The 57,671-nt window shown below is 64.9% G+C and carries 50 protein-coding genes and 1 pseudogene (1 of these 51 only partly in view); 14 read left to right on the top strand and 37 right to left on the bottom strand.

Going from position 1 to position 57,671, the window contains the following annotated elements; genetic code table 11:
* Positions 1-27: 27 nt before the first annotated feature.
* From JQ635_RS23615 to JQ635_RS23590, 6 genes are all read right to left on the bottom strand, one after another.
* Positions 28-693 (bottom strand): flagellar hook assembly protein FlgD, encoded by a 666-nt coding sequence (locus JQ635_RS23615; protein WP_211412180.1) that lies wholly within the window; start codon positions 691-693, stop codon positions 28-30.
* Between the two features lie 260 nt (positions 694-953).
* The gene (locus JQ635_RS23610) at positions 954-1,226 is read right to left on the bottom strand and encodes a hypothetical protein (RefSeq protein ID WP_211412179.1); all 273 of its coding nucleotides are present in this window, start codon (positions 1,224-1,226) and stop codon (positions 954-956) included.
* Positions 1,227-1,388: 162 nt separating this feature from the next.
* On the bottom strand, positions 1,389-1,817 hold the full coding sequence (gene fliS, locus JQ635_RS23605; protein WP_211412178.1) for a flagellar export chaperone FliS: 429 nt from the start codon (positions 1,815-1,817) through the stop codon (positions 1,389-1,391).
* Positions 1,817-3,499 carry a flagellar filament capping protein FliD gene (gene fliD / locus JQ635_RS23600; RefSeq protein WP_211412177.1) on the bottom strand — a complete coding sequence of 561 codons (1,683 nt, stop codon included), beginning with the start codon at positions 3,497-3,499 and terminating at the stop codon, positions 1,817-1,819. Before fliD ends, fliS begins: the two co-directional genes overlap by 1 nt.
* Before the next feature lie 62 nt (positions 3,500-3,561).
* Positions 3,562-4,386 carry a flagellin gene (locus JQ635_RS23595; protein WP_211412176.1) on the bottom strand — a complete coding sequence of 275 codons (825 nt, stop codon included), beginning with the start codon at positions 4,384-4,386 and terminating at the stop codon, positions 3,562-3,564.
* A gap of 143 nt (positions 4,387-4,529) precedes the next feature.
* Positions 4,530-5,228, bottom strand: coding sequence for an RNA polymerase sigma factor (locus JQ635_RS23590; protein WP_211412175.1), 699 nt, complete (start codon positions 5,226-5,228; stop codon positions 4,530-4,532).
* A 513-nt stretch (positions 5,229-5,741) separates the two neighbouring features.
* Between JQ635_RS23590 and JQ635_RS23585 the strand changes: the two genes are divergently transcribed.
* Genes JQ635_RS23585 through JQ635_RS23575 form a run of 3 tightly spaced genes read left to right on the top strand, consistent with a single transcriptional unit; the run spans position 5,742 to position 10,080 of the window.
* Positions 5,742-8,153 (top strand): hypothetical protein, encoded by a 2,412-nt coding sequence (locus tag JQ635_RS23585; RefSeq protein ID WP_211412174.1) that lies wholly within the window; start codon positions 5,742-5,744, stop codon positions 8,151-8,153.
* 60 nt (positions 8,154-8,213) lie between these two features.
* The gene (locus JQ635_RS23580) at positions 8,214-9,530 is read left to right on the top strand and encodes a hypothetical protein (RefSeq protein WP_211412173.1); all 1,317 of its coding nucleotides are present in this window, start codon (positions 8,214-8,216) and stop codon (positions 9,528-9,530) included.
* Between the two features lie 13 nt (positions 9,531-9,543).
* Complete coding sequence (locus JQ635_RS23575) at positions 9,544-10,080, top strand: hypothetical protein (RefSeq protein ID WP_211412172.1); 537 nt, start codon at positions 9,544-9,546, stop codon at positions 10,078-10,080.
* Between the two features lies 1 nt (position 10,081).
* Here JQ635_RS23575 and JQ635_RS23570 read toward each other — a convergent pair whose 3' ends face one another.
* The 6 genes from JQ635_RS23570 to dctP are packed head-to-tail and all read right to left on the bottom strand — an operon-like array spanning position 10,082 to position 17,051.
* Complete coding sequence (locus JQ635_RS23570) at positions 10,082-11,332, bottom strand: acetyl-CoA hydrolase/transferase family protein (RefSeq protein WP_211412171.1); 1,251 nt, start codon at positions 11,330-11,332, stop codon at positions 10,082-10,084.
* Positions 11,333-11,339: 7 nt separating this feature from the next.
* Positions 11,340-12,893, bottom strand: coding sequence for a class I adenylate-forming enzyme family protein (locus tag JQ635_RS23565; protein ID WP_211412170.1), 1,554 nt, complete (start codon positions 12,891-12,893; stop codon positions 11,340-11,342).
* Between the two features lie 21 nt (positions 12,894-12,914).
* Positions 12,915-14,081, bottom strand: a complete 1,167-nt coding sequence (locus tag JQ635_RS23560; protein WP_211412169.1) for an acyl-CoA dehydrogenase family protein — start codon at positions 14,079-14,081, stop codon at positions 12,915-12,917.
* 36 nt (positions 14,082-14,117) lie between these two features.
* The gene (locus tag JQ635_RS23555) at positions 14,118-15,407 is read right to left on the bottom strand and encodes a TRAP transporter large permease (RefSeq protein WP_211412168.1); all 1,290 of its coding nucleotides are present in this window, start codon (positions 15,405-15,407) and stop codon (positions 14,118-14,120) included.
* A 12-nt stretch (positions 15,408-15,419) separates the two neighbouring features.
* The gene (locus tag JQ635_RS23550) at positions 15,420-15,974 is read right to left on the bottom strand and encodes a TRAP transporter small permease (protein WP_211412167.1); all 555 of its coding nucleotides are present in this window, start codon (positions 15,972-15,974) and stop codon (positions 15,420-15,422) included.
* Positions 15,975-16,013: 39 nt separating this feature from the next.
* On the bottom strand, positions 16,014-17,051 hold the full coding sequence (gene dctP / locus JQ635_RS23545; protein WP_211412166.1) for a TRAP transporter substrate-binding protein DctP: 1,038 nt from the start codon (positions 17,049-17,051) through the stop codon (positions 16,014-16,016).
* A 226-nt stretch (positions 17,052-17,277) separates the two neighbouring features.
* On the opposite strand from dctP, the gene JQ635_RS23540 reads away from it, so the two are divergent.
* The 4 genes and pseudogenes from JQ635_RS23540 (at position 17,278) to JQ635_RS23525 (ending at position 20,592) form a co-directional block, all read left to right on the top strand.
* Positions 17,278-18,480: a CaiB/BaiF CoA transferase family protein gene (locus JQ635_RS23540; protein ID WP_211412165.1), complete on the top strand. Its 1,203-nt coding sequence runs from the start codon at positions 17,278-17,280 to the stop codon at positions 18,478-18,480.
* A 29-nt stretch (positions 18,481-18,509) separates the two neighbouring features.
* Positions 18,510-18,977: pseudogene (locus JQ635_RS23535) on the top strand (MaoC family dehydratase); the annotation flags it as partial.
* The gene (locus JQ635_RS23530; protein ID WP_211412164.1) at positions 18,977-19,828 is read left to right on the top strand and encodes an HpcH/HpaI aldolase/citrate lyase family protein; all 852 of its coding nucleotides are present in this window, start codon (positions 18,977-18,979) and stop codon (positions 19,826-19,828) included. The pseudogene JQ635_RS23535 and the gene JQ635_RS23530, both read left to right, overlap by 1 nt.
* Positions 19,829-19,848: 20 nt before the next feature.
* Entirely contained in the window at positions 19,849-20,592 is a 744-nt protein-coding gene (locus JQ635_RS23525; RefSeq protein WP_211412163.1) for an IclR family transcriptional regulator, read from the top strand.
* Positions 20,593-20,789: 197 nt separating this feature from the next.
* Here the strand turns inward: JQ635_RS23525 and JQ635_RS23520 are convergent, their stop codons facing one another.
* The 11 genes from JQ635_RS23520 to JQ635_RS23470 all read right to left on the bottom strand — a co-directional run bounded on the left by JQ635_RS23520 (position 20,790) and on the right by JQ635_RS23470 (position 33,328).
* Positions 20,790-21,209, bottom strand: coding sequence for a hypothetical protein (locus JQ635_RS23520; RefSeq protein WP_211412162.1), 420 nt, complete (start codon positions 21,207-21,209; stop codon positions 20,790-20,792).
* A gap of 138 nt (positions 21,210-21,347) precedes the next feature.
* A complete protein-coding gene (locus JQ635_RS23515; protein ID WP_246583709.1) occupies positions 21,348-22,094 on the bottom strand; it encodes a transporter substrate-binding domain-containing protein in 747 nt (248 codons plus the stop codon).
* Between the two features lie 265 nt (positions 22,095-22,359).
* On the bottom strand, positions 22,360-23,151 hold the full coding sequence (locus JQ635_RS23510) for a fumarylacetoacetate hydrolase family protein (protein WP_211412160.1): 792 nt from the start codon (positions 23,149-23,151) through the stop codon (positions 22,360-22,362).
* Positions 23,152-23,211: 60 nt separating this feature from the next.
* The gene (locus JQ635_RS23505) at positions 23,212-25,371 is read right to left on the bottom strand and encodes a carboxypeptidase-like regulatory domain-containing protein (RefSeq protein ID WP_211412159.1); all 2,160 of its coding nucleotides are present in this window, start codon (positions 25,369-25,371) and stop codon (positions 23,212-23,214) included.
* Positions 25,372-25,431: 60 nt separating this feature from the next.
* Entirely contained in the window at positions 25,432-26,250 is an 819-nt protein-coding gene (locus JQ635_RS23500; RefSeq protein ID WP_211412158.1) for an alpha/beta fold hydrolase, read from the bottom strand.
* The gene (locus JQ635_RS23495; protein WP_211412157.1) at positions 26,250-27,038 is read right to left on the bottom strand and encodes an SDR family oxidoreductase; all 789 of its coding nucleotides are present in this window, start codon (positions 27,036-27,038) and stop codon (positions 26,250-26,252) included. Before JQ635_RS23495 ends, JQ635_RS23500 begins: the two co-directional genes overlap by 1 nt.
* Before the next feature lie 16 nt (positions 27,039-27,054).
* Positions 27,055-28,026 carry a Bug family tripartite tricarboxylate transporter substrate binding protein gene (locus tag JQ635_RS23490; protein ID WP_211412156.1) on the bottom strand — a complete coding sequence of 324 codons (972 nt, stop codon included), beginning with the start codon at positions 28,024-28,026 and terminating at the stop codon, positions 27,055-27,057.
* A gap of 43 nt (positions 28,027-28,069) precedes the next feature.
* Positions 28,070-29,506 (bottom strand): MmgE/PrpD family protein, encoded by a 1,437-nt coding sequence (locus JQ635_RS23485; protein WP_211412155.1) that lies wholly within the window; start codon positions 29,504-29,506, stop codon positions 28,070-28,072.
* A 17-nt stretch (positions 29,507-29,523) separates the two neighbouring features.
* Positions 29,524-30,972: an MmgE/PrpD family protein gene (locus tag JQ635_RS23480; protein ID WP_211412154.1), complete on the bottom strand. Its 1,449-nt coding sequence runs from the start codon at positions 30,970-30,972 to the stop codon at positions 29,524-29,526.
* Positions 30,962-31,996, bottom strand: a complete 1,035-nt coding sequence (locus tag JQ635_RS23475; RefSeq protein WP_211412153.1) for a PdxA family dehydrogenase — start codon at positions 31,994-31,996, stop codon at positions 30,962-30,964. Before JQ635_RS23475 ends, JQ635_RS23480 begins: the two co-directional genes overlap by 11 nt.
* Positions 31,997-32,014: 18 nt before the next feature.
* A complete protein-coding gene (locus tag JQ635_RS23470; RefSeq protein ID WP_211412152.1) occupies positions 32,015-33,328 on the bottom strand; it encodes a cation:dicarboxylate symporter family transporter in 1,314 nt (437 codons plus the stop codon).
* Positions 33,329-33,465: 137 nt separating this feature from the next.
* Here JQ635_RS23470 and JQ635_RS23465 point away from each other — a divergent pair, with 137 nt between their 5' ends.
* The 3 genes from JQ635_RS23465 (at position 33,466) to JQ635_RS23455 (ending at position 35,829) form a co-directional block, all read left to right on the top strand.
* On the top strand, positions 33,466-34,434 hold the full coding sequence (locus JQ635_RS23465; protein WP_211412151.1) for a LysR family transcriptional regulator: 969 nt from the start codon (positions 33,466-33,468) through the stop codon (positions 34,432-34,434).
* A 54-nt stretch (positions 34,435-34,488) separates the two neighbouring features.
* Positions 34,489-35,388 carry a LysR substrate-binding domain-containing protein gene (locus JQ635_RS23460; RefSeq protein WP_018641158.1) on the top strand — a complete coding sequence of 300 codons (900 nt, stop codon included), beginning with the start codon at positions 34,489-34,491 and terminating at the stop codon, positions 35,386-35,388.
* A gap of 144 nt (positions 35,389-35,532) precedes the next feature.
* A complete protein-coding gene (locus JQ635_RS23455) occupies positions 35,533-35,829 on the top strand; it encodes a hypothetical protein (RefSeq protein ID WP_211412150.1) in 297 nt (98 codons plus the stop codon).
* Positions 35,830-35,870: 41 nt separating this feature from the next.
* Here JQ635_RS23455 and JQ635_RS23450 read toward each other — a convergent pair whose 3' ends face one another.
* The 8 genes from JQ635_RS23450 to JQ635_RS23415 all read right to left on the bottom strand — a co-directional run bounded on the left by JQ635_RS23450 (position 35,871) and on the right by JQ635_RS23415 (position 45,395).
* The gene (locus JQ635_RS23450; RefSeq protein WP_211412149.1) at positions 35,871-37,367 is read right to left on the bottom strand and encodes an amidase; all 1,497 of its coding nucleotides are present in this window, start codon (positions 37,365-37,367) and stop codon (positions 35,871-35,873) included.
* Between the two features lie 16 nt (positions 37,368-37,383).
* A complete protein-coding gene (locus JQ635_RS23445; protein ID WP_211412148.1) occupies positions 37,384-38,181 on the bottom strand; it encodes an FAD binding domain-containing protein in 798 nt (265 codons plus the stop codon).
* Between the two features lie 11 nt (positions 38,182-38,192).
* On the bottom strand, positions 38,193-40,580 hold the full coding sequence (locus tag JQ635_RS23440) for a xanthine dehydrogenase family protein molybdopterin-binding subunit (protein ID WP_211412147.1): 2,388 nt from the start codon (positions 40,578-40,580) through the stop codon (positions 38,193-38,195).
* A 2-nt stretch (positions 40,581-40,582) separates the two neighbouring features.
* On the bottom strand, positions 40,583-41,074 hold the full coding sequence (locus JQ635_RS23435) for a (2Fe-2S)-binding protein (protein ID WP_211412146.1): 492 nt from the start codon (positions 41,072-41,074) through the stop codon (positions 40,583-40,585).
* A gap of 19 nt (positions 41,075-41,093) precedes the next feature.
* Entirely contained in the window at positions 41,094-42,200 is a 1,107-nt protein-coding gene (locus JQ635_RS23430) for an ABC transporter ATP-binding protein (protein WP_211412145.1), read from the bottom strand.
* 2 nt (positions 42,201-42,202) lie between these two features.
* Positions 42,203-43,093, bottom strand: coding sequence for an ABC transporter permease (locus tag JQ635_RS23425; protein ID WP_211412144.1), 891 nt, complete (start codon positions 43,091-43,093; stop codon positions 42,203-42,205).
* A complete protein-coding gene (locus JQ635_RS23420) occupies positions 43,090-43,968 on the bottom strand; it encodes an ABC transporter permease (RefSeq protein ID WP_211412143.1) in 879 nt (292 codons plus the stop codon). The genes JQ635_RS23425 and JQ635_RS23420 overlap by 4 nt, the downstream gene beginning before the upstream one ends.
* 77 nt (positions 43,969-44,045) lie before the next feature.
* Positions 44,046-45,395: an ABC transporter substrate-binding protein gene (locus tag JQ635_RS23415; RefSeq protein WP_211412142.1), complete on the bottom strand. Its 1,350-nt coding sequence runs from the start codon at positions 45,393-45,395 to the stop codon at positions 44,046-44,048.
* A gap of 195 nt (positions 45,396-45,590) precedes the next feature.
* Here JQ635_RS23415 and JQ635_RS23410 point away from each other — a divergent pair, with 195 nt between their 5' ends.
* Positions 45,591-47,111: a hypothetical protein gene (locus JQ635_RS23410; RefSeq protein WP_349631880.1), complete on the top strand. Its 1,521-nt coding sequence runs from the start codon at positions 45,591-45,593 to the stop codon at positions 47,109-47,111.
* A gap of 9 nt (positions 47,112-47,120) precedes the next feature.
* Here the strand turns inward: JQ635_RS23410 and JQ635_RS23405 are convergent, their stop codons facing one another.
* Complete coding sequence (locus JQ635_RS23405) at positions 47,121-48,419, bottom strand: MFS transporter (RefSeq protein ID WP_211412141.1); 1,299 nt, start codon at positions 48,417-48,419, stop codon at positions 47,121-47,123.
* Positions 48,420-48,796: 377 nt separating this feature from the next.
* On the opposite strand from JQ635_RS23405, the gene JQ635_RS23400 reads away from it, so the two are divergent.
* The 3 genes from JQ635_RS23400 to JQ635_RS23390 are packed head-to-tail and all read left to right on the top strand — an operon-like array spanning position 48,797 to position 52,566.
* Complete coding sequence (locus tag JQ635_RS23400) at positions 48,797-50,011, top strand: ABC transporter substrate-binding protein (protein ID WP_211412140.1); 1,215 nt, start codon at positions 48,797-48,799, stop codon at positions 50,009-50,011.
* Positions 50,012-50,019: 8 nt separating this feature from the next.
* Positions 50,020-51,753, top strand: a complete 1,734-nt coding sequence (locus tag JQ635_RS23395) for an FAD-dependent oxidoreductase (RefSeq protein ID WP_211412139.1) — start codon at positions 50,020-50,022, stop codon at positions 51,751-51,753.
* 18 nt (positions 51,754-51,771) lie between these two features.
* Positions 51,772-52,566, top strand: coding sequence for an IclR family transcriptional regulator (locus JQ635_RS23390; RefSeq protein WP_211412138.1), 795 nt, complete (start codon positions 51,772-51,774; stop codon positions 52,564-52,566).
* Between the two features lie 164 nt (positions 52,567-52,730).
* Here JQ635_RS23390 and JQ635_RS23385 read toward each other — a convergent pair whose 3' ends face one another.
* From JQ635_RS23385 to JQ635_RS23365, 5 genes are all read right to left on the bottom strand, one after another.
* Positions 52,731-53,510 carry an SDR family NAD(P)-dependent oxidoreductase gene (locus JQ635_RS23385; protein WP_211412137.1) on the bottom strand — a complete coding sequence of 260 codons (780 nt, stop codon included), beginning with the start codon at positions 53,508-53,510 and terminating at the stop codon, positions 52,731-52,733.
* A 329-nt stretch (positions 53,511-53,839) separates the two neighbouring features.
* Entirely contained in the window at positions 53,840-54,544 is a 705-nt protein-coding gene (locus tag JQ635_RS23380; RefSeq protein WP_246583708.1) for a GntR family transcriptional regulator, read from the bottom strand.
* Positions 54,545-54,653: 109 nt separating this feature from the next.
* Positions 54,654-55,397, bottom strand: a complete 744-nt coding sequence (locus JQ635_RS23375) for an aspartate/glutamate racemase family protein (RefSeq protein ID WP_018641179.1) — start codon at positions 55,395-55,397, stop codon at positions 54,654-54,656.
* A 9-nt stretch (positions 55,398-55,406) separates the two neighbouring features.
* Positions 55,407-56,672 carry an NAD(P)/FAD-dependent oxidoreductase gene (locus JQ635_RS23370; protein WP_211412135.1) on the bottom strand — a complete coding sequence of 422 codons (1,266 nt, stop codon included), beginning with the start codon at positions 56,670-56,672 and terminating at the stop codon, positions 55,407-55,409.
* Positions 56,673-56,675: 3 nt separating this feature from the next.
* A protein-coding gene (locus JQ635_RS23365) for a thiamine pyrophosphate-binding protein (protein ID WP_211412134.1) crosses the window boundary here: on the bottom strand, positions 56,676-57,671 show its 3' portion. It continues 666 nt past the right edge of the window; only the last 996 of its 1,662 coding nucleotides appear in the window; its start codon lies beyond the right edge, outside the window; it ends in the stop codon at positions 56,676-56,678.

Raw genomic sequence — 57,671 nt, 5'->3', positions numbered from 1 at the left:
AAACTCCGAGGAAATCGGGACGCAGGATCAGGACGTGACGCCGAGAATGTTCGCAGCGCTGACGGCGACGCCGTTCACCGTGAGCGAAGGCGTGGATGTCGAGGTGTCGATACCGGTCACCGTGCCGGTGACGGTCGTGTAGTTGAGGACCGAGTTGCCGGCGCTATCAGTCGCGGTCACCGAGATGGTGTACTTGCTGCCGTCGGTGAGCTGATTGCCGCTGGAGTCCTTGCCGTCCCAGGTGAAGCTGTTGGAGCCGGAATTGCCCGTGCCGGTGCCGGTGTAGACGACGTTGCCGGAGGAATCGGAGATGCTGATCGAGACGCTCGAAGCGGTCGAGGACAGCGAGTAGCCGTAGGTCGCCGAGCCGTTGCTCAGGGTCGCCGTGTCGGACTTCGCTTCGACATTGTGGCCGATGTAGTTGACCGAGTTCAGCGTGACGAGACTGGAGAACGAACTGGACAGCGAGCTGAGACTGCTATTGATCGACTGCTGCTGATTGTAGTTCGAATAGGACATCAGCTGATTGGTGAGATCGGTGGTCGAGGTCGCGTCCAGCGGATTCTGGTTCTGGAGTTCGCTGACCAGAATGCTGAGGAACTCGCTCGACGTCAGCGACGAACTCGATGACGTGCTCGACGACGATGTCGTCGTGCTTGCGGTCGTTGTGGAACTCACGGCGGAAACGGTCATCAGAAACTCCGCTCTCTTGCGGCCCGCGACCCGATGTCGGTCGCGACGCTTGAAATCTGTCTGCTGATGAAACGCGTGGGCGCGCCGATTCAGGCGAGGATTCACGCGCGTGAAAATGGCTTTCGACACGGCAAAATCTGCCGTGTGAGCGGATTAGAAAAGCAATGAGTTCAAGGTGATTTGCAGCGTCGGTGACGCCGCGCTCCCTCGCCCCGCTTGCAGGGAGAGGCGGAGAAGGAATTCTAATCGAGGGAAGCCGCTCAGCTCTCCGCCGTCTCGCCTTCCGTGCGCGGCTCGGCGGTGTCGCTCTTCATTTTCGCAGCAGCAGCGACGATGCGGTCAGCGAGGCCCGCTGGCGCCCGGACGCTAGGTGCTGCGAGCGCCTGGCGCAACGCGCGCGCTTCGTCCAGCAGGGCCTGCGCGGCGGAGGATTGCGCCAGCAGCGCTTCGGCGGACACGCGCCGGTCGTCGGGCCAGAGGGAGAGATCCTCGCCCAGCCGGTCGATCAGTTCCTCAAACTCGGTGACGTCCATCGCCCGCCGATCCCGCCTCGGTCAGGCCCGTCATAAAGCATTGCAGGCGCGCCGGAAACCGGATTTCAGCGGCCCCGGGCGCCAAAAGCGCTCGCGGCACTACGGAAAGCGGTGGAAACGGTGGATCACCCTGCCCTCCCCGCGTCGCGGAAGATCAGGTTTTCAGCCCTTGCGGGCCGAATCGGCCGGCGCCGGCTTGCCGCTCCGCACGGTCGCATCGACGAATTCCCAGGCCTCCCGCAGCTCGGTGAGCCCGGCGATGATGCGGCCGAAATTTTGGCGGGCATGCGGACGGCCATAGGCCTTGAGGCTCGCCAGGATCATCGCGTTGTAGGTCTGGAACAGCCGCTCCGCCACGTCACCGCCCCTGGTGAAATCGAGGTTGTGGCTGAGGCCACGCAGGATCGCGGTCGCCTTCATCAGGTAGTCGTGCCCTTCCTCGAAGCGCCGTGCCTCCTGGGCGGCCAGCGATTTCTGCAGGAACGTGATCGTGCCGCCAAGCAGCATCGAGACCGCCTTGAGCGGCGGCACGGTCGTTGCCGTTCCCCGATAGGCCTGGTTGGCCATGTACGCCATCGGATTATGCATCATCAATCACTCGAGCTGGAATTGAGCAGGGCCTTGAGATAGTCGAGCGTGCTGTTCGCACTCTCGATCGCGGCCTGGTACTTCGCGTATTGCGTCTGAAGCTGCGACTGCAGCGTCGAGGCCGCGCTGTTGATGTCGTCGACCTTCTGCTGAAGCTCGTCGTCGCGGTTCGTCAGGCTGGTGATCTGCGTTTGCAGCGCGCCCGTCGAGGACGAATAGTTCTTCGCGATCCGATAGATCTGCGATGCGATCCCGGTGGTCGAGGTCACCGTGATCGACTGCGAGGTCGAGCCGCTATAGGTGAAGGCCATGCCGGCATAGATCGAGCCGGACGCGCCGATGATCGTGGTGCCGCTGACCGTGAACAGCGAGGAATCGCCGCCGACCGAGGCCGAGGTGAGGTTGCCGTCGGAATCGACGGTGAGATCCAGGGTGAAGGATTGCGGCGACGTCCCGGTGTTGACGACGCTGAGCTGGCTCGATGAGGTCGTGGTCTGCGCCGACAGCAGCTTGGTGACGCCGCTCAGATTGGTGCTCAGGATATCCGACAGCGTCGAGGTATCGAGCTCGAGCTCGTTGTTCTCGTTGAAGGACAGGCCGAGATCGGCCATGGTCATGCCGCCCACGGTGCTGTTCAGCGCGTTCTGCAGCGCATCCATGATGTTGCGCATGGTTCCGTCGCCGAACAGGACCGCACTCGAATCCGCCGTGCCGTCGGTCGCGGTCGCCTGCTGGGCAATGACCTCGTCGCGAAAGGCGTTGTAGTTGGTGACGAACGTCTCCAGCGCCGATTCGATCTGGCTGGTATCGGTCTCGATGCTGATGTTCAGCGAGGTTCCGTCCGGCGTCGCCTGGAGCAGGCTGAAGGTCACCCCGCTCAGGACGTCGGAGATGTCGTTGGTATCGCGGGTCATCGAGATGCCGTCGAGCGTGAACTCGGCCGACTGCGCCTCCTGGATGACGTTGGTGAAGCCGCCCGAGCTGTCGGTCACGCCGAGCTCGCTCATGATGTCGTCGCCGGACGTACTGGAATAGGTGATATCAGCCGCATCCTCGGTGCCGGTCAGCACCATCTGGTACGACGTGCTGGACACCTGCACGATGGAAGCCTGGACATTGGTCGTCGAGGTCTGGGCATTGATGGCGTCGACGACGTCCTGCAGCGACATCGTGCTGGTGACGGTGATGTCGGACGTAGCACCGCCCGAAAGGCCGATGGAAAACGTGCCGGAATAGCCGAGCTCGTCGGTCTGGCTCGATTGCGCGGTGCCGGAAACCTTGTGTGCGGTCGCGAGCTGACTGATCGTCAGCGTATGGTCGCCGGTCGCAGCCCCGTTCTTGATCGTCATGGAGAGCGCGGAGGAGGCGCTCACATCCCCGGTCGAGCTGATGCTCGCCGCGCGCGTCGCGAACGCGCTGCTGGAGAGCGAGTTGACCACCGCGGTCGACAGCGACGACAGGCCCGAATACAGCGTCTGCAGATCGGTCTGCAGCGTCTGGTAGGCCGAGATCTTGGCCTCGTTGCTCGTGATCGTGGTCGAGATCGTATCCGCCTGCGCGGTTTTCGCGTCGACGGCGGACTGGATCAGCGCGGACCAGTCGATGCTGCTCGAATTGGTCGTCCCGCTCGTGGTGACGGTGACGCCGGAGCTTGTGCTGCTGCCGGTTGAACTGACGCTGGTCACTTTGCCTGACTATCCCCTGGCAGGGAGCGGGCCGGCGTCACGCCGGCCCGCCCGGATCATCATCAGCCCAGCAGCTTGAGCAGGTACTGCGGCATCTGGTTCGCCGCGGCCAGAGCCGAGACGGCGGCCTGGGTCTTCACTTCCGCGGAAGACAGCTTGGACTGCTCGGCCGCGATATCGACGTCCTTGATCGCCGAATTCGCGGACTGCAGGTTCTGGGTCTGGGTCGAGATCGAGTCGGCACTGAAGTTGAAGCGCGATTCCTGGGCGCCGATGCTGGCGCGGGCGGCCGAGACCGTGTCGATCGCGGTATCGAGCGCCGTCAGCGCCGAGGTCGCATCCGACAGCGTGCTGACGTCGAGCGAGGATACCCCGAGCGACGAGGCCTTGAGGCTGGTCAGCGTGATCGTGATGGTGTCCGAGCCGGACGAGCCGACCAACACCGAGACGCCGGAGGCGAACACGCTGGAGCCGTCGAGCAGGCTCTGGCTGGAATAGCGGGTGCCGGAGGCGATCGAGTCGATTTCGCTCGTGAGCTGCGTGAATTCCGAGTTGATGTAGGCGCGGCTGGAGTCGGTCGTGGTGCCCGAAGCGGACTCGGAGGCCAGCGACTTCATGCGGGCGAGAATGTCGGAGATGTTGGAGGCGCCGCCGTCGGCGGTCTGGAGGATCGCGGTCGCCTGCGAGGCGTTGGTCGCAGCCTGCTGCAGCGTGGTGACGTCCGAGGAGATGCGGGTCGAGATCGCAAGGCCGGCAGCGTCGTCGGACGCGGAGGTGATGCGCGAACCGCTCGACAGTTTCGAGAGCGAGCTGGTTTCCTGCGACGAATTGATGTTGAGGTAGCGGACCGCAGCGTTGGCGGCGGTATTGGTATTGATTGCGGGCATTGGAAGCTCCTGTGCTGATGGGCAAGCGTGCCGCATCGTTGAAATCGACTTACGACGACGCGGACCGCAGCCCCGTCCGTTCGCTCAAACGGCGGAGCGCAGAGAGATCAGGCGCGAAAATTTTTGCGGGGCGAATTTTATGGTTAGCAGTCGGTAAACGCTGTGCGGATGTCGCGCTCGTGCTTGCGCAGGAGCTGGCGCAGCTGCCGGCGACCGCGCTTGAGCAGCGACTCCACCGCGGCGACCGTCGTGTCCATCACCTGGGCGATCTCGCCGTTGCTCATGTTCTCGTGGTATGAGAAAATCACCGCGATGCGCTGCTGCTCGGGCAATCGCTGCATCGCGAGCTCCAGCATGTCGTTCAGCTCGTTGCGCTCGATGATCTCGACGGCGCCGGGCTGACCGTCGGCGACTTCCGGCACCGTCTCGACATTCTCGTTGCGCGGCTTGCGCCTGATGTCGATGCAGCGGTTGGAGATGACGCGGTAGAGCCAGGTCGAGAATTTGGCGCGGCCGTGCTGCCATCGGCCGCGATGGCTCCAGACCTTGAGCATCGTGTCCTGCACCACGTCCTCGGCGTCCGCCGCATTGCCGACGATGCGGAGGGCAATCGCATAGGCGCGGTCGATGTGACGCTCGACCAGCATGCGGAACGCCGCCTCGTCGTCGGCAGCGAGCCTGTCCAGGAGTTCGCTGTCCTCGTCGAAGACGACATCGTCGGCAACGGGCGCGCTGTCCGGCGCGAGCGGCACCGACGGCGCGACCTGCACGATCGCATCGACCGGCGCCGTCGTCGTGATCTCGGCCTCGGCGGGAGCCCAGACATCAGCAGCGTAACTCATCCCGCAACCTCCAACCCGCAATGCCGGAGGCGCACATGCCACACGGCTTCCAGGCGTTGAACGGGCCACCAAAACAATCCAGGCGGAGAATTTTTGTTATTTTTCAAGATGTTAGCCGGTCGTTTTTGCCGAGTGTCGGGCAATAATTGCCGACTGCGCGATCATCTCGCGCGTCACATCTGCAATCATCACATCGTCTCGCGCCATGGCGGATCGTCCATCCTGAACAGATGTCGTGGAGAGAAAACGCTGACATTACGCGGCACTAGGCGATCGAACGCGACACGCGCACAGCGCATGAAGACGCGATTGTTTCCGAGTGTGAACGAACGCGAGACGACTTCCGCACTCGGCAATTTTTTCCGAATCACCTTTTTCGAACCTAGCGATTTTTTTGAATCTGTCAGTCGCGGCGAATGCGATTTTGAATCGCGCGTGAACTTTTTTCGCGCGCGTGGCGCCTGACTCGTCAAATGCGCGCGTTAATCGTCCTGGTGGACGGGGAATTGCAGCATGACGATCGCAACGACCGGCGCAGCGCGCCGCGCCCAAATTGTTTCTGCTTGGTCGTTCGATGTTTTCGATACATTTCTGCTTCGCGCCTGCACGACGCCGGATGGCGTATTTGAAAGGACTTACGAGCTCTCCGGCATTTCAAGAACTTGTCCGAATGTTTCCGTCAGTTTCGTTCAGCATCGAATCCAGGCCGAATCGCGTGCACGCAAGGCCGCAAGGGAGAAGCGCGGCGCGGTCGAAGTTCACATCGAGGACATCTATTCGCTCTTTCCGTTCAATCTGTTCGGTCTCACGCGCCGCGACCTGAGCCACCTCGTCGAATCGGAATTCGCGGCCGAGCTCGAGCTCTGCCGCGTCAATCCGGACATGCTTCGGCAATATTCGGAAATGAAGCGTGCAGGCCACCGCGTCGGATTCATCTCCGACACCTATTGGGATTCCGACCGGCTGGCGCGGCTGCTGCGCACCTGCAGTCCCGGCCTGACGTGGGACTTTCTCTACGCCTCCTGCGACCATGGCAGCGGCAAGAACGAAGCGCTGTTCGCGAAGTACCTGACCGAGCAGGGTGTCGACGCCTACGCCTCCTTCCATATCGGCGACAATGAGAACGCCGACATCAAGGGCGCGCGACGTCACGGCATCCGGCCGCGCTACTATCCCCAGGCCTCGCGGGAATTGGCTTCGAAGCTGCAACGTGAAACCGCGCTGTTCGAGCTGCTGTGCCCGGGCGCCCCTTCGCGGCTCGATCACGGTTCGCGCACGTTGCGACGCATGATGGTCGCACGAAGCGCCGAGAAGTCCCCGGCCTTTCACCTTGGCGCGACGGTGCTCGGTCCGGTGATGACCGCCTTCGACGCCTTCATCGCCGGGCGCTGCGAGCAGATCGCAGGGCCCGGCCGGCGGGTGGCTCTCGGCTTTCTCGGCCGTGACGGCTTTCTGTCGCACCGGATCTGGCAGGATCTGCACGGTGCTGCTCCCTATCTCGAGATCAACCGCCGCGTCAGCCTGATGGCCTCGGCCGACACGATGCAGCCACTCGTCGACTTCCTGCCCAAGATAGCAAAGTTCGACGCGCCGACCTTCCGCGACATGGTCAAGGTCCTGCCGCCCAAAGTCGCGGCGTTCTTCGCGAGATCGCCCGACGGTATCGTGACCGGCCAGCAACTCGCCGAGGCGCTGTCCGCCCTGATGGAGACCAGCGAGCTTCTCGAGCTCGCCAAAATCCTGCGTGCGCGGCTGCTCGCCTATCTGCGCCACACGATACCCGACTTCGACGATTGTACCGACCTCGTGCTTGCCGACCTCGGCTATTCCGGCAGCGTGCAGAAAGCTCTCCGGCGGGTCTTCGACCTCGAAGGAATCAAGATCCGCCTCCATGGCGCCTATCTCATCTCCCTCGATGATTCCTTCGACGATCTCGCCGAGGAGGACAGCGCGACAGGTTTCATCTCCGATCTCGTGATCACGCCTCACGTCAAGCGCATGCTTGTGCGCAACGTCGCGCTGCTGGAGCAGGCCTGCTGTTCCGCCGATGGTTCGGTGCGCGACTATGACGGCGGCCAGGTCCTGCGCGAGGTCAACCCGCATTCCGCCGACCAGATCGCGCTGGCCGCCGAAATCCAGGCCGGTGCACTCGCCTTCGCGGCAGGCGCCGGGGACATCGCACGGGACTTTTCTCTGAGCCCTTATGCGGCGCCCGACGTCGCTGCACGCTGGAGCGCCGCGACGCTGGCGCGGCTGTTGCTGCTGCCCGATGACGACGAGCTGGCGCTGCTCGGCGGCTTGCAACACGACGTCAATCTCGGCACCCAGGCGCTGGCGCCGATGCTCGACCGCGATTTCGTCCGCAATCAGATCACCGCGCGCGGCCTCTCGGCGGCCTGCACGTCGGCCGGGCCGCCGATGTGGCTCGCAGGCAGCTTCGCGCTGATGTCACCGTCCTACGCCTATCTCTATACGCTGTTCGGCGCCAACCGCCTGCCCGCCGACGTCTTTGAAGAGAGCCCCTGCGGCATGGTTCAGGTCGGATTGTTTCGCACTAATGGCGAGGCGACGCTGGAATCGGTCGCGGTGCACCGGACCGGGCTCGGAGAGCTGCGCGTGCGCATTCCGGTCTCGCGCGCCATGGGCATCGCCATGCTGGCGCTTCCGCTGCCGAAATTCGCGGCCGAGGGCCTCCTGCATGGCGTCACCATGCAATCCGCCGGCGAGATCCGCGAGGCCGCCGCAAGTCAGGACGTCATTGCCGTTGCGGCCGAGAGCCTGGTCTATGCCGGCGTGCAGCGGAACGGCGCGCATTATCGCGCCGAGAGCGAGGACGGCTGCCTGCTGATCCCGATGGCGCCGATGACGCAGGAGATCGCGATCTATTCCGTCGCGATCACCCCGCTCGGCGCGGGCACCAAATAGTGCGCCTGATCGCGCCGCCCCGGACGTTGAAGTCCAAGGCTGGAGCGAGGGGGCACGGAATTGACGGACGGGACGCACGAAAACCTTGATCGGCTGCTGCAATCCGGCGGTGTCAGGCTCGGCCGGGCCCAGCACGACCGCCTGGGCTGGCTGATCGAGCAGTACGGTGTGCCGACCCTCGATGTCGGCGAGGGCCGCCGGGCGGGCGTCATCATCCTCAAGGAGCCACTGAGCGGCGCGGCGGCCGAACTGCTCTACCGCTCGCTCACGCCCGGCTGCGCCATCGTCATTCCCACAAGCGAGAATCCCGGCTTCGATTTCCTCAAATCCAAGCTGACTGAATTCGGCACCGTCGGCCCCTGCGGCGCGGACGGCCCGCATGAGATGTGGTGGGGCGGCATCGGCTGGTCGAAATTCCTCACGGCCGCCGATGCGTCCACGGTCCGCCCGCGGATCGTCTCCTGCTATCCACGCGGGGGCGATGCGACCGCGGCCTTCGCGCTCCGGCACTCGCTCGAGCGCTTCGACCTCGCCTGCCACATCGAGCCGATCGAAACCCAGCTCGGCGACCGCATCCTCTGCTTCGAGAAGGCGGAGTTCATGACGCGGATGTGGAACAAATATCGCGAGCCGCTGCTGTTCGTCGAGGCCGGCGCGGTGTTGCGCGAGGCACCGCTGCTGCCGTCGTTCCTCGGCTGCGACGTCGCCCTGCACAAGTGGAATCGCTGGGAGATGTCGGCGCGCACGCTCTATCTCGGCCGCACCCCGCGCGCCGAGATGCTGCTCCGCGCCTGGCAGCAGCTCGCCGCATCCTATCCTGCGATCTGGGAGGGCTATCTGCTCGACCAGGCCTGGAGCCTGACCTCGTCACAGGGACCGCTCGACACCGTCTGGCTCCCCCGCTCCTATCATTCGCTGAAAGGTGACCTCGGCGCCACGCGCGCCACGATCCTGCATGACCAGCAGACCACAACACTGGAGCTTGGTCCCGATCCCGGCTTTGCCGGCATCGCACGCGCAGCCCGCCGGGCCGGCCGCACCGGCTCCCGCGACGCCTTCATGGTGATGACGTCGAAAGCCGAGACCGGCAACGGCATCGCCGTGATCCTGCGCGATGTCTCGGCCAGCGACGCGGGCGCGGTGGCTGCCACCGTCGAAGCCGTGACCGGCGCCTATGCCGCCGATTGCGGCGGCTACGGCCGGCTGGAGCTGTCGCTCTGCGCCTGGCAGGACGACGTCGGCGCCGCGCGCGAAGCCGCCGCCCTTGCGCGCTACCGCATCCTGGAGATCGCGCCGGGACAGCGCATCGCCAACGATTTCTTCGCGACCCACGCTTCCGATCAAGCGGTCATGACTGCCCGCCATCTCTTCCCCTGACGGATATCAGACGATGCTCAAGACCATCATCCTGCTCACCGATACCGTGCAACAGCAGCAGCCGCTGGCCAATTTGCTCCGCGAGCACAATCGCGATCTCGCCTTCTGCTCGGCGCTGCGCGCAGCGGACCTCAGCGCGATCGAAGCGGACGTGTTGAGCGGGGCTCGCCTGGTGTCATTTGCCGCCGATGTTGCCGTCCCCGAGAAATTCCTGCTCCGGCTCGGCTATGGCGCCTACAAGTTCTACGTCGCGCCAACGCAATATCCGGGTCTGCCGCCGGCGCCCGACGAGAGCGACGAGGATCCACGCTGCTATTCGGTCATCGCGCAGTCGATGACGATCTGGCCGGATTTCAAGAAGGTGGTTGGCCTCGAGACCGTGACCATCCCTGACGGCACCGTTCCTGCCGAGCGCGAGCGGCTGGTGTTCTCCCGCCTCGCGCACCTGTTCTGGCAGATGTCGGGCATGATCGCCGGAGAGACGACGGATATCCCTGCAATCATCGGGTCCGGCGAGGGCCAGCGCCCGACGCTTGCGATGATGAACTGAGCTAGCCGGCGGACCTGCGAACTTGCGCTGACAGCGCGTCGCGGTGCTCTGGCGCCGCGATCGCGATCAAGCGGCGCGCACGCTCGGCAAGGCCGCAGCCGCGCAGCTCCGCAACGCCCCATTCGGTAACGATGACGTCGACATCGGCGCGGGGCGTCGTCACCGTCTCGACATTGGCGACGATCCGGCTGCTCCCGTCCGACGCCGTCGCCGGCAGCGCGATGATCGCCCTGCCCCCGGGTGACGCGTTGGCGCCGCGCACGAAATCGAGCTGCCCGCCGATCGCGCCGACCGCAACGCCATTCAGCGTCTCGGAATTGACGCTGCCGTCGAGCCCGACCTGAAGCGCCGAGTTGATCGCAACCAGCCGATCGATCCGCGCCAGCACGCCCTGGCCGTGCGTGTAGCACGTCGGCCGCACCGCAACCGCCTTGTTCTCGTGCACGAAGCGGTAGAGCCGCCGGGTCCCGATCACCTGGTTGGTGACCGTGATCCCCGCATCGATGCCCTTCTGCGCATTCGTCACCGCACCGCGCTCGATCAGATCGACGACGGCATCGTTGATCAAGCCTGAATGGATGCCGAGATCGCGCGCATGGGACAACGACGACAGGATCGCGTCCGGAATGCGGCCGACGCCGAACTGAAGCGTGCTACCGTCGGCGATCAGGCTTGCGGCATGCCCCGCAATTCGACGCGAGACATCGTCGAGCGGTGTTGAGGCCAGTTCGACCGGTGGACGGCGGGCCGGCACGCCCTGGTGGATCGGCACATCCTCAGGCCATTCTGCTCCGAACGTGAATGGGGCATCTGGATTGATCTCCGCGATGACGAGGCGGGCCCCGCGCGCGGCATCGATGACATAGTCGTTAGAGAGGCTGGCACTGAGCCTTCCGTCATCGGCCTCCGCCAGTTGCACCAGGACGACGTCCGCCCTGTGGCGCCGCGTGGCGAAATCGGCACAGAAGGCGCTGTAGTTGCTTGGGATCACATCGAGCCGCCCGGCCTTCGCGAGCCGCCGCGCATTGCCGATCACGCCATAGCTCTGGAACGACACGTTGGGAGCGCTTGCTGCGGAAAACGTCTCCGAGAACACCGGCCCGATCATCATGCGAAACGGCGGAAGTTGCGCCGCCTGCGCCATTAGCGCTTCGGTCAGGGTGACCGGCTCCGCCGTCGCCTGCCCGCACACCACAAGATCGCCGTCCCGGATCAAACCGGCAAAATCGATCAGCGGCGGGCCCCCGGACATTGCCGCCTCAGCCCATCGGCGTCAGGCGCGCGGAGGCCTCGCCGAGCAGCGTGCGCAACTCCGTCTTCACGATCTTGCCGTAGCTGTTCTTGGGCAATTCGGCCGTGAGGTAATAGTGCTTGGGCCGCTTGAAACGCGCGATCCAGGCATTGCACATCTGGTCGAGCTCATCGCGCGTGACTGCCCTGCCCGCGACGGGAACGACAACCGCCACCACCTCCTCGCCCCATTCCGGATGCGGCCGGCCGATCACCGAGACCTCGGCGACAGCCTCATGCCGCAGCAGCACCTCCTCGACCTCGCGCGGATAGATATTGGTGCCGCCGGAGATGATCACGTCCTTGGACCGGTCCTTCAGCGTCAGGAAGCCATCGGCATCGAAGGCGCCCATGTCGCCGGTGTAGAGCCAGCCGTCGCGCAGCGTATTCCCTGTGGCGTCCGGGTTCTGCCAATAGCCGGACATCACGGTATCGCCACGCACGATAATTTCGCCGATCTCGTCAGGCGCAACGTCGCGCCCGGCTTCGTCCACGGTGCGGACCTGCACGACGCCTTGCGCGATGCCGACCGAGGCAAGACGCTGCTCATGGCGGGGATGCCCGGCGTCGACATGCATGCTCTTCGGCAAATACGTGATGGTCATCGGGCTCTCGCCCTGACCATAGATTTGCGCCAGCTTCGGCCCGAATACGCCGAGCGCCGCTTTGCAGTCGGCGACGTACATCGGGCCGCCGCCATAGATGATGGTCTTCAGCCCAGGCGCGGTTGCGCCGGCCGCTTCCGCTGCCACCGTCAGGCGCCGCACCATGGTCGGGGCAGCGAAGAAGGAAATGTTGTCGCGCTTTGCCGTCAGCTCCAAAATCTCGTCCGGCTCGAAGCGGCCGCTCTCGGGAATGATCTGCGCGCCCATGCCGAGCACGTGCGGAACCATGTAAAGACCGGAGCCGTGCGACATCGGCGCGGCGTGCAGCAGCGACTCGCCTGGCACCACCGGATTGATCTCGGCGAGATAGTTCAGCGACATCGCGAGCAGATTGCGATGGCTCAGCACCGCGCCCTTGGGCCGGCCGGTGGTGCCGCTGGTGTAGAAGATCCAGGCAGGATCGGTGATGGCAACATCGGCGATGGCGATGCCATCGGCCTTTTCTAGCGCGCGATGTTCGGCCGATCCGATCTCGATCACGCGCGGCTTGGCCGTGCCGAGTACCAGAGCTTCCGAGGCGACGCTCGCCATGTCCTCGGTCACGAACACGACCGCAGCCCCCGAGTTTTCGAGAATGAACGCGACCTCACGCGGATGCAGTTTTGCATTGATGGGAACGGCGACCAGACCTGCATGCCAGCAGGCGTAGAGGCAGGCGACATAGTCAGGCACGTTCTTCATCAGCAGCGCAACGCGGTCGCCCTTGGCAAGGCCGAAGCGTTGCTGCAACGAAGCGGCCAGCGAGGCCACCGTCGCGGCAAGCCGGCCGTAATCGGCAACCGGCGTCAGCCCCTTGAGCAAGGCCGGCGCGGACGGGTCGGCCTTGGCGGCACGCAGGAGATGGTGAGCGAGGTTCATGGCGATCCTCCGCGCCCCAGCCTAGTACGACTTGGCGAGGCCCAGCACCTTTTCCGCAATAAAACTGAGCGCGAGCTGCGGGCTGACCGGCGCGATGCGTGGGATCAGCACTTCGCGCAAATAGCGCTCAACGTGGAATTCCTTGGCGTAACCGAAGCCGCCATGGGTCATCACCGCCTGCTCGCAGGCATGGTAGCCGGCTTCGCCTGCGAAATACTTCGCGGCGTTCGCGCCGGCGCCACAGGGCAAGCCCTTGTCATATTGCCAGGCCGCCTGCATCACCATCAGCCAGGCCGCCTCGAGCTCGACCCAGTTCACCGCGAGCGGATGCTGGATGCCTTGATTTTTGCCGATCGGACGATTGAACACCACGCGCGTCTTGGCGTATTCGGTCGCGCGCGATAGCGCCAGCTTGCCGAGGCCGACCGCTTCCGCCGCGATCAGGATGCGCTCGGGGTTCATGCCTTCAAGGATGTACTGGAAGCCTTTGCCCTCTTCGCCGATGCGGTCCTCCATCGGAATTTCAAAGTCCTCGAAGAACAACTCGTTGGAATCGACGATCTTGCGGCCCATCTTCTCGATCTCGTGGACCTTGATCCTGTTGCGGTCGAAATCGGTATAGAACAGGCTGAGCCCGTGCGTCGGCGAACGCACCTCCTCCAGCGGCGTAGTGCGCGCCAGCAGGAGGATCTTGTGTGCGACCTGCGCGGTCGAGATCCAAACCTTCTGGCCGTTGACGATGTAGCGGTCGTTCTTGGCGACCGCGCGGGTCTTGAGCTGGGTGGTGTTGAGGCCGGTGTTGGGCTCGGTGACGGCGAAGCAGGCCTTCTCGCGGCCCTCCACCATCGGCGGCAGCATGCGCTTGCGCTGCTCCTCGGTGCCGAACACGACCACGGGATTGAGCCCGAACACGTTGATATGCACCGCGGAGGCGCCTGACATGCCGGCACCAGATTCCGCGATGGTGCGCATCATCATCGCGGCTTCGGTAATGCCGAGCCCGGAGCCGCCATATTCTTCCGGCACGCAGATGCCGAGCCAACCGGCGTCGGCCAGCGCCTTGTGGAAGTCATGCGGGAAGCCGCCGTCATGGTCCTTCTTCAGCCAATAGGCATCGGGAAAGTCTTCGCAGATTTTTGCGATGGCATCGCGAATGGCTTCCTGCTGATCGGTGAGCGCGAAATCCATGGTCTTGATCTCCTTCTTGGGAGCCGGGCTCCGATCCTAGCGCCCCATCTGCGAGGGCAGCCAGAGGATGATAGACGGAAACGCCACCAAAATCGCGATCGCAATCAGGTGCGCGATGAAGTGCGGGAAGGTGCCGTGGAACACTTCCGCCACCGGCCGCTTGGCGTAACGGGCGACGATGAAGCAGTTCAGCCCGACCGGCGGCGTGATCATGCCGACCTCGGCGGTGACGATCTTGATCACACCGAACCAGATCGGGTCGAAGCCGAGCGTCTTGATCAGCGGCAGCACGATCGGCACGGTCAAGACCAGGATCGCGATCTGGTCCATGAACGAGCCGAGCACGATATAGCCGCACAGGATCAGCGTGATGATCACCCAGCGCGAGGCCGGCAAGGACCCGATCCAGGCGACGAGGTCCTGCGTGACGTGGGTGAGCGTGAAGAAGTAGCCGAAGATCGAGGCGCCGACCAGGATCATGATGATCATGCAGGTGCCGTGGCTGGCGCGCAGCAGCGTTCTGTAGAGCGATGACGGCGTGATCTTGCCCTTGACGATCGCGAGCAGGAACGCGCCGAACGCACCAAACGCCGAGGCTTCCGTCGGTGTGGCGACGCCGAGATAGATCGTGCCCGTCACGATCGAGAACAGCACCACCATCGGCGAGACCTGCCACAGCAGCGCGAATTTTTCGCGCCACGGCACGGATTTCGCGGCCGGCGCGCGCGAAGGATCCTGCCAGACCAGGAAATAGATCGTGGCCATGATGGTGATGGTGACGAGGATCGCGGGGATGATGCCGCTGATCAGGAGTTTTCCGATGTTCACTTCGGCCAGCAGGCCGAAGATGACGAGCGCGACGCTGGTCGGCAGCAACATCGACAGCGTGCCCGAGATCGCCACGACGCCCGCAGCCATCTTCGGCTCGTAACCCTGGCGGATCATCGCGGGCAGGCTGGTCGAGGATAGCGTCGCGGCGGAGGCGGTCGAGGTGCCGCAGATCGCGCCGAAGCCGGCGCCGGCGAGCGCGGTCGCCATGCCAAGGCCGCCGGGAATGCGGCCGACCCAGGCCGACGCCGTCTTGAACAGATCATCCGCGACGCCGGAGAGCAGCACGAGATCCGCCATCAGCAGGAACATCGGAATGGTGATCAGCTCGTAGGAGGAGACGGTCGAGAGCGGCGCGGTCTGCAAAATGCCGAACAGGGTGGACCATCCGCCAACCATCACGAGGCCAACCGAGCCGGCAAAGGCCATGGCGAAACCGACGGGCGTGCCGAGCGCGAGCAGGCCGAACAGCAGGGCGAGAACGATGAAGGGTGTCATGGATATCGCCCGTTACTCGAAGCTTCGTGCCTCACCGACGCCGGTGACCGGCGGCAGCGGATAGAGATCGCGCCCACTGAGGAGGCTCAGCACGTTGCCGACGAGCTGAAGCGCAAGCCGCAGCACCAGCACACCGCAGCCGAACGGCACCAGCGCCGCGGAGATCCAGGTCGGCCAGGCGATCGCGCCGGCCAGCACATCGTGCTGCTCGTAATTCTCCAGCGCACGCTCGAATCCGACCTTACAGATCAGGACGAAGACGAACAGGCCGGCCAGCGCGGTGATGATTTCGGACAGCCGCCGTCCCGCCGGCGAGAACCGGGAGAGCAGAATATCGACGCCGACGTGCGCATGCTCGCGCAAGCCGTCGGACAGCGTGAAGAAGAACACGCCGGCCAACAGATAGAGCCCGATCAGATCATAGGTAAAGGCGAACGGACTGTTCAGCACGTAACGCATGAACACGTCGGTCACCACCAGCAGCATGATGACGAACAGGAACACCACCGCGATCACCGTCAGCGCGCGCTCCAGCGCGCCGAGCACATCTCCTGCCCGCTTGATCACCTCTGGCGCCTCCTTCTCTCTGTCGGATGACTTGACGCTTTACTTGCCGCCGGCGGCGAGCAGGCCTTCGAACTCCTTCAACGCGGCGGAAGCCTGCTTGCCGCGGCTGTCGAGCCCGTTCGCCCATTCCTTGCCGACACCCTTGAGCTTGTCCTTCATCTCGGTTCGGGTCGCCTCCGGCAGCGGATCGAAGCTGACGCCCTGATCCTGCAGGTGCTTCTTGGTGGTCTCCGTTTCCTTGTCGACCTGCGCGCAAGCGGTCGGCTCGATCGCCTCGGACGCCTCGTTCATCGCCTTCTTCACGTCGTCGGGCAGCTTGTCCCAGACCGACTGGTTGATGGAATAGGCGACGATGAAGCTGCCGAAGCTGACGCCTTCGGTGGCGTGCTTGACAAGCTTGTCCAGGCCATAGGCAACGACGCTCTCCATCGGGAACAGCAGGCCGTCCATCGTGCCGCGCGACAGCGATTCATAGGCATCGGGCGCGGCCATGCGCACCGGCACCGCGCCGAGCGCACGCAATGTCAGATCCTGGGCACCGCCCGTGGTGCGCAGCTTCAGGCCCTGCATGTCCTTGGTCATGTCGACCTTGGCTTTCGCGGTCCACACCTGATAGGGCGGCAGCACCACCTCGAACAGCAGCTTGATCTTGTTGGGCGCGTATTCCTGCTTGGCCAGAACGCCTTCGCGCGCGGTCTTCCAATAGGCCATCGTGCCCTGGCAGCTGGTCTCAAAGGCCCCCGGCAATTGCGCGACTTCCGAGAGCGGCATCTTGTCGGAGACATAGGACGGCCCGATGTAGCCGATGTCGACCACGCCGGACTGCGTCAACCGCAGCATGTCGGCCGCCTTGCCGATCTGCTGGTTCGGATAATAGGTGAAGGTCACCGCGCCGTTGGTGCGTTTGGTGACGTCGTCCATCCAGGGCTTGAGCATCAGGCGGACGAGATAGTGACCGGCGGGGAAGCTATCGGCGACCTTCAGCTCCAGCGCCTGCGCCTGCGCCTGCGCCTGAAGCGTCGAGACCGGCAGCGAGAGTGCGAACGCCGCGGCGGCCCAGACCAGTTTCGTCTTCATCTCGTTCCTCCCTGACGCGCCCATGCGGAAGGCGGCAGCGAAACGCTGCAGCACCGCCGGTCCTCACTCCAATTCTTGCTTGAGGAAAATGTACATATATGTGAATTTATTTGTCAAGTATATGAACTACGCATGGAGCCATGCGCCGCGAGCCAATGACATCGAATTGACAGCTACATTTTATGAACTCTAACTCCACACATATGAATTCACCTCACGAGGCCCCATGGGACCGCTCGCCGGCTTCACCATTCTCGACCTGACCTCGGTGCTGATGGGCCCCTACGGCACCCAGGTGCTCGCGGACATGGGCGCCGATGTCATCAAGGTCGAAAGCCCCGAGGGCGACATCGTTCGCCAGATCGGTCCCGGCCGCACGCCCGGCATGGGCGGGATGTTCCACAATGCCAATCGCGGCAAGCGCAGCATCGTGCTCGACCTCAAGAAGACGGAAGGCCGCGACACGCTGCTGCGGCTCGCCAGGCGCGCCAACGCGCTGGTCTATAATGTGCGCCCCCAGGCGATGGCGCGGCTCGGCCTCGACTATGAGACGCTTCGCGCAATCAACCCCGCGCTCGTCTATGTCGGCGCCTTCGGCTATGGCCAGTCAGGCCCTTACGCTGCGAAGCCCGCCTATGACGATCTGATCCAGGGCGCTGCCACCATCCCAACGCTGCTCGCCGCCGCCGGCGACGGCACGCCGCGCTACGTCCCCGTGACCATCGCCGATCGCATCGTCGGGCTGATGATGGTGAATGCGATCATGGGCGGGCTGATGCACCAGCAGCGCACCGGCGAGGGTCAGCGCATCGACGTGCCGATGTTCGAATCCATGGCCGAGTTCGTGCTGGTCGATCATCTCGGCGGCCTCACCTACGATCCGCCGCTCGACCATGGCGGCTATGCCCGCCTGCTCTCGCGCTACCGCCGCCCCTACAAGACCAGCGACGGTTATCTCTGCGTCCTCATCTACAACGACAAGCACTGGCGCAGCTTCTTCGAGGCGATCGGGCAGCCGCATTTCCTCGATCAACCGCGCTTCGCCAATCACGCCGCGCGCACCAAGCATATCGACGAGATCTACGAGGAGATCGGCCACATCTTCGCGACGCGCACCACAGCAGAGTGGCGCGAGTTGCTGGAGCGCGCTGATATTCCGGTGATGCCGATGCACACGCTGGAGACGATCCTGGATGACCCACACCTCAAGGCCGTCGACTTCTTCAAGACCGTGGATCACCCCGTGGAAGGCCGCATCCGCCAGATGCGCGTGCCCTCGACCTGGAGCGTGACCCAGCCGGAGGCCGCCGGCCCCGCACCGACGCTCGGCCAGCACGGCCGCGACATTTTGCACGAGGCTGGCTTCTCCGCCGACGAGATCGAGCGGCTTGCAGAGCAAAAGGCAGTTCACCTGGCCGCGCCGCCGTAACGGCAGCGCGGGCCAAATCGCACCAATAGAGGGAGGAAACCGCGATGGCCGGACTTTATTTCGAGGACTTTTCCGTGGGCCAGGAGTTCAGGCATCCGCTGACCCGGACCGTCACGGAAATGGACAACACCATGTTCAGCCTGCTGACCCTCAATCCGCAGCCGCTGCATATCGACGCGCATTTCTCCGAAAAGACCGAGTTCGGCCAGCGCATTTTCAACAGCCTTTACACCCTCGGCATCATGATCGGCATGACGGTCTATGATACGACCTTGGGGACAACCGTCGCCAATCTTGGCATGACCGACGTGACCTTTCCGAAACCGGTCTTCCACGGCGACACCTTGCGGGCGACGACGAAGGTGCTTTCGTTGAGGGAATCCAAATCGCGCCCGAGAGCGGGCATCGTCGAGTTCGAGCACCACGCCCTGAACCAGAACGACGAGATCGTCGGAAAATGCCGCCGCATGGCGATGATGCACAAGAGGCCGGTCTGATGCGTTCGATGCTGTTCGTGCCGGGGGATTCCCCGCGCAAATTCGAGAAGGCGAGCGAAGGCAAGGCCGACGCGCTGATCATCGACCTCGAGGATTCCGTCGTCACCGAAAAGAAGCCGGAGGCACGCGGGCTGACATTGGCCATGCTGAAGAGCCGTCCAGGCCCGCACCAGCTCTACGTTCGCGTCAATGCACTGGACACCGGCATGACGCTGGCCGATCTCGCCGCGGTGACGCCCGGCAGGCCCGACGGCATCGTGCTGCCGAAATCGCAAGGCGGCGACGACGTGCGTCAGGTCGCGACCTGGCTCGAAGCGCTGGAAGCTGCCTCCGGCATCACGATCGGCACGACCCGCATCGTCTGCGTCGCGACCGAGACCGCCAGCTCGATCTTCGGGCTCGGCAGCTACAAGGGCTGCTCGCCTCGCCTCGCCGGCCTGATGTGGGGCGCGGAGGATCTCTCCGCCTCGCTCGGCGCCACCGAGAAAGCGAGCGGTGGCGTATTCCACAGCCCCTATCGCCTTGCACGCGATCTCTGCCTGATGGCGGCGGCCGCAGCGGAAGTGGCTCCGATCGACACCGTCTATACCGACATCGACAACCTCGCGGGCCTCGAGCAGGAAACGCGCGCGGCGCGGCGCGACGGTTTTTCGGCGAAGGCGCTGATCCATCCCAAGCATGTCGATGTCGTCAATGCGGCGTTCGCGCCGACCGACGCCGAGCGCGCCTGGGCGGAGAAGGTCATCGCCGCGTTCGCAAGCAATCCCAACTCCGGCACGCTGCGGCTCGACGGCCAGATGATCGACAAGCCGCATCTTCGCGCCGCGCAGAAGATCCTCGGCCAGCCCTAGATCGGAACACAAGCCTCGCCATGATCGTTCGCCAAGCTGCAAATGTCCTGGAGATCATGGAATTCTTCGCGCAAGTGAAGAAGCCGGCGACGCTTGCCGAGATTGCCGATCATTTCGGCTGGCCGCGCTCGTCGACCTTCAACTTGCTCGCGACGCTGTCGGAGAAGGGCTATCTCTATGAGCCGCGGCCGCGCGCCGGCTTCTATCCGACGCCGCGGTGGCTGGCGATGGCGCGGATGATCTCGGAGGTCGAGCCGCTGCCGCCCTGGACGCATCAGCTGATCTCCGATCTCTCCGCCGAGACCGGCGAGACCGCATCCATCGTGGCGCCGGCCGGCGTAATGGCGGTGTTCATCGACGTCGTCGAGTCCAAGGCGGCGATCCGCTATTTCGCGACCATCGGCCATCGCGTGCCGATCCACGCCACCGCAAGCGGCCGCGCGCTGCTGCTGCAATATTCACAAGAAGAGCGCGACTCCGTCTATCGCAAGATCGAATTCAAGCAGTATGGCCCCTCGACGCCGATCAGCATCGAGGCCGTCGAGACCGAGCTGCGCAACTCCATCGCGCGTGGCTATTGCCAGAGCTTTGCGGATTACAGCCGCGATCTCGCCGGCGCCGCGATCCCGCTGCCGATTGGCGATCGCCGGCTCTCCGTCGTCGTCGCCGGGCCGGAGTTTCGGATCGGTCCGAAGGTGCCGGAGGTGGCCGCGCTGATCGCGCGGACGGTCGACCGGCTGCGGCCGAAGACTTCTGCGGCCTAGATTTTTTGAATTGAGTCAAACTGCGACCGCATCGGCGGTGCGCCCCCTCGCCCCGTTCTTACGGGGAGAGGGTTGGGGTGAGGGCCTCTCTCCACACAAGAAATCGTCGAGAGACCTGTACCCCCTCACCCGAATTCGATCTGCGATCGAATTCGACCTCTCCCCGCAAGCGGGGAGAGGTGAAGGCGGCGCTGGCCTTATTCGAATCCCTGAACGGGCGGCTGCGTGGTCTCCACAGGCGCAGCAGGTGCCGCAGGAGCGGCTTGAACAGGCTGCGCCGCGGGCGCGGCTTGAACCGACGGATTGCTGGCGGCTCTCATCTGACCGTTGGCGTTCATCGCCTGGCGCGCGGGCGGCGGAGCGCCGGCTGCGCGATAGGCCTCGCGACGCGGCGGCTGCCGATGTCGTGCCGAGCGCGAATCTCTCGCGCCCCATGACCGGGCGATTGCAGGTCCGGCGGTATAACCGACCACCGCGCCGGCGACGGCGCCGATCGGTCCCAGCACCACGGCGCCCGACACGGCTCCGATTGCCGCAGCACCAGCACGCTCTTGTGCGGCAGCGGCCGCAGGCACGCCAGCCAACAGAACGACGGCAGTGATCAGAGCTTTCTTCATCGGAGTGCCTCCCTCAAGGGGAGATCACTCTTACCCAAATATGGCCACAGGACGTTTGTCCGTTGCCCAACACGGGGCAATCGCCGATGGAACTCCGGCAATTCAAGGGCAAAGCCCACCGGAGGCCAATCAGCGCAACTACGGCGCGACCTTGTCACTGGTGAACCCGTTGCCGTCGAGTACACGGCGCACGGTGCCGTCCGCCTTGGCTTCATCCAGGAAATGCGTAGCCCAGACCTTTGCCGCGCTCTTGCCCTTGGGAACGACGACGACCACGCCGGTCGACTGGATCACCTCGTCCAGCACCTTCGTTCCCGGCAGCTTTCGCGAAAGATCTTCCAGGGCGCCCATGCCCATCGCGAGCGCATCGAGCTCGCCCCTACCGATCAGTTCGGCGGCTTCTTCCGGCTTCACGAACTTGGTCAGTTTCGCCTGCTTCAGCGACTTCTCGACCGTCCGTGACGTCGATGTCCCTTCGATGCAACCGACCCGTATTCCGGCGCGATCGACATCCGCAACGGTGCGGATGTCCGAGCCGGCGCGCACGAGATAGCCGCTCATATAGGCGACGTAAGCCGGGCCCTGGTCGACGAACTGCTCGCGCTTGACGTCGGCGGGCATGAAGGAGAGATCCCAGACGTCCTTGCTGCTCGCCGCAGCGATCTCGTCGGAGCTCTGGTATTCGAGGAGCTGCAGCGGAACATGCAGTCTGTCGGCGGCGGCCTTGGCAAGCTCGACGGTGACGCCGCGCGGCTTTCCGGTCGAAGGATCGCGCGTGGTCCAGAACGCCGAGGCGGCCGGGCCGACGGCGACGGCTACACGCAGCGCACCGGTGGGGGCGATGTCGCTAGGGCCTTCGGCGTAAGCATCAAAGGCAGCGGTCATAAGGAAGACCAAGCCCAACACAGCAATCAAACCTTGCCGCAGCATTTCCGCCTCCAAAGTTTACCGATCTCCGACAGAACGGCGGTGCGCTCCCTCGCCCCGTTCTTACGGGGCCGCGACGAGCTTCGCTCGCGCTGAGAGGGTTGGGGTGAGGGGCCTCTCTCCGCGAGTGAGATTGTCGCGAGACCTGTACCCCCTCACCCGGATCGCAAGAGCGATCCGACCTCTCCCCGCAAGCGGGGAGAGGTAAAGAAAGCTGCAGCCGCTACACGATCTTGATCGACATGTCCGGCAGGCCTTCAAGCTTGCACAAGAGTACGTCGCCCTTCCCGACGGGGCCGACATTTTCCGGCGTGCCGGAATAAATGATGTCGCCGGCCTTCAGCTCGAACGCTTCCGACAGCTTGGCGATCTGCTCGGCGACGCTCCAGATCATCTTGCTGAGATCCGAGCTCTGCTTGACGGTGCCGTTGATCGCGAGCGAAATGGCGCCCTTCTCGAAATGGCCGGTCTTGCTGGCCGGGTGGATCGGACCGATCACCGCGGCGTGGTCAAAACTCTTGCCGATCTCCCAGGGCTTCTTCTCCGCGGCCATGCCGTTCTGGAGATCGCGCCGGGTCATGTCGAGGCCGAGCGCGTAGCCATAGACATGGTCGAGCGCCTTGTCGGCCGGAATGTTGGTGCCGCCGGATTTCAGCGCGGCCACCAGCTCGACCTCGTGATGATAGTTCTTGGTCAGCGAGGGATAGGGATGGTCGGCGACCTCGCCGATCGCGACGTTCTGGATCGCGTCGGTCGGCTTCTGGAAGAAGAACGGCGGCTCGCGGTTCGGATCCGAGCCGCGCTCGATCGCATGCGCGGCATAGTTGCGCCCGATGCAGTAGATGCGACGGACCTGGAACACCTGGGTCTCGCCGACAATGGGAATCGCGACCATCGGCACCGGGAAGATCGGCTTCGGTCCCGCCTGCGCGGCGGCCGGCGTTGCTTCGGCGATGCCCGCCGCGGTCATCGCGGCTGCGGCAGTGAGCACGTCACGTCGTGAGGTTCTTGTCATCGTCATAGTCCCTGGCTTGGGCCTTTCGTTTCCTGCGTGGCTATTCATAGGGCGAAACACTCAATGGGCCAATGGATCCGGCCGCATTTGCACCTTGTAGACTTTAGGCGAGGACTCCTTGCCGGCCTCCCCGTGGAAGCTCGCGCGCGTCCCGGTCGTGCTCCAGAGGCCGCGGCCTTTCCAGCCGGTGTTGGGGTCGTCGATGCGGCCGTCGACATTCTTGGTGAAGAAGCCGAGCGGATAGGGATTGCGCAAATTCACCAGCTCGCCATTGACCAGTGCCAGCAGCGACTCGCTGCCGTTGGCGCTTGCGATCGGCACGTTGGCGCCGAGGCCGAACGTGTTGTAGCGGTCCACCCAGACATAATATGCGTGGTTGGCACTGCCGCTGGCGTTCAGTCCCTTGAATTGCGGTCCCGGCATGCGCCAGGTCTTCCACCCCTCAGGACACTGCCTGCCATCGGCGGTCGTCGGCCCGTTCAGCGGTCCCTTGCAGAGCTTGCGGTCGAAGCTCGCCAGATGGCCGCTGGACAGGACCGTCCACACCACGCCGTCGAGGCCGATGTCGAGCCCGCGCGGACCGAACGTGCCCTCCGGCGGTTGATACACTTCCGCGAGCGCGGTGTTGGCGGGATCTGGTCCAGGCACGACGCGCACGATGTAGCCGGGCTGGTCGATGCGGGAGAACCCGCGATCCATCGCCTGGCCCCAGATCGTATCATCCACCGGGCTCGGCATGATGCCGTAGAACGACGCTGCGATGCGCTTGTCCTTGGTCGGGTCGACGGGGTCCTTGTGCTCGACATAGGCATCGCGCTTGCCATTGCCGTTGGTGTCGATGATCAGCGGCGTCCAGCCCTGCGATTTCACGTCGTCCAGCGTCTCGCGGTACTGCCTGGTGTTGAGCCAGCCGACCAGGCCGCCGCCAAGGCCGGGACCGCCGGAGCTGGTCCACAGCGTCTGGTTGGCATCGTCATCGAAATAGAGGTGATGGGTGGTGAAGCAGGTGTTGATCAGGTCCCACTTGCCCGTCGCGGGATCGAAGCGCGACAACTGCCGCAGCGAGGTTGCCTGCGGTGCGACCTTCGCCGAGGGGAGATCAGAACCCGGCTTGCAGTAATCGGGATTGGCCGGCGGGCGCAGGCGCGCGGTGAACCAGACCTTGCCCTGCTCGTCCATCATGACGTTGTGGATGCTGGTGTGACCGTCCCAGATCGGCTCGTCGCCCCAATAGGCCGACGGTCCGCGCGGCGCATCGGTCGATGACGGTGTGTTGGGATCGAGATAGGGATGCTTGATGGTGCCGGCGATGTTCTTCACCGGATCGAGCGTCGGCACGAGATCGGAGCTTTCTTCCGACGATCCGTAGATCAGGCCATTGGCGTTGAGGCGCGGGTTGCGCTTGTCGGTCGAGATCGCGTCGTGCTGATAGCGCGTCGGCGCCGCCCAGTCCCACATCGTGAACACGACATTGCGCTCGATGCCCTTCGGACGCTCGGGCTTGGCAAACGGCAGTTCGCCCGCGGCGATGCGGTCGGTCCATTTCGAGAAGAGATCGTAGACCTTTTCCGGGCCCATGCTGGCGAGCACCGTGGCCATGTATTCCTGGGCCTGGCCGGCCTGGGTGCGGACCGCCCAGGCGGTGTGGGAATCATAGCCGTCGGTGAACACTTTCGAGATTTCGCGGATGCCGCGCGTGCCGAGCGCATGGCAGGACTGGCACATGTTCTTGACCGTATCGACCCATTGCGCCTGCGACTTCATGGTCTCCGGCATCTTGTTGCCCTTGTCGCCGGTGCCGGGAAATTCCTCGGGCCTGGGGATGTCGAGCATCGAATACCAGTACATGCCGGGATAGTTCTGCGCGTCCTGCTTCGGAGAGGCCTGCGCCGCCTTGAAATCGAGGACCTTGCCGGGACGGGCCTCCTGCTGCGCGGTGTCCTGCAGGCCATAGCCGCGGACCCAGACCTTGTAGCTGGCCGCGGGGAGATCCGGGATGACGAACCGGCCCTGATCGTCGGTCACCACCACCTTGGCGTATTTGGTCGGCAGGTCCTTGGTCTCTGCGATCACCCAGACGCCGGCCTCTGCGCCCTTGTCGCTGATCACCTGCCCGCCAATGTCATTGGCGGATATCTCCACCGTCGCCGCCATCGCGGCGCCGGCATGCAGCAGCGCAGTCGCGCCGAGATAGCCGGCCAGCATTCGCCTCAAGCTCATCATTCCCTCCCATTTGTTGTTTGGTCCGGGCCTCTCTCGGGCCTTAATCGGGCTTGTCTCTCATGTCTTGAGCCGGTCGAAGAACTCCCTCACTTTGCGCGCGCAGACATCAGGATCGGTGGCGGCGACGTGGTAGGAATCGCCGGGCAGCACCTCGAGCTTCGAGCCCGGGATCGTCTCCTGCCACGCCTTGACTGAATCGACGCTGCCAAGACCGGAGCCGGTCGTGGTGATGACCAGCGCCGGGCGCTTGATCGACGGCAGCTCGCCAGTGACGTCGACCGCGGGCACCATCTGGAGAAACGCCTCCAGCGTCGAGGCCTTGGTCTTCGACATCAGCTTGATCCACCAGTCGATCGCCGGTGGCGGCAGCGACGAGCCGAGCCGGCCAGCCGTGGTCTCGCGCACCCACGCTTCGACGCCCTGCTCGCGGATCTGCTTGCGCCAGGTCGGCGCCCGCTCGTTGAACGAGGTAAGCGAAGCCGGCGCGCCGACCGCGGCGACCGCGATCACACGATCCGGGTGCTTTGCCGTCAGATGCATGGCCAGCGTACCGCCGATCTTGCCGCCGATCAGGAACACCCGGTCGAGCTTCAGCGCGTCGAGCAGCCGGATGATGTCGTCGCCGAGGCCGGCGAAGCGATAGACATAGTCACCCGGCATCGGCGTCGAATCGCCGTAGCCGCGCAAGTCAGGACGCACGACGAGATGATGCGTGGCGAAGTACGGCACCCAGCGCCGGAACGCCTCCCCGCTCTCGGCAAGCCCGTGCAGCATCACGACCGGCGGCCTGGTGTCCCAAGGCAGGAGATAGTCGTCGAGGCGAACCGCAAGCTCGCAATCTTCGCCGACACCGATCTTCCTGAGTTCGCTAGCCATCAGATACACCTCGTTCCACCCCCATCGACATTGATGCAGGTACCCGTAATGAAGGATGCGCGGTCCGAGCAGAGGAAGGCGACAAGCCCTGAGACCTCATGCGGCTGGCCGACGCGCCCGAGCGGCACCGAGGTGATCGCCGCGGCATTCGCCGCACCGCGATCCTGTCCCGCGATCGCTGCGCCCTGCGCGACCAGGCTGTCCCAGCGGTCGGTCTGGACGGGACCGGGATTGACGCCGGTGACCAGCACATTGTCCGGCGCGCATTCCTCGGCAAGCGCCAGTGTGAAGTTGAGCAGCGCCGCGTTGACTGCGCCGCCCGCCATGTAAGCCGCGCGCGGCTGGTGCCCGCTGCGGCCGATGATGTTGATGATCCGGCCCCAGCGGCGGTCGCGCATCTCCGGCAACACGGAGCGCGCGCAGCGCATGTAGCCGAGCAGCTTCAGCTCGATCGACTTGGCCCAGGTCGCATCCGGCGTCTCCGCGATCCGGCCCATCGGCGACGCCCCGGCGTTGTTGACGAGGATGTCGATGCGGCCGAAGGACTCGCGCGCGGTGTCCATCGCCCGCGCAATGTCGCCGGGCTTGGTCATGTCGCCGGCACAGGCGATCACGCGCCGGCCGGTGTCGCGCGACATCTCGCTGGCCGCCGCGGCCAGCCGCTCGGCGTCGCGCGCGACGATCACGACATGCGCCTGCTCGCGCGCGAGTTCGGCGGCAATCGCACGGCCGATGCCGATGCTGCCGCCGGTGACGATTGCGACCTTGCCGCCCAGATTCAAATCCATGATGCGACCATCCCGCTTAATCCACCGCGGCGCCGGAGGCCTTGATGATCTTGCCCCACTTTGCGGTCTCATCCGTCATGAATTGTCCGAAGGCGGCACCGAAAACCGTGCCGGGCTCCGCTCCGAGCTCAGCAAGCCGCTTTTTGACATCGGGCATCTTCAGAATGGTTTCGAGCTCGCCGCTCAGCTTGGCTAGCACCGGCGCGGGCGTCTTGCCGGGCGCCACCAGTCCGAACCAGGATGAGGCCTCGAAGCCGGGAACGGTCTCGGCAACAGTTGGCACATCGGGCAGCGCGTCCGCGCGCTTCGCCCCCGCAACCGCGATCGCGTTGATCGCCTTACCCTGAACCTGCGGCAGCACCGCTGGCATGTTGTCGAACATGAACGGAATTTGCCCGGCGAGCAGATCGTTCATCGCCGGCGCCGCACCACGATAGGGCACGTGAACGATGTCGATGCCGGCCATGCTCCTCAGCAGCTCGCCGGCCAGATGATTGGTCGAGCCGATGCCGGACGAACCGAAATTCATCGTCCCCGGCTTGGCCTTGGCCAGGGCGATCAGATCGCCGACGTTCTTTGCGGGCACCGACGGATTGACGACCAGGACGATCGGCACGGAGGCGATCAATGCGACCGGCGCAAACGCCTTGGCGGGATCGAACGGCAGCTTCTTGTAGAGCGAGCCGTTGATCGTGAGCGGCGGCGGCGCCGTCAGCAGCAAGGTGTAGCCATCGGGATCGGCGCTCGCGACCGTCTCGGCGCCGATGTTACCACCAGCGCCGCCACGATTCTCGACGACAAACGTCTGCCCGCTCCGCTCGGCCAGCTTCTGCGCGACGATGCGGGCGATGATGTCGTTGGAGCCGCCGGCCGGAAACGGCACGATGATCTTGACCGGACGGGACGGATAATCCTGCGCGGATGCCGGACCGGACAGCAGGATCGCGCCGCAGACGGCGAGAACCCAGCGGCGGCAGTATCGGTACATCAGGCGTTTCCTCCCCTTTTATTTATCGTTGGCGCCCGGGATCTCAGGTCGTCATCAGCGGCCTCAGCTTGCCGATGTCGTCGACCTTTTCGAGATTGTTGATCTGCTCGATCAGCTTCTCCGATTTCTCGGCGCCCAGCACCGGCGCGATCAGATCGCGGGTTTTTGCCGCCACGGCTTCCGTATTCAGCGGATTTTCCTTGGTGCCCGGCGGATATTTGGTGAAGTGCTCCACCTTCTTGCCATCGGTCAACGTCACCTCGACGACAGCGCCGCGCGGCGCGGCCGGATCCATCAGCGCCTTGTCACCCACCAGCGTCACCTTGGCGCGCTGCTCAAGGATCTTGGGATCATGCATCAGCGCGACGTCGTGGCTGTCATTGAAGGACACGGCGCCCTTGACCAGCGCGACCGCCACCAGATGCTGGCAATTGACGTCAGGCATCGCGCTCTCGCCAACAATGCCCATCGCGTCGGTCGGCAGCTTGACCAGGATGCTCTTCACCTTGTCCGGGGTCAGGCCATGCTGCCTGCGCAGCGTCAGCGTCGCATCCAGCGGCGACTGGATGGGATAGCCGACCGAAAAGGTCTTGATCGCGGTTTCGGTGACGTAGAAGCGGCTGCCGAGATCCTTCACCATCTCCTCGGGCTTCGGATCGGTCGACAGCGCGATGAAGAGATTGTGCGTGCCGTCGAGCACGTCGTCGACGCCGGTCAGGCCGTTCTTGACCATGTCGACGGCCATGACGCCGTTGCGCGCGCCCATGCCGGCGAAATCGAACGCCTTCTCGATGTGGTCGTGATCCCTCACCCAGCTCCAGAGGCCGGAGACCTGCTGCGACGAATAGGAGATGGCATAGCGCATCCCCTTCTCGTCGAGCCTCGCGAGCGAGACGGCGGCGCCGAGCGCGCCGAAGGTCGAGGACGTGCCTTCGGCGCTCCGATGCGAGCCGCGCACGAGATCCGGCCCCAGCGCCATCAGAAGGCGGCAGGTCAGGTCGTAGCCGAGCGCGACGGCGCGAATGACGTCCTGCCCGCTGCGATGCTCGCGCTCGCCGAACGCAAGCGCGGCCGGCACGACCGAACATCCCGGGTGCGCCTTGGTCACGGGCTCGAAATCATCGGTCTCGTCGGCATGCGCGCACATTGCATTGGCCAGCGCCGCGTTCACCGCCGTGGTGCGGAAGTCGGAGCCGACGACGGAGGCCTGCGCCTCGCCGCCGAGCGTGCGCACATATTTCAGCGCCATCTCGCCCGGCCGCATGCGCGCGCCGGACACCATCGCGCCGAGCGTGTCGAGAATGCGGTGCTTGCATTCGAGCAGCACCTTCTCGGGCAATTCCTGGTCGCGCGCGGCGACCATGTAGCGCGCGAGCCGCTCGGTGACGCCGGGGCCCGCTGCATGGGCCATACGGCCGCCGGTTGCGGCCAAAGCGGCAATCGAACCGGCGGATTGAAGGAAACGGCGACGTGAGGGCATTCCAATAGACTCCAGAATCAGGACGAGACCGACATCTTGGCGATTTCCGCTGCACTCGCCAGACCTTCGACGTTCCAGCATGCGTCCATGACACGCCTGATCATCGCAGCAGGAATGATGCCGTCCGCGAGATCGGAGAACTTGGTCTCGAGCTGCTTGTCGGTCATCGGCACCTCGACGCTGCCGATCGCATGCTCGATGTAGCGATTGAGCTTGCGGCCGTCCTTGAGCACGATGGTGAGATCGACCTGCTCCGGCTTGATACCCGGCGTGATGACCGGGTTCACCTTGCCGCGCAGCGCGACGACGGTCGGATCCGTCACCGCGCGATCGCTGAACTGCTTCTCGCCGCCGCCGCCCTCGACAATCGCCACGGCGACCGCGTGGTAGATACTGAACTTGCCCTCCAGGCCGAGCTTCGGCGTCTTCTTGCCGGTCAGCTCCAGCACCAGCGGATGGACCTTGAGGTCGACGCGCTCGATCTGGTCGGCGGCGATCTTGTTCTCGTTGCGGAGCTGGATCGCCGCATCGATTGCCGGATGCAGGACGATGCCGCAGGCGAACGGCTTGTAGGTGTTCAGCGCCGCCTCGTAGCGCTTGCCGAGGTCGCCCAGGATTTCGTTGTAGTCCTGCTTGGTGCTGATCGTGTTGGCCCAGCCGCGCTTGGCCTCGATCATCGCATCGGACGAGGTGAAGTTCTTCGAGGCCAGGATCGCGGCGAAGATGCCGCTCGAGGCGGCACGGCCCGGATTAAAACTCTTGTTCATCGAGCCGAAGGATTCGCGCAGGCCCACCGGCTGGGACGCAGCGAGCCCAAGTGCCCAGGTCATCTGCTGCTCGTTCAGCTTCAGTAGCTTGCCGACGGCCGCCGCGGAGCCGAACACGCCGGCGGTGCCGGTGATGTGCCAGCCGACGTCATAATGGTTCGGATAGACCGCGTTGCCGATCCGGCACTCGGTCTCGACGCCGAGCACCAGCGCGTTCAGGAACTCCTTGCCGGAGACCGGCTGCATTTCCGACAGCGCGAGAATGGCGGAGGCCACTGGGCCGGCCGGATGAATGATCGTCTTCAAATGGGTGTCGTCATAATCGAAGATGTGGCTCGACACGCCGTTGATGAATGCGGCATTCATGATGTCGAAGCGCTCGCGCCGTCCGAACAGCGAAGCCTGCTGCGGGCCCGAGAACGGGCCGAGCGCTGCGACCGCGATATCGACCGTCTCGTGATGCGAGCCGCCGATGGCGACGCCGACCCAGTTCAGCAGCGTGCGGACGCCCTCTTTACGGACATTGGCCGGCAGATCGTCATAGCTCGCGGTGACGAGATAATGCGCCAGCGCGCGCGTGACCTCCTTGGGCGGTGCGACGGCAGGCGCCGCGGCTTGCGCGAAGGCCGCGTTGGCGCCGGCGGTGGCGAGCGGAAGCGCGGCCGCAGCCTGGAGCAGGGTCCTGCGATCAGTTTGCATAGGCTGCCTCCTTGACCTTGATCGATACCAGTTTCGCGGCAAGGCGGACCGCGCTCTCCAGCGCACCGGTGTTGGCCACCCCCTTGCCGACGATGTCGAACGCCGTGCCGTGCGACGGCGTGGTGAAGACGGTCTCGAGCCCAGCCGTGACGGTGACACCGCGGTTGAAGCCGCGCAGCTTGGTCGCGATCTGGCCCTGGTCGTGATACATCGCGACCACGCTGTCGAACTCGCCGGCGAAGGCGCGGATATAGACGGTGTCGGCGGGGTAAGGCCCGGTGCAGGCAATGCCGGTCTTCGCGGCGGCTTCGACGGTCGGGCGGATCATCTCGATCTCGTCGCGGCCGAACAGGCCGTTCTCGCCGGCATGCGGATTGAGCGCTGCGACCGCAATCCGCGGCCTGGCGACGCCGGCCCGCTTCATCATGCGATCGACCAGCACGATCGAATCGGTGATGCTTTCCGGATGGATGCCGCCAAGCGCCTCACGCAGCGACTGGTGCCCGGTGACGCGTGACATCCACTGCCCGTCGAGCACGTTCATCTCGGAGAAGTAGGTCTTGTGGCCGAGCAGGCTGGCGAACATCTTGTGCTCGTCGGGGAACTTCCAGCCGCCGTCGAACATCGCGCGCTTGTTGAGCGGCGCGAAGGTGATGGCGTCGACCTCACCGTCCTTGGAGAAATCGATCGCGCGCGACAGCGTCTCGCCGGTCAACCGGCCGGATTCGGCGCTGGCCTTGCCGATCGGGAATTTGGCGGGATCGGTATTGCCCAAGTCGACGAGTTGCACCGTGCCGCGGCTCCAATTAGCGGCCTTCGGCGAGGAGATCCGCTCGAGCTTCAGCTTCACGCCGGCATGTTCCATGCCCATCTCGAGTACCCGCGCATCGCCGACCACGACGAGGCGGGCGGCATCGGCGAGCCTGTCATCGGAGAGCACGCGTGCAATCTGCTCGGGGCCGATGCCGGTGCAATCGCCCGGCGTCAACGCGATGACGGGCAGTTCATTGGTGCTAGTAGTCATGGAAGAAACCTTGGATCCTTACTTCGCTGCTTGGATTTGAGCGGCGGACCGTGCCCAGTCCTCCCGGTTGAATTCACCGTCCCATTTCGCAACGACGATGGCGGCAACCGCATTGCCGATGGTGTTGGTGATGGCGCGCGCCAGCGACATGAAGCGGTCGATGCCGAGCAGCAGCGCGAGGCCCTCTGCAGGCAAGCCAGCCGCGACCACGGTCGCAGCCAGCGCAGCGAACGCGCCGCCGGTGACGCCGGCCGCGCCCTTGCTGGTGAACAGCATCACCACGAACAAGCTGAGCTGCTGTGCGGCCGAAAGCTCGATGCCGTAGACCTGGGCGACGAAGATCGTGGACAGCGGCAGCGTCAGCGCGACGCCGTCGAGATTGAAGGAGTATCCCGAGGGAATGACAAGGCCGGCGACCGCGCGCCCGACGCCCGCCTTCGGCAGCTTCTCCATCATGCCGGGGATCGCCGTTTCCGACGACGAGGTGCCGAGCACGACGAGCAGCTCGTTGCGCAGCAGGCGGAGCAGATCCATCAGGCGGATGCCGGCCAGGCGGCAGATGGTGCCGAGCACGACGAAGATGAAGAACGCCATCATCGCCCAGGCGGTGCCGACCAGCAGCGCCAGCGCATAGAGCGTGGCGGCACCGAACTTCGCCACCGTGAAAGCCATGGCACCGAAGGCGCCGATCGGCGCCAGCGCCACGACGACATGCACGACGCTGAACACCAGTTCGGTCACCCGTTCCATACCCGAGCGCAGCGGCGCGGCCTTGTCGCCGAGCAGCAACAGGCCGATCCCACAGAGCAACGCGAGCACGAGCACCTGAAGCACGTCACCGGCGGCGAACGCGCCCACAAAGCTTTCCGGAATCATGTGCTGGATGTAGGCGGACAGCGATCCGACATGGGTCTGCGAATAACGGGCGACGGTCTCGGCCTGCTGCGCCGTGGCGCGCGCCACGCCCGCACCGGGCTGCACCCAGCGCACCACGACGAAGCTGAACATCAGGCACAGCGTCGTCACGACCTCGAAATAGACGAAGGCCTTGAGGCCGATGCGGCCGACCGCCTTCATGTCGCCGACCTGCGCAATGCCCGTGACCACGACCAGGAAGATCAACGGCGCGATGGTCATCTTGATCAGCGAAATGAAGCTGTCGGCAAGCGGCTTGAATTCGACGGCAACGCTGGGAAACAGGGCTCCGAACAGCACGCCGAGCGCCGCGCCGGCAACCACCAGGACATATTGCTCGCGCCAGAGCGGCTTGCGCCGCCGTTGGGACATGGAGCTCGGAATGGGCTCGGACAGCGGCGTTGCGGCAACCTGCAATTCACGTTCCTCCAACGGCGTCGTCGCGCCATGCGAAGGTGGCGCTTTGTTCTTGTCTCGCGATGCCGTTTACATTGGACCAGCGGCGTTTCAGGCGCTAATGCCGTATCGGTATGATTTGAGGACAAAACGTTATTATGGACCTGATCTGGCTGGAGGATTTCCTTGCCATCGCCGAGGAGCGCGGGTTCTCGCGGGCGGCCGAGCGCCGGCATGTGACGCAGCCGGCGCTCAGCCGCCGCATCAAGTCGCTGGAGGAGTGGCTGGGCACACAGCTGTTCGAACGGTCCACGCACACGGTCACGCTGACGGCCGCGGGCGAGAGCTTCCGCCCGGTCGCCGAGGACGTGCTGCGCCGGGTCCAGGTCGGGCGGGAGGAAGCGCTTGAGGTGGCACGGCTGAAGGCCGAGACCATCACCTTCGCCGCGACCCATGCGCTGTCGCAGACGTTCTTCCCGCAGTGGATCCGCAGTTCGGAAAGCGCACGGGCCGGCGCGGCCGTCCAGCTCGTCGCCTCGAATTTCGCCGGCTGCGAGAAGCTGCTGCTTGATGCGCAGGCTCATTTCATGCTGGCGCATTATCACCCGTCGCTGGTGAGCAGGCTCGACATGGACCGCTTCCAGCGCATCGAGCTTGCGACTGACATCCTGATTCCGATCAGCGCACCGGCCACAAAGCCGGGCCGCGGCGGGCGCAGCGGCAAGAAGCCACAGGCGCGATATGCGCTGCCCGGCGCATCGGGCGCGCCGCTGCCCTATCTCGCCTACCATCCGGGTTCGGGCGTGGGACGGCTTGTCACCTCGTTCCTGGCGGCGAAGCATCCGTCGGCCTGGCTCGCTCCGGGCTTCGCCGCGCCGGTCATGCTGCTGATCGACATGGCGCGCGAAGGGCGCGGCGTGACATGGGCGCCGATGAGCCTCGTCCGCGCCGATCTCGACAGTGGACGACTGCTGCGCGCCGGCGGCGTGGAATGGGACATTCCGATCAGCGTCTCGCTGTTCCGCACGCGGGCCCGCATGACCCGGGCGGCCGAGAATTTCTGGAATGCGGTCCGCAAGGGCCGCGTGGCGGGAAAATCCGCTTCTTCAGCGCCTCGAGCGAGGTAGGAAATCCGGCCTTAGCACGGAACTTGCATAAATTCTGGGCGACATGGACACCGTATGAACCTCATCAGCCTCGACATCCGCATGCTCCGGTCGCTGATCTCGGTGGTGGAGACCGGCAGCATCACCGAGACCGCGCGACGGCTCGGCCGCACCCAGCCGGCGATCACGCTGCAATTGCAGCGGCTGGAGGAGCTGACCGGCAAGCAATTGTTCGAGCATGGCGGCCGCAGGCTGACGCTGACCGACGACGGCACCACAGTCCTGACCTACGCCAAGTCCATCCTGCGGTTGCATGACGAGCTGATCTCGCAGCTTGCGTCACAGGAGATCGAGGGCCAGGTCGTGCTCGGCACGCCCGACCTCTATGCGGCGTTCATGCTGCCGCAGATCCTCAGCGTGTTCCGAAAATCCTTTCCGCGCGTGCAGGTCGAGCTCAACTGCGCGCTGTCGACGCCGCTGGTCGGCCTCGTCAAGCGTGGCGACGTCGACATCGCGCTCGTCACCCGCATGAACGATTTCACCGGCGGCCAGGTGGTGCGGCGCGAGCAACTGGTGTGGATGACCGGCGAGCAATCCGCCGCGCACCAGGAACGCCCGATCCCGCTGGCGCTCTTGCCGCCCGGCAACATCTATCGCGACTACGCCATCGACACGCTGGAGCGCGCGAATTTGCGCTGGCGCATCGCCTGTGTCAGCGAAAGCGTCGGCGGCCTGCAGGCTGCGGCCTTCGCCGGCATGGCGGTGACCGTGCTCGGTCGCAGCGCGCTGGTGCCGGCGATGCGCGAGATCGGCCCCAACGAGGGCCTGCCGCCGCTGCCGAAGATCGAGCTGCTGCTCTACAAGTCCAGCGGCGCCACCTCGAAGGCGGCAACAGCGCTGCACGACTATCTCGCGCACTACCTGCGCCTCGACGAAGAGCTCAGCGGTCGCGGCGCGCCGATTGAGCTTTCCTGAACTGTATCGCAGAGGTGGTCAAAAATACCCCGAAGCTGAGCTCAACCGCGTCCAACTCATCCATTTCATAAGTACGCCCTAGTCCAGCACCGGCCCGGTATGCTTTGATGCGTGGAGCAGGAACCGAGACGCAAGGGTGGCCTGATGTTCATACTCATTCGAAAGTACACCAAGGTTCGTTCGGTCGCGGATGCTGCCCGCCGCGCCAAGAGCGGCGTCGGTCAGATCCTGAAGGAGTCGCCCGGCTTCAAGTCATATTATGTGTTGGACGGGGGCGAAGGCGTGGGCGTCGCCGTGATGATATTTGAGGACCGCGAAAGCGCGAATGCGGCGAACGCCAGGGTGATGGGGTTCATTCAAGCAAGCTTGCATGACCTTGATCTTGGAGATCCCGAAATCATCGCCGGAGAAGTCTTGGTGAATATAGAGTCTGCTGCATAGATGCTCGCAAGGTTCCTCGTCAGCGACCTGCGCGAGCACCGTCATTTCACGCGCTGACGAGCGCCAAGGCTCTGCTCGCGCAACGCCATTTGCGGCCAGAACTTCGCCCAGGGCTGCGCCGCTTCGAACGCCGCCGCGATGCGGAAGATCTTGGGCTCGTCGAGCCAGGGCGCGACGATCTGCAGGCCGATCGGCAGGCCATCGCGGTCGAAGCCGCAGGGCAGCGTCGCGGCCGGAAGGCCGGCGAGATTGATCGGCCAGGTGAAGGGCGACCAGCCGAGATGCGGGTCCACCTCGCGGCCGTCGATCGAGCCGACGCCGATCTGCCCGGCCTCGAACGCGGTGATCGCGACCGTGGGGGTCACCAGCGCATCGACACGCTCGAACAATTTCAGGAACGCATTGCGCGCCTGGCCGCGGCGATAACCGGCTTCGACATAGTCCGTGCCGCTGTAGTGACGGCCGGCGCTGACGACGTCGCGATAGTCGGCTTCGGAGCTTGCGAGATCGGCCGTGGTCTTGGTTGCCACTGCTGCCGCCTGTTCTGTGAAGGCGATCGGCTTTAGCGTGTGTTCCAAAATGCCGGGGTCGAGGCCCGGACCATCCATGGTGACCCGTGCACCGCAGGCGTCGAGCATGGCCAGCGCCTTGTTGAACACCGCGCGCACGTCGGGGCTAATCGCGGCATAGCCGAGATCCACGCTGGCGCCGATACGAAGACCGCTCAACGAAGCCGCGTTGGTGTCGAATCGTCGCGGCGACACCGGCAGGCTTGCGGGATCGCGCAGGTCGTAACCGGCGATGATCTCCAGCGTCAGTGCGGCGTCTGCGACGGTACGCGTGATCGGCCCGGTATGGGCGAGCGACGCCCAGGACGGCGGCGAGAAGCCGGGCGAGCGCGGGACGAGGCCGAAGGTTGGCTTGAGGCCGAACACGCCGCAGAAGGACGAGGGCACCCGGATCGAGCCGACGCCATCGGTGCCGATCGCGATCGGCCCGCAACCGGCGGCAACACCGGCAGCCGCACCGCCGCTCGAGCCACCGCTGGTACGATCAGAGTTCCAGGGATTCCGCGTCGTTCCCGTGACCGGGCTGTCCGCCGTCAGCTTGTAGCCGGACTCGCAGGTGGTGGTCTTGCAGGTGATGATCGCACCGGACGCCTTCAGCGCCGAGACCACGGCGGCATCGACGTCGGGCACGAATGCCTTGTTCATCGGCGAGCCGGCATAAGCGGGCACGCCCGCGACAAAGACGAGATCCTTGATCGTCACAGGCACGCCGGCCAGCGGCCCCTTGGCCTCGCCCGCGCGCATCTCCTTCGTGAGACGGTCGGCCTCCGCCCTCGCCTGCTCGTACATCGGCGTCACCACCACATTGCAGGCCGCGTCCGTCGCCTCAAGCGCGGCGATGGTGTCGTCGACGACATCGCGCGGGGTGAACGCCTTGCGCCGGTAGCCGGCCATGATCTCGGTTGCAGAGAGCGCGCCAAGGCCAGTCGGCGCCGGCGGGAAGGCCGTTCGGCCGGAACCATCAGTCATCATCAACCCTAACGACTTAGCTGAGCGCCGCGTCGACGGCGCGCTTGGCCATCACCGTGACGAGATGCGCCCGGTAATCAGCTTCGGCGTGGATATCGGAGGTGAGGCCGTCGTTGTCGATCTTGATCGCCGCGATCGCGGAAGGATCGAAATTGCCCGACAGCGCCGCCTCCATCGGCGGCACGCGGAACACGCCTGGTCCCGCACCGGTGACGGCGACGCGGACACCATCGGTAATTTTCGCGACGAACACGCCGACCAGCGCATAACGCGAAGCCGGCGCCTTGAACTTCGCGTAGCCCGCCTTGAGCGGCACGGGGAAGCGGATGGCGGTAATGATCTCGCCCGGTTCAAGCGCCGTCTCAAACAGGCCGAGAAAGAACTTGTCGGCCGCGATCTCACGCGCGCTGGTGATGACGGTCGCGCCGAGGCCGAGCACGCCGGCGGGATAGTCAGCCGCCGGATCGTTGTTGGCGACCGAACCGCCGATGGTGCCGCGGCTGCGCACGGCGGGATCGCCGATCATCGAGGCCAATGCCGCGAGCCCGGGAATTTTTGCCTGGACCACCTTCGAGGCCGCCACCACCGCATGTGGCGTCATCGCGCCGATGGTGATGGTCGCGCCGTCGTCGGTGATCCCCTTCAGCGATCCGAGCTTCGACAGATCGACCAGCGCAGGCGGATTGGCCAGCCGCTGCTTCAGCGTCGGGATCAGCGTCATGCCGCCGGCAACGAGCTTGCTGTCCTCGATCGAGGTCAGGAGCTTGGCGGCATCAGGGATTTGGTCGGGCTGGTGATAGGCAAACGGTTTCATTGGTGTCCTCCCTATTCCGCCGCGACCGGCAGCGACGCGTTCTGCAGCAGACGCCAGATCCGGTTCGGTGTCGCCGGCATGTCGACATGGGTGACGCCGAGATGCGACAGCGCATCGACCACCGCGTTGATGACGGCGGCGGGCGAGCCGATGGTGCCGACCTCACCGCACCCCTTCACGCCCATCGGCGTATGCGTGCAGAGCGTCGAGTGGGTCGCGACCTTCATCATCGGCAGATGGTCGGCGCGCGGCATGCAATAATCCATCAGCGAGCCCGACAGCAGCTGACCGGAGCCCTCGTCATAGACCGCGTTCTCGAACAGCGCCTGGCCGACACCCTGCACGATGCCGCCATGCAGCTGGCCCTCGACGATCATCGGGTTGATGACCGTGCCGACGTCGTCGACCGCGGTGTAGTTCACCAACGTCACCGTGCCGGTCTCCGGATCGACCTCGACCTCGGCGATGTGGCAGCCGCCGGGATAGGTGAAGTTGACGGGATCGTAATAGGCCTGCTCCTCCAGCCCCGGCTCCAGCACCTCGAGCGGATAATTGTGCGGCACATAGGCGGCGCCCGCGATCTCCTCGAAGGTCTTGATGCGGTCCGTGCCCGCGACGGAAAACTTGCCGGCCTCGAACTGGATGTCGCCCTCGGAGGCTTCGAGCAGATGCGCGGCGATCTTCTTGCCCTTGACGATCACCTTGTCGGTCGCCTTCGACAATGCGGCGCCACCGACCACCAGGGAACGCGAGCCGTAGGTACCCATGCCGAACTGCACACGGTCGGTATCGCCGAACACGATATCGACATTCTCGAAGGCGACCCCTAACTTGTCCGAGACGATCTGGGCGAAGGTTGTCTCATGGCCCTGGCCGTGATTGTGCGTGCCGATCATGACCGTCACCTGGCCGGTCGGATGCACGCGCACCGTGGCGCTCTCATAAAGACCGCCGCGCGCACCGAGCCGCCCTGCGAAGCGCGATGGCGCAAGGCCACAGGCCTCGACATAGGTGGAGTAACCGAGCCCGCGGAACTTGCCCTTGCTGGCCGAAGCCGCCTTGCGCACGCCAAAGTTCTTGACGTCGGCTGCGACCAGCGCGCCGTCGAGGCATCCCATGGGATCGCCGGAATCGTACTGCACCAATACCGGCGTCTGGTAGGGATAGGCTTCCTTCGGAATCATGTTGCGGCGGCGGATCTCGACGCGGTCGATCCCCATCTCGCTGGCTGCGACATCGACGATGCGCTCCAGCACGAAGGTCGCCTCGGGCCGGCCTGCGCCGCGATAGGCATCGACCGGCACGGTGTTGGTGAAGACCACCTTCACATTGCAGTAGATCGCGGGCGTGGTGTAGACGCCGCCGAGCAGCGGTCCATAGAGATTGGTCGGGATGTTCGGCCCGAAGGTCGAGAGATAGCCGCCCATATTGGCCAGCGTGTTGACGCGGAAGGCGAGGAATTTTCCGGTCTCATCGAGCGCAAGCTCGGCCTCAGTGACGTGATCGCGGCCGTGACGATCGGAGACATAGCCCTCCGAGCGGCTCGCGACCCATTTCACCGGCCGCCGCACGCGCTTGGCGGCCCAGGTGATCACGGCCTCCTCGCCGTAATGGAACTGCTTGACGCCGAACCCGCCGCCGACATCGGGCGCGACCACGCGCAGCTTGTGCTGGGGAATGTTCAGCACCAAGGCGCCCATCAGGAAGCGCACGACATGCGGGAACTGGCTCGTGGTCCACAGCGTGAAGCGATCCGTGCCCGGCTCATATTCGGCGATCGCCGCCCGCGGCTCCATGGGGTTGCCGATCAGGCGGTTGTTGACGAGGCTGAGCTTGGCGACATGCGCCGCCTTCTTGAAGGCGGTTTCGACCGCGGCCTTGTCGCCAAGTTCCCAGTCGCAGCAGATGTTGTTCGGCACGTCGTCGAACAATTGCGGCGCATCGGGCCTGACGGCTTCGAGCACACCGACCACGGAAGGCAGCACCTCGTAGTCGACCTTCAGCAGTTCGGCCGCGGCATTCGCCTGCTCCGGGGTTTCGGCGATGACGAAGGCCACCATGTCGCCGACGAAGCGCACCTTGTCCTGCGCCAGCATCGGGAACGGCGGCTCCTTCATCGGCACGCCCTTGGCGTCGGTGATGCCCCAGCCGCAGGGCAGCGAGCCCAAGCCATCGTCGGCGACGTCGTCGCCGGTCAGGACGGCGGTGACGCCGGGCGAGGCCAGCGCCGCACTCTTGTCGATGCCGCGCAGGACCGCGTGGCCGTGCGGCGAACGCACGAAAACGCCTGATGTCATGCCCGGGCGCTTGATGTCGGAGACGTAATTGCCGCGTCCGGTGAGGAAGCGCTGGTCCTCTTTCCGCTTCGGTGCGGCGCCGATGCCGATCACATTGCCCATGGTCACTCTCCCTTGGCGGCGTGCATGGCGGCGGCGCCGACCATGACCGAGACGACGATGTTCTGGTAGCCGGTGCAGCGGCAGATGTTGCCTTCGAGGCCGTGACGGACATCGGCCTCGGTCAGGTTCGGCTTCTCGGTCGCGAGCGCGACCGCAGTCATCAGCATGCCGGGCGTACAGAAGCCGCATTGCAATCCGTGATGCTCGCGAAAGGCTTCCTGCATCGGATGCATCCGGTTCGAGCCGGGTGCGCCTTGCAGACCTTCGATGGTGAGAAGGCTCGCGCCATCGAGCGCGGGCGCCAGCAATGTGCAGCTCTTCACGGGAAGACCATCGAGGTGCACCACGCAGGCGCCGCACTGGCTGGTGTCGCAGCCGATATGGGTGCCGGTGAGATTGAGCTGCTCGCGCAAGAGCTCGGCGACCAGCGTTGCGGGCTCGACGTCAACAGTCGTTGGCCGTCCGTTGAGTGTGAAGGATATCTGCACGGTCATACTCCTGTGCGCGACGGGTCTAGGCGAGTGGAAGCGCGCTGCCGGTGGCCCATGTGGCCATCACGACATCGCCGACGGTGAAGGGATCTGCGAAGAAGGTCTTTTCCGGCACATAGGCCACGAACTGGTCGTCCGGCACGGTGTCGAGCATGACCTTGACGAAGTAGCCCTGGTATTCGATCGCGAGCACGCGGCTCGGCAGCGATGTCGTGCAGCCCGGCGGCAAGTCTTTGCCCGGCCTGACCAGCGCCACATCGTCGCGGCGCACGGCGATATCGACCTTGTCGCCGACGCTGACGGTCGGGCGGGCCTGAAGCGGCACCTCGATGCCTGAAGGCGCCGCCTGCGCGAGGGTGAAGCTCGCGCCGTTCACCTTCTCCACCCTACCCGACAGCACGTTCTGCCCACCCATGAACTCCGCGACGTAGCGATCGTGCGGGTGGGCATAGACGTCGCGCGCCGGTCCCGCCTGCTTGATCCTGCCCTGCTCCATCACCACGACGAGGTCGGCGAGCGCGATCGCTTCGAGCTGGGTGTGGGTGACATGGATGAAGGTGATGCCGAGCTCCTGCTGCATCCGCCTGAGCTCCTGGCGCATCTGGACGCGGAGCTGCTCGTCGAGCGCCGACAGCGGCTCATCGAGCAGCAGCACGCGCGGCTCGGTGATCGCCGCCCGCGCCAGCGCCACGCGCTGCTGCTGGCCGCCGGAGAGCTGCGCCGGCAGGCGGTCGGCGAATTGCGTCAGCCGCACCTTCTCGATCATGGCGTCGGCCGCGCGCAGGCGATCCGCCTTGGACATCCCGCGCACGCGCAAGGCGAAGGCGATGTTCTCGCGCACGGTCAGATGCGGGAACAGCGCATAGGACTGGAACATCATCGCGGTGCGGCGCTGCGCCGGCGCGAGCCCGACGACGTTCTGGCCGCCGATGACGATCTCACCTGCGGTCGGGTCTTCGTGCCCCGCGATCATGCGCAAAATCGTGGTCTTGCCGCAGCCGGACGGGCCGATGAAGCAGCAATAGGCGCCGTCCGCGATCTTGAGATTGACGCCGTCGACCACATTGGTGACGCCGTCAAAGCTCTTGCAGACGCCCGCCAGTTCGATATCGCCGCGATCGTTCTTCATTCCTAACCCTTTGTGCGGCTGCCGCGTTTTTTCTGGATCAGCACGATGGTGCCGAGACTGGCACCGATGACGATGAAGGAGACGATGGTGGTCACCGTGCCTAGCGCATAGAGCGAGGGCGAGGTGACGTTCAGCGTCATGCTCCAGATTTCCAGCGGCAGCGTGTTCAGCGAACCCGCCGTCTGCAGGCTGCGCGCGAACTCGTCATAGGACAGCGTGAAGCCAAACAGCGCGACCGCGACGAGGCCGGGCGCGAGCACCGGGATCATCACCAGCCGGATCGACTGCCAACGGCTGGCGCCGAGATCGTAGGCCGCCTCCTCCCAGACATGGTTGAAGCGCGACATCACCGCGAACATCACGAGGACGCCGAACGGCAGCGTCCAGGACAGCTGCGCGCCGAGCGCCGAGGTGTACCAGCTCGCATTCAGCCCGAGCGCCTGGAACAGGAGTCCCGTGCCGAGGCCGAGCACGAGCCCGGGCGCGACCAGGCTGCCGATCGTCATGTAGAACACGAAGGTGTCGCCGCAAAAACGCCGGCGAAAGCCGAGGCCGGCGAGGAACGACACCACCACCGTGATGACGGTCACGATCACGGCGAGCTTGATCGAGCGGTCGAACGAGCCCTTGACGTCGCCGGTCCGCACCTGGGTGAAGAGATCGACGAACCAGTGCATCGACTGGCCCTTCATCGGGAAGACGAGGCCGCCGCGAATGTCCTGGAATGACAGGATATAGATGCAGAACATCGGCCCGTAGAGCGCGAGCACGTAAGCCGCAAACAGCGTCGCCAGCACGTAGAACGTCCATGGCCGGCCACCCTTGCTCGGCGCGATCGCCTTGCTGGTTGCAGGGGCAATCGTCTCCGGCATGTCGGCGAGAACCGCGCTCATCGCGTGATCTCCTGCCGGATGTCGACGGTGCGCAGGATCAGCGAGACGATCGCGACCAGCACCAAGGTCAGCAACACAGCGCTCGCCGCCGCGGTCGGATATTGCAGCACGCCAACGTCCTCGTAGAAGGCGCTGACCACCGAGGCGGAGCCGCCGCCGGACATCACCTTGACCACGAAGAAATCGCCCATCACGATCGACACTACGAAGATGGTACCGAGCGCGATACCACTCTTGGACATCGGCACCACGATCAGGCGCATGATGTCGAAACGGCTGGCGCCGGCGTCGATTGCGGCCTCGATCAGCTTCTTGTCGATCCGCGCCATGGAGTTGAAGATCGGCACGATCATGAAGATCGTGAGCTGGTGGACATAGGCGATGACCACCGCGAGATCGGAGAACAGCAGCACCTCCAGCGGCTGGCGGATGACGCCGGTCGAGAGCAGCACCTGGTTGATCAGGCCTTCCTTGCCGAGCAGCGGAATCCAGGAAATCATCCGGATGATGTTCGAGGTCCAGAATGGCACGGTGCACAGCAGGAACAGGCCGATCGCCAAGAGCTGGTTGCGGACGTGGAACACCAGGAAATAGGCGACAAAGAAGCCGATGATCAGCGTGAAGATCCAGGTCAGCACCGTGAACTTGATCGTCGCCAGATACAGTTTTAGCGTCAGTGCCGAGTGCAGCACCTCGACATAGCTCGCCAGCGTGAAGCCCGGCGTCAGTCCGCCAAACCCGTCGGTGGCGAAGAAGCTCGCCGCCAGCACCACCAGGATCGGCGCCACGAAGAAAGGCACGAGCACCAGAACCAGCGGCGAGATGTAGAGCCAGCCGGCCAGATTGGATCGCGATGGAGTTGAACTCGGCTGCATGTCAGCGAACGCCTCGACGTCGATCTCATCAGCCGGCGCGTCGCCGCGCCGGCGCCTTTCGTCAGGGAAAGCAGGTTTCAGGCCACCTTGAAGTCGTTCCAGCGCTTGTTCATGTAGGCGGCCTCGTCCATCAGTGTGTTCCAGCAGGAGATGTTCTTGACGCGGTCGAGGAACGAGCCGCCGTCTCGCTTGGTGCCGGCCTTCTCCATCGCAACGCCATAGGGATCGTTGACCACCTCGGGCGCGGGCTGGCCCTCGTACCAGAACGCCCATTCCGCCGGCGTCAGGAACTTCTTCGCGGTCGAGGGCACCGGGCTGTAATAGCCGTAGCGCGCGACGAAGCCGCCCTGCCAGCCCGAGAGGTACCAGTTGAGATATTCGTAGGCTGCATCCAGCTTCTTGCCGGAGAGGTGCTTCATCAGGCCCATGCCGTTGCACCAGCCGCGGTAGCCTTCCTTGCCGTTCTTGACGTTGACCGGCGCGTAGACGCAGGGGATCTCCTTGACGCGGACGGCGGCGACCGCCGGCGACCACATCGACTGGATGATGACCTCGCCCGCCGCCATCAGCTGCACCGACTGGTCGAAGGTGGTCCAGGTCGCGCGGAACTGGCCCTGCTTCTTCAGCTCGATCAGCTTGTTGCAGGTGAAGTCGATCTCCTCCTTGGTCATGTTACCCTTGTTGCCGTACTTGATCAGCCCGGCGCTCTCAAAGCAGAGCGCGGCGTCCATGATGCCGATCGCGGGCACGTCGAGGATCGCGGCCTTGCCCTTGAACTTCGGGTCGATCAGGTCCTTCCACTCGGTCACTTCATGGCCGACGAGGTCGGGGCGATAGCCGATGGAGTCGGCGTTGTAGACCTGCGGCAGGAACGTCGCCCATTCGGTGACGCCGTCATTGAGGTCGGTCGCATCGGGCTTGGCGATGTACATGGCTTCATAGGGCGAGATGCCCTGGCGCGGGATCTTGTGGCCGTCGATCTCGCCCTTGGTGAAGATCGGCAGGATGTTGTCGAATTCCTTGACCTTCTTGACCTCGATGCCCTGGATCACGCCGCGCTTCGCCGCCAGCTTGGCCTGCCAGCCCTCGAGGTCGGCGATGTCGACCGTATTAGGCTGGCTTATGAAGCGGTTGATGGCGGCGGAGGTGTCGAGGTTCTGCATCGTCACCTTGAAGCCGAGATCCTTGGCGGCCTGGTCGCCGATCGCCTTCACCACCGAATAGGACACGCCGACATGGCGCAGCTCGATGTCCTTGATCTCCTGCGCCCAGATGGTTGGGAAACCGCGGATCGCGTCCGACCCGACAGCTGCGCCCGCCACAGCGGCCGCCCCCTTCAACAGCGTGCGCCGGCTTAGCTTTTTCGTAAGTCCCGCTTCCGTTCCCGCCGGATCGGAAGCGGACGTCCCCTTAATCCTGTCAGACATGGCAACCCTCATTGGTTACGATGAACGCTCGCCCCGATCGCCATTGACCGGCTGCGGATGTGATCAGTTGCGCGCGAGGCTAGGGGCGGGATTTTGCGAAGTAAAATTGGAAGTAAAAATTCGCGATATAAACGCGGCTAATGGATCAGACCGCTGCTTTTGCTTTTGGCAGCGCGCATAAGAAGGCGTCAGGGCGTGTATACAGAGACGGCGACTAGACGGTGCGTCCGCATCGTCACCATGATCGGCGCCGCGCTGCTCGTCGCGGCGACAAGTCGCACAGCATGCGCGAGCGAGGCCGCGATCGTGCCGTCGCGCATGACGGCGATCGGCACGATCGACACGCGCTTCCAATCCTACAATGTCGAGATGGTGGAGGTGACGGGCGGGCAGTTCTGGAAGCCTTACACGCAAGGCGGAATGCAGCGCGATCGCTACAGCGACAGGCCTCCGATCGATCTCGCCAACCCTCGCCTGCGCAAGCTCGCGGCGGTGCTGTCGCCGGCCTATATCCGCGTCAGCGGCAGCTGGGCGAACGCGACCTATGTCGCGGACACCGAAAGCGCGCCGGCCGCAGTGCCTGCCGGCTTCAACACCGTGCTCAGTCGCGCGCAATGGCGCGGCGTCATCGAGTTCGCCCGCGCGACCGACGCGGAGATCGTGACGTCCTTTGCCGTCAGTCCCGGCAGCCGCGACGCAAACGGCGTGTGGACGCCGGACCAGGCGCAGCGCCTGATCGATGCCACGCGCTCACTCGGCGGCCGCATCGCCGCCGCCGAGTTCATGAACGAGCCGACGCTCGCCGCGAACAACGGCGCGCCGCCGGGATATGACGCGGAGGCTTATGGCCGCGACTTCAGGATCTTCCGCGACTGGATGCGACGCAGCGCGCCGGAGACACTGATCCTCGGCCCGGGCTCGATCGGCGATGCACCATTACCGTCCGGCTCGGGCATCACCACACGCGACCTGCTTGCCGCATCCGGTCCCAGCGTCGATCGCTTCTCTTATCACCATTACAACACGCTCTCGCCCCGCTGCGGTGTCCATGACGATCCCATGCAGGCGCTGTCGGACGATTGGCTGGCTCGCGCCGACGCGACGCTCGCCACCTACCGCGCGCTGCGCGACGCGTTCGAGCCGGGCAAGCCGATCTGGCTGACGGAAACGGCGGACGCCGCCTGCGGCGGCAATCCTGGGGATGCGACCTTCCTCGACACGTTCCGCTATCTCGACCAGCTCGGCCGTCTGGCAAAAGGCGGCGTGCAGGTGGTGATGCACAACACGCTCGCGGCCAGCGACTACGGCTTGCTCGACGAGCGATCGTTTCGCCCGCGCCCGAACTATTGGGCCGCCCTGCTCTGGCGGCGCCTGATGGGCACGACCGTGCTCGAGACGGAAATCGCCTCGATGCCCACCCTGCACACCTATGCGCATTGTCATCGCGCGACCAAGGGCACCGTGTCCGTGCTCCTCATCAACACGTCGCGGAAAACACCGCAATTCGTGACGCTGGCAGGCCCTGCCGAGCGCTACACGCTGCAGGCGGATCACCTGCAAAGCGCGACCGTCCGGTTGAATGGCGAGCCCCTGGAATTGGCCGCCAACGACGACCTGCCACGCCTTGCGGCGCGCACCGCGCCGGCGGGCCGGCTCCGGCTACCGCCGGCCAGCATCACCTTCCTGGTGATGCTGGACGCCGCGGCCTGTCGCTGAGGCAAGCTGCTATTTCAGATCGTCGCGCGCCGTCTCCGGCGCTAGCAAGGTCGCGATGATCGTGATGATCGAGAGCCCGATGATGTACACCGACACGGCCCAGTACGATCCTGCCCACGCCAGCAGCGCGGTTGCGATCAGCGGCGAGAAGCCGCCGCTCAGCGCCGCCGCGACATTGGCCCCGAGCGAGGCGCCGCTGTAGCGCACCTGGGTGCGGAACAGTTCCGGCATGAACGCGGCCTTCGGTCCGAACAGCAGCGCATGGGTCAGCGTCATCGTGACGACGAGCGCGAGCGTGATCAGCGCCGGTTCTTTGGTGTCGAGGAACCAGAACAGCGGAAACGCCAGCGCCACCGAGAACACACCGCCGGCGAGATACAGCGCCCTGCGGCCGAAAATGTCGGACAGCCAGCCGGCGAGCGGCAGCGTCGCGAACTCGACGATCGCGGCATAGACCACCGCATCCAGGATCACCTGGCGCGGCAGGCCGAGCTTGGTCGTGGCATAGACCACGGTGAAGACAGTGAGAAGATAAGCGAGCCCGACCTCCGACACCGTGATGCCGATCGCCAGAAGAAAGCTGCGCCAGTCGCGGCGAAGCACCTCCAACACCGGCTGCGCCAGCACCTCCTTGCGCTCGACGACTTCCTTGAAGTGCGGCGTCTCGGCCAGCCTCAGCCGCACGATGAAGCCGACGCCGACCAGCAGAATGCTGATCCAGAACGGCACGCGCCAGCCCCAGCTCAGGAAGTCGGCCTCGGGCAGCTTCGTCATCAGGGCGAAGATGCCGGTGGAGGCGGCAACGCCGACGGGAAAGCCGATCTGCACCAGGCTGCCGTAGAAGCCGCGGCGGTTGCCGGCGTGCTCGATCACCATCACGACCGCGCCGCTCCACTCGCCCCCGAGCCCGATGCCCTGAACGAAGCGCAAGGCGATCAGCAGGATCGGCGCCCAGACACCGATCTGGCCGTAGGTCGGCAGGCAGCCGATCAGGAAGGTGCCGAGCCCCATCGCGATCATGGTCGCGACCAGCATCGTCTTGCGCCCGAGCCGGTCGCCGTAGTGCCCGATGATCGCACCGCCGATCGGCCGCGCCACGAAGCCGACCGCATAGGTCGAGAACGCGACCAGCGTGCCGACGAACGGGTCGAAGCTCGGAAAGAACAGCTTGTTGAAGACGAGCGCAGCGGCCGTGCCGTAGATCAGGAAGTCGTACCACTCGATCGCGGTGCCGAGCGCGCTCGCCCACACCACATGCGCCGTCGTCGATCTCTCCGTCGCCGCGGCGACCCCCGTTGCTGCCGTCATGCCATGCCCCAAAAGATTCCAGACGGCATCATGGATAATCGGGGGAATGGTTGCAACCTGTGACATCGACGACGTCTGGTCGTCTTAGGAGTCGTCCTGGCGAAAGCCAGGACCCATTACCCCGGTCAGCGTTATCAAACACGCGCTGTGGCCACAGCGTCCGAAACAACAGCCTGCTGTGGTTATGGGTCCTGGCTTTCGCCAGGACGACACCGCGTATTGGACGCCGACATTCCAACTCACTGGTTCAGCCCACCGCCCAGTGGAACCCGCCTCAACTTCCTTATTCACCATTGACAAATTTATTCGCTAATATCTAATTTACCGCCAGAACAACCGGCCGCCCCAAGCGGTCCATAAAAAGTGAGGGAACGACGATGAGAGGGTTTTTGGCCGGCGCCATGCTCGCGGCCATGACTTCGGCTGCCATGACCAATGTTGCCAGCGCGCAAGTTTCCGACGATGCGGTGCGGATCGGCGTGCTGACGGATCTGTCGAGCTGGGGCCGCGACAACTCTGGGCCGGGCTCGGTCGAGGCCGCGAAGATGGCCGTGGAGGAGTTCGGGCCGACCGTGCTCGGCAAGCCCATCGAGATCATCAGCGCCGATCATCAGATGAAAACCGATGTCGGCGTGCAGGTCGTGCGCGGCTGGTTCGACAACGGCAAGGTCGACGCGGTCGTCGACATCCCCAATTCCGGCATCGCCATCGCCGTGCACAACATGGTACGCGAGCGGGGCAAGATCGCCCTGCTCTCCGGCCCCGGCGCGAGTTCGCTGACCGACGAGCTGTGCAGCCCCAACACCGTACACTTCACCTACGACACCTACGCGCTGTCGAAGGTGACGGCCTCCGCCGTGATCAAGGAAGGCGGCAAGTCCTGGTACTTCATCACCGCGGACTATGCCTTCGGCCAGCAGCTCGAGAAGGACGCAACGCGCTTCGTCAACGAGATGGGCGGCAAGGTGCTCGGCGGCGTCAAGCATCCGACCAACACCGCCGACTTCTCCTCCTTCGCGCTGCAGGCGCAGAGCTCGAAATCCGACGTCGTCGCCTTCGCCAATGCCGGCCAGGATACCGACAACGCCATCAAGCAGTCCGGCGAGTTCGGCCTGGTGCAGGGCGGCCAGAAGCTCGTCGGCCTGTTGATGTTCGACACCGACGTACATGCGATCGGCCTGAAGTCGGCGCAGGGCACCTACATGACCACGGCCTCCTACTGGAACATGGATGAGGCGACGCGCGCCTGGTCGAAAAAATTCTACGAGCGCACCAAGGTGATGCCGACCATGATCCAGACCGGCGTCTACGGCTCGGTGCTGCATTACCTGAAGGCAATCAAGGCCGCCGGCACCGACGATTCCGCCAAGGTGATGGCCAAGATGCGCGAGCTGCCGATCGAAGATATCTTCGTCCATGGCGGCAAACTGCGCGAGGACGGCCGCGTCATCCGCGACATGTATCTCGCCAAGGTGAAGTCGCCCGAGCAGTCGAAGGAGCCGTGGGACTATCTGGATATCGTCAAGACCGTGAAGGGCGAGGACGCCTTCCGCCCGGTCTCCGAATCCAAATGTCCGCTGCTGAAGAAGTGAGGTGAGCGATGACCGGCACCGAGCACAACGCAGTTGAGACTTACGAGTGCGACGTGCTCGTGGCCGGATCGGGTTGCTCCGGCATGTCGGCCGCGATCACCGCGCGCTATCGCGGCCTCGACGTGCTGATCGTCGAGAAGGAGCCGCGTTTCGGCGGCACCACCGCCCGCTCCGGCGGCTGGCTGTGGATTCCCGGTACCTCGCTGGCGAAGGCCTACGGCATCGAGGAAACGCCGGAGCAGGCCCGCACTTATTTGCGGCACGAAGCCGGCAACAATTACGATGCCGCGCGCGTCGACGCCTTCCTCAGCGCCGGCCCCGAGGCCGTCGATTTCTTCACCACCAAGACGGCGCTGCGCTTCGACATGCCGCTGGTGTTCCCGGACTATCATGCCGAAGCGCCCGGCGGCGCGCAGGGCGGCCGCTCCATGGTGACGCGCCCGTTCGATGGCCGCGAGCTTGGCGACCTCATCAAGACGCTCGGCATGCCCCTGCCCGAGCTCACCGTGTTCGGCATGATGCTGGGCTCCGGCAAGGAGATCATCCATTTCATGCGGGTGACGAAGTCGCTGACCTCGGCGGTCTATGTCGCCAAGCGGCTGTCGCGACACCTGATGGACGTGCTCCGCTACGGCCGCGGCATGACGCTGACCAATGGCAACGCGCTTGCCGGGCGGCTCGCAAAATCCGCGCAGGATCTGAAGATTCCAATGTGGCTGTCCTCGCCTGTGCGCGAGCTGACCGTCGAGAACGGCGCAGTGACCGGTGCGATCGTGTCGCGTGAGGGACGCGAGGTGCGCGTTCGCGCAAGGCAGGGCGTCGTGCTCGCCTGCGGCGGCTTCCCGCACGATGTCGAACGGCGCAAAAAAATGTTTCCGCATACGCCGACCGGCAACGAGCATTTTTCGCCCGGCCCCACCGGCAATACCGGCGATGGCCTGCGCCTTGCCGAGAGCGCCGGCGGACATGTCGAGGAGCGCCTGCCGAATGCGGCGGCGTGGGTGCCGGTGTCGCTGACCACGCGCAAGGACGGCTCGAAGGGCGTGATGCCGCATTTCATCGACCGCGCCAAGCCCGGTGTGATCGCGGTGATGCGCGACGGCAGGCGCTTTGCCAACGAGGGCAATTCCTATCACGACTTCGTCCAGGCCATGATCAAGGCCGCGAAGCCCGGCGAGGAGATCGCGGCGTATCTCGTCTGCGATCACCAGACGCTGCGCAAATACGGCCTCGGCTGCGTGCCGCCCTTCCCGATGCCGCTGGGTCACCACCTCGATACCGGCTACCTCATGCGCGGCGATACGCTCGAAGCGCTGGCCGCGAAAGCCGGCATCGACGCGAAGGCGTTCACCGAGACGGTCAAGCAATTCAATGCGACCGCGCCGCTGGGCCACGACGCCGCCTTCGGCAAGGGTTCGAAGGCCTATAACCGCTATCAGGGCGACGCCATGCACGGGCCAAATCCCTGTATCGCGCCGATCGAGAACGGCCCGTTCTATGCCATCAAGATGGTGATCGGCGATCTCGGCACCTATGCCGGCATCGTCACCGACGAGAACGCGCGCGCGCTCGACGCCGAGGGCCGCGTGATTCCCGGCCTCTATGCCGCAGGCAACGACATGGCGAGCATCATGGGCGGCAATTATCCCGGCGCCGGCATCACGCTTGGGCCGGCGCTGACCTTCGGCTACATTGCCGGCCGTCATCTCGCCGACAGCGCCGCCAAGCGCAACGCGGCGTAAACCAAAGCCTGGAGGCGCATGAAGAGAGAAAGCCGCGGCATCCAGTCGATCGAGGTCGGCGGAGAATTGCTCCGCGCCCTTGCAAGAAGCGGCGAGCCGATGATGCTGCGCGATCTCGCGCGCGAGGCGGGCATGACGCCGGCCAAGGCGCATCCTTATCTCGCCAGCTTCTCGCGCATCGGGCTGATCGAGCAGGACGAGACCACCGGGCGTTACGAGATCGGCGCGCTGGCGCTGGAGCTTGGGTTGATCAGCCTGCGCCGCCTCTCCGGCGTGCGTATCGCAGGGCCCAAGATCGCAGCGCTTGCAAGCCAGATCGGGCACGCGGTCTCGCTGGCGGTCTGGGGCACGCACGGCCCGACCGTGGTGCAGTTGGAGGAGCCGGGCCAGCCCGTACACATCGTGATGCGTGCGGGTTCAGTGATGGCGCTGCTGGAAACCGCCACGGGGCGCGCCTTCGCGGCCTTCCTGCCGGAGAAGACCATCAGTGCCGCGCTCGAAAGCGGCCTTGACCGCCATGGCGTCGGCTACAATCCGAAGCGGGCGGTAAAAGGCGCGAAGGTCACTGAGATGCTCACCGAGGTGCGCAAGCACGGCCTCGCCCGCGCCCTCGGCGATCCCCTGCCCGGCGTCAACGCGTTCTCGGCGCCGGTGTTCGACCATGCCGGCCACGTCGTGCTGGTCATCACCGCGATGGGGCCGGAAGGCACTTTTGATGCGCGCTGGGACAGCCCGATCGCGCATGCGCTGCGCGACTGCGCGGGTGGTATTTCGAAGCGGCTCGGCCACGGGATGACGGTCGCGGCGGAGTGAGCGATAGCTCTCCGAGTCGTCCTGGCGAAAGCCAGGACCCATTACCCCAGGGAGCAGTTGCCGCCCAAGCTGGTAATCACGAGTCTTCGCCAAATCACGTCTTGTGGTAATGGGTCCTGGCTTTCGCTAGGACGACATCGAAGACGTGGAGCGACCTCGCGCCCCTACTTCTCCTTCACCGGCACCGTGTAGTTCAGGACCAGCCGGCCGCCATCCGGATAGATCGTCTGCCCGGTGATGTAGGACGCATCGTCGCTGGCGAGGAACGCCACGACCGAGGCAACCTCGCTCGGCTCGCCGCCGCGGCCGGCTGGCGTGCGTGACAGCACGGTCTTGCGCGCATCCTCGGACGTGTAGATCGCTGACGCCACCATGTCGGTCAAAATCGTGCCCGGCCCGACCGCGACGACACGGATGTTGTGCGGGGCGAGCGCGACGGCCGCGACCGACGTCAGCTGCTTCATGCCGCCCTTCGACATCGCGTAGGTCGCAAGCGCCGGGATCGCCAGCAGCGCGTTCACCGAGGACATGTTGATGATGACCCCGCCGCCACCTTGCGCGATCATCTGCTTCGCCGCCGCCTGCACGCCGAAGAACGCGCCTTTCAGATTGATGCCGATGATTTCGTCGAATTCCTCTTCGGTAATTTCGAGGATGTCCCGGTTGCGGGCGACGCCGGCATTGTTGACCATGATGTCGAGCCGGCCGAATTCCTTCACCGCGGTGGCGACGAGTTGGTCGACGTCGGCACGCTTGGCAACGTTGCCGACGACGGTGCGCAACGCATCCGGCCGCGCCAGTTCGGCGGCCGTCGCGGCGAGACCCTCGGCATCGACATCCGAGATCACGACCTTGACGCCGTCATCGAGGAATCTCTTCGCGCAGGCCTTGCCGATGCCGCGTGCCGCACCGGTGATGGCGGCGACCTTGCCGGATAGTTTCATGGTCTCACTCCAGAATGGCTGCTTGGGCTCGGCTGTTGCCGGGTGAGGCACCCGGCTCACGCCGCCGCAAAGCGGACATGAGCACGGAACCGGCACTTGATAAAGGCGTCATCGCACGAAGGCAGCGAGCGCGATGCGCATTGCTGCGCCCTCTCCCCTTGTGGGAGAGGGCATCACCGCAGGCCGACGCAAGCTCACTTGGGTGAGGGGTCTGTCTCGGCGCACTCATACGCATCCGTACACGCGGACAGGTACCCCTCATCCGGCGCTTCGCGCCACCTTCTCCCACAAGGGGAGAAGGAAAGAGACACTGCCGCTTGGGTGACGACCTAATTCGCCGCTGACCTTGCCGCGGCGGGCATGTAGATCTGCGCGTAGCCCTCCTTGATCGCGGCGGTGATGCGATCGAGGCGGCGGTCGATGTGCTTTTCCAGCACCGAGACGCAGGCCTCCTCATTGCGCGCCTTCAGGCCTTCGACCACGGCGCGGTGCTCGGCCTGGGTGTTGGAGCGGTTGATGCGATCCATGTCGATCCAGCGCACGAAGCGAATGCGGGCATTGACGTTGCGCAGCACGCGCAGCATCTCGGCATTGTTCGACATGCCCATCAGCCGCTCGTGGAAGGTCTCGTCCAGCTCGACCAGCTCCACCGAGGTGCGTTCGCCGGGATCGGGGCCGGTGGCTTCGAGGAATTTCAGCAGCGCGTCGATGTCCTCGTCCTTGGCGCGCTTGATGGCGAGGCGGATCGAGGCGACCTCGATCGACTTGCGCAGCTCGTAGAGATCGAAGATCTCGTGCGCGTCGAGCTCGCGGCAGAAAAATCCTTTGCCAGGCGTGAAGCGCAGAAAACCTTCGGTGTTGAGACGGTTGAGCGCCTCGCGCAGCGGCGTGCGACTGACGCCGAGCCGTTTCGCCAGCTCGCCCTCGTTGAGCCGCTCGCCCGGCTTGAACTCGTAGCTCACGGCCATCGCCTTGAGCTGTTCATAGACGCGATCGACGATACTGTCGGAAGCCAGTTCCACGTTGCTCATCATCAGCTGCATTCATGCCCGAACACAGCCCAATATACCGGGGCTGTGTGGACAATGGCAATGCAAACCAGAGTTTAGCAGAGCTTGTTCAGAGCTTTGCGACGGCCCGGAATCAGGCAAAGGCGCGCGGGCGCAGTCCAGCATGAAACCAGGTGATCATGGAATAGATGTCGTAGACCGGCAAGCCGACCTCGGCCTGCAAGGCTGCCGCATAAGGCGGCATGTTGGTGCATTCGAGCACGATGGCGCCGACATCCGGATTTTTGGCGACGAGTTCCTTACCGGCCTCGACCACGTCGCGCTCGGCTTGCGCGATGTCCATGTCGTCCTTCTCGGCCTTGATCAGGACGCGGAAGAACTCCTTGCCGTGCTCGGTGCCGACCAGCGGCGTATCGAGCGGCACGCCGGCGCCCTCGAGATGGGCCGGCGTCAAGGTCGAGCCCGACACCGTGACGAGGCCGACGCGCTTGCCGGGCGGCAGCGTCGCCTGCACCCACGGCACCTGCATCAGTGACGAGGTGGCGACGGGCACGCCGACAGCGGCGGCGATCTCCTTCTGGAACAGCGAGAGGAAGCCGCAATTGGTGGTGATCGCTTCGGCTCCGAGCCGCACCAGGTCTTTCGCAGCATCGATGAAGTCAGGCAGCAGGCCGGCGGCGCCCTTCAGCACCACCTTCTCCGGCGAGGCCCCGCTCACCACGCGATAGAGCACGGGGAACGGCCAGGTCGTGCCGTTCCCCATGTCGCCGGGAATGCGGGGGAAGCGCGCTTCCAGCATCAAAATGCCAAGCGGCGCGCCATAGACGGCCTTGCCGCCACGGGCAATACGAGAAGGCGAGTTGGCAGGATAGGTCATGATGCGATCTCAGAGGAAGCGGTTGGGAGAGAACGGCGCGAGCGGAATCTCCGGCTGCTTGCCGCTCAGAAGCTGGGCGACGAGACGGCCGGTGCGGGCTGAGCCGACCAGGCCGACATGGCCGTGGCCGAAGGCGTAGACGATGTCGCGCGAGGCGCGTGCGTGGCCGATGCAGGGAAGTCCATCAGGCATGCTCGGCCGATGACCGAACCAGGTTTTTATGCGCGAGGCCGGAATGTCCTTCGGCAGTTTCGGGAACATGCCGAGAAGGTGGTTGCGCAGGATCTCGGCGCGCTTCCAGTTCGGCGCGGCCTCGAGGCCCGCGATCTCGACGGTGCCGGCGGCGCGCAGCCCCTTGTTGGTCCAGTTCACCACCATCTTGGCGTCCGAGGCCATCATCGAGCTGCGCGGACCGGACTCGGGATTCTCGATCATGACGTGATAGCCGCGCTCGGTCTCGAGCGGCAGCGGATCGCCGACGGAGGCGGTAAGCCGCTTCGAGTGCGCGCCGGCGGCGACGACCGCCGCATCGCAAGGAATCTCGCCCGTCTCGGTGACGACGGCGACGAGCTTGTTGCCGGAGAGCTTGAGGCCCGTCGCCTTGGCGCGCACGAGCTTCACGCCGCTTGCCAGCGCGTGATTGGCGAGCGCCGCGACGTAGGCGCCGGGATCGCGACAGCGCCCGGCCTCCTCCACCACCACGCCAAAGGTGTAACGCGGATGCAGGTCGGGCTCGCGCTGGCGCATCTCGTCGGCGTTGAGCTCCAGCCATTCGACGCCGACCTTCCTGCGCAGGCGCCAGCCGAGATCGTTGTCGAAATTGCCGCGCGACGGGAAGACATGCATCACGCCGTTGCGCTCGACCAGTTCAGGCACGCCCGCCTCTTCCGCCAGCTTCCGGTGCAGCAGCGGCGCGTCCTTGAGGAGATCGCGCAAAGCGAACGCCGTCTTCTCGACCCGTGCCGCGGTCCAGCCCGAGAGCAGGTACTTGATCAGCCAGGGCAGCGCCTTGGGCAGATAAGACCAGCGGATCGCGAGCGGGCCGAGCGGATCCATCAGATAGCCCGGCACCTTCTTCCAGACGCCGGGCTCCGCCGGCGGGATCACCGAATGCGAGGAGAGCCAGCCGGCATTGCCGTAGCTCGCCGCCTGTTCACCGCCCGGCTCGCCCGGATCGATCAGCGTGACGCGATGCCCCTCGCGCAGCGCCTCGATGGCGCTGATCACGCCGACCGCGCCGGCTCCGATGATGGCGACGTGGCGGCCCTCCGGCATTGCTTACGCCTTCACCTGCGGCACAAAGTCTTTGCCGACCGAGATCGCTCTGGAATCGACGATGCAATGGAGGATCGACGGCTTGCCCGAAGCCAGCGCACGCTCGAATGCCGGCGCGAACTCCTCGGTGCGCTCGACGCGCTCGCCATGGCCGCCGAACGCCTTGGCGTACATCGCAAAGTCAGGGTTCTTCAGCTGGGTGCCGACGACGCGGCCGGGATAGTCGCGCTCCTGGTGCATGCGGATGGTGCCGTATTGCGAATTGTCGACGACGATGACGACCAGCGGCGCGTCGTACTGCACGGCGGTCGCGAATTCCTGGCCGTTCATCAGGAAGCAGCCGTCGCCGGCAAAGGCGACGACGACGCGATCCGGATATTGCCGCTTGGCGAGCACCGCCGCCGGCACGCCATAGCCCATCGATCCCGAGGTCGGCGCGAGCTGCGCGGCGAAGCTGTGGAAGCGGTGATGGCGATGGATCCAGCCGGCATAATTGCCGGCGCCGTTGCAGACGATCGCGTCCTTCGGCAGCCGGTCGCGCAGCCAGGTCATGACCTGGCCGTACTGGAACGAGCCCGGCAGCTCGCGCGCCTTCTCGGTCCAGGCGAGATAATCGGCATGCGCCTTGGCGGCCTCGCCCTTCCAGGCAATTGCGCCCGCGGGCTTCAGCGTCTCGACGGCGGCGGCGAAGGCGGCAGGCGTCGCCTGGATCGCCAGCTCCGGCTGATAGACGCGACCAAGCTCTTCCGAGCCCGGATGCACGTGGATCAGCTTCTGCTGCGGGGTCGGAATATCGAACAGCGTGTAGGACGAGGACGGCATCTCCGACATACGGCCGCCGATGAGAAGAATGACGTCGGCGTTGTCGATGCGCGCCTTCAGGCCCGGGCTCGGCCCGATGCCGAGATCGCCGGCATAGTGCGAATGATCGGCGTCGATCAGCGACGCGCGGCGGAACGAGGTTGCGACCGGCAGGTCGAAGCGCTCGGCAAAGCGCGC

The organism is Bradyrhizobium iriomotense, from assembly GCF_018130765.1.
Lineage (GTDB): Bacteria > Pseudomonadota > Alphaproteobacteria > Rhizobiales > Xanthobacteraceae > Bradyrhizobium > Bradyrhizobium iriomotense_A.
Note: the sequence above shows the minus strand (reverse complement) of the source record. Positions and strands in the feature narration are given on the sequence as shown.

Coding starts and splice junctions, on each gene's coding strand:
- JQ635_RS23490 (WP_211412156.1), bottom strand. CDS start 28,026: ATGTACCGATACTGCCGCCGCTGGGTTCTCGCCGTCTGCGGCGCGATC.
- JQ635_RS23595 (WP_211412176.1), bottom strand. CDS start 4,386: ATGCCCGCAATCAATACCAATACCGCCGCCAACGCTGCGGTCCGCTAC.
- JQ635_RS23475 (WP_211412153.1), bottom strand. CDS start 31,996: ATGACTACTAGCACCAATGAACTGCCCGTCATCGCGTTGACGCCGGGC.
- JQ635_RS23500 (WP_211412158.1), bottom strand. CDS start 26,250: ATGGCTAGCGAACTCAGGAAGATCGGTGTCGGCGAAGATTGCGAGCTT.
- JQ635_RS23430 (WP_211412145.1), bottom strand. CDS start 42,200: ATGAAGAACGATCGCGGCGATATCGAACTGGCGGGCGTCTGCAAGAGC.
- JQ635_RS23520 (WP_211412162.1), bottom strand. CDS start 21,209: ATGAAGAAAGCTCTGATCACTGCCGTCGTTCTGTTGGCTGGCGTGCCT.
- JQ635_RS23565 (WP_211412170.1), bottom strand. CDS start 12,893: ATGAACCTCGCTCACCATCTCCTGCGTGCCGCCAAGGCCGACCCGTCC.
- JQ635_RS23485 (WP_211412155.1), bottom strand. CDS start 29,506: ATGCCCTCACGTCGCCGTTTCCTTCAATCCGCCGGTTCGATTGCCGCT.
- JQ635_RS23525 (WP_211412163.1), top strand. CDS start 19,849: ATGATCGTTCGCCAAGCTGCAAATGTCCTGGAGATCATGGAATTCTTC.
- JQ635_RS23445 (WP_211412148.1), bottom strand. CDS start 38,181: ATGAAACCGTTTGCCTATCACCAGCCCGACCAAATCCCTGATGCCGCC.
- JQ635_RS23400 (WP_211412140.1), top strand. CDS start 48,797: ATGAGAGGGTTTTTGGCCGGCGCCATGCTCGCGGCCATGACTTCGGCT.
- JQ635_RS23375 (WP_018641179.1), bottom strand. CDS start 55,397: ATGACCTATCCTGCCAACTCGCCTTCTCGTATTGCCCGTGGCGGCAAG.
- JQ635_RS23530 (WP_211412164.1), top strand. CDS start 18,977: ATGCGTTCGATGCTGTTCGTGCCGGGGGATTCCCCGCGCAAATTCGAG.
- JQ635_RS23420 (WP_211412143.1), bottom strand. CDS start 43,968: ATGCAGCCGAGTTCAACTCCATCGCGATCCAATCTGGCCGGCTGGCTC.
- JQ635_RS23455 (WP_211412150.1), top strand. CDS start 35,533: ATGTTCATACTCATTCGAAAGTACACCAAGGTTCGTTCGGTCGCGGAT.
- JQ635_RS23610 (WP_211412179.1), bottom strand. CDS start 1,226: ATGGACGTCACCGAGTTTGAGGAACTGATCGACCGGCTGGGCGAGGAT.
- JQ635_RS23460 (WP_018641158.1), top strand. CDS start 34,489: ATGAACCTCATCAGCCTCGACATCCGCATGCTCCGGTCGCTGATCTCG.
- JQ635_RS23560 (WP_211412169.1), bottom strand. CDS start 14,081: ATGGATTTCGCGCTCACCGATCAGCAGGAAGCCATTCGCGATGCCATC.
- JQ635_RS23615 (WP_211412180.1), bottom strand. CDS start 693: ATGACCGTTTCCGCCGTGAGTTCCACAACGACCGCAAGCACGACGACA.
- JQ635_RS23395 (WP_211412139.1), top strand. CDS start 50,020: ATGACCGGCACCGAGCACAACGCAGTTGAGACTTACGAGTGCGACGTG.
- JQ635_RS23380 (WP_246583708.1), bottom strand. CDS start 54,544: ATGATGAGCAACGTGGAACTGGCTTCCGACAGTATCGTCGATCGCGTC.
- JQ635_RS23370 (WP_211412135.1), bottom strand. CDS start 56,672: ATGCCGGAGGGCCGCCACGTCGCCATCATCGGAGCCGGCGCGGTCGGC.
- JQ635_RS23435 (WP_211412146.1), bottom strand. CDS start 41,074: ATGACCGTGCAGATATCCTTCACACTCAACGGACGGCCAACGACTGTT.
- JQ635_RS23570 (WP_211412171.1), bottom strand. CDS start 11,332: ATGTCCGGGGGCCCGCCGCTGATCGATTTTGCCGGTTTGATCCGGGAC.
- JQ635_RS23590 (WP_211412175.1), bottom strand. CDS start 5,228: ATGAGTTACGCTGCTGATGTCTGGGCTCCCGCCGAGGCCGAGATCACG.
- JQ635_RS23555 (WP_211412168.1), bottom strand. CDS start 15,407: ATGACACCCTTCATCGTTCTCGCCCTGCTGTTCGGCCTGCTCGCGCTC.
- JQ635_RS23585 (WP_211412174.1), top strand. CDS start 5,742: ATGACGATCGCAACGACCGGCGCAGCGCGCCGCGCCCAAATTGTTTCT.
- JQ635_RS23440 (WP_211412147.1), bottom strand. CDS start 40,580: ATGGGCAATGTGATCGGCATCGGCGCCGCACCGAAGCGGAAAGAGGAC.
- JQ635_RS23465 (WP_211412151.1), top strand. CDS start 33,466: ATGGACCTGATCTGGCTGGAGGATTTCCTTGCCATCGCCGAGGAGCGC.
- JQ635_RS23425 (WP_211412144.1), bottom strand. CDS start 43,093: ATGAGCGCGGTTCTCGCCGACATGCCGGAGACGATTGCCCCTGCAACC.
- JQ635_RS23415 (WP_211412142.1), bottom strand. CDS start 45,395: ATGTCTGACAGGATTAAGGGGACGTCCGCTTCCGATCCGGCGGGAACG.
- fliS (WP_211412178.1), bottom strand. CDS start 1,817: ATGATGCATAATCCGATGGCGTACATGGCCAACCAGGCCTATCGGGGA.
- JQ635_RS23390 (WP_211412138.1), top strand. CDS start 51,772: ATGAAGAGAGAAAGCCGCGGCATCCAGTCGATCGAGGTCGGCGGAGAA.
- JQ635_RS23510 (WP_211412160.1), bottom strand. CDS start 23,151: ATGACAAGAACCTCACGACGTGACGTGCTCACTGCCGCAGCCGCGATG.
- JQ635_RS23540 (WP_211412165.1), top strand. CDS start 17,278: ATGGGACCGCTCGCCGGCTTCACCATTCTCGACCTGACCTCGGTGCTG.
- JQ635_RS23385 (WP_211412137.1), bottom strand. CDS start 53,510: ATGAAACTATCCGGCAAGGTCGCCGCCATCACCGGTGCGGCACGCGGC.
- JQ635_RS23515 (WP_246583709.1), bottom strand. CDS start 22,094: ATGACCGCTGCCTTTGATGCTTACGCCGAAGGCCCTAGCGACATCGCC.
- JQ635_RS23495 (WP_211412157.1), bottom strand. CDS start 27,038: ATGGATTTGAATCTGGGCGGCAAGGTCGCAATCGTCACCGGCGGCAGC.
- JQ635_RS23450 (WP_211412149.1), bottom strand. CDS start 37,367: ATGACTGATGGTTCCGGCCGAACGGCCTTCCCGCCGGCGCCGACTGGC.
- dctP (WP_211412166.1), bottom strand. CDS start 17,051: ATGAAGACGAAACTGGTCTGGGCCGCCGCGGCGTTCGCACTCTCGCTG.
- JQ635_RS23505 (WP_211412159.1), bottom strand. CDS start 25,371: ATGAGCTTGAGGCGAATGCTGGCCGGCTATCTCGGCGCGACTGCGCTG.
- JQ635_RS23480 (WP_211412154.1), bottom strand. CDS start 30,972: ATGCAAACTGATCGCAGGACCCTGCTCCAGGCTGCGGCCGCGCTTCCG.
- JQ635_RS23575 (WP_211412172.1), top strand. CDS start 9,544: ATGCTCAAGACCATCATCCTGCTCACCGATACCGTGCAACAGCAGCAG.
- JQ635_RS23405 (WP_211412141.1), bottom strand. CDS start 48,419: ATGACGGCAGCAACGGGGGTCGCCGCGGCGACGGAGAGATCGACGACG.